This is a genomic window from Sinimarinibacterium arenosum, from assembly GCF_005047655.1.
In the GTDB taxonomy this organism is placed as follows: Bacteria; Pseudomonadota; Gammaproteobacteria; order Nevskiales; family Nevskiaceae; genus Solimonas.
On the sequence record NZ_SUKF01000012.1, the window covers coordinates 1 to 56,406 of the forward strand.

55 protein-coding genes (1 of these 55 only partly in view) are annotated in these 56,406 nt (G+C 63.7%); 26 read left to right on the forward strand and 29 right to left on the reverse strand.

Features of this window, described 5'->3' with window-relative positions:
- The first annotated feature begins 2 nt into the window (after positions 1-2).
- Together E4T66_RS20140 and E4T66_RS20145 are read left to right on the forward strand one after the other, a co-directional pair.
- Entirely contained in the window at positions 3-95 is a 93-nt protein-coding gene (locus E4T66_RS20140; RefSeq protein WP_282706985.1) for an integrase core domain-containing protein, read from the forward strand.
- A gap of 124 nt (positions 96-219) precedes the next feature.
- A complete protein-coding gene (locus E4T66_RS20145; RefSeq protein ID WP_282707019.1) occupies positions 220-750 on the forward strand; it encodes a DUF3047 domain-containing protein in 531 nt (176 codons plus the stop codon).
- Positions 751-786: 36 nt separating this feature from the next.
- Here E4T66_RS20145 and E4T66_RS20150 read toward each other — a convergent pair whose 3' ends face one another.
- The 7 genes from E4T66_RS20150 to prpB all read right to left on the reverse strand — a co-directional run bounded on the left by E4T66_RS20150 (position 787) and on the right by prpB (position 8,497).
- On the reverse strand, positions 787-1,275 hold the full coding sequence (locus E4T66_RS20150; protein WP_136851725.1) for a VOC family protein: 489 nt from the start codon (positions 1,273-1,275) through the stop codon (positions 787-789).
- Positions 1,276-1,546: 271 nt separating this feature from the next.
- On the reverse strand, positions 1,547-1,879 hold the full coding sequence (locus E4T66_RS20155; RefSeq protein ID WP_136851727.1) for a hypothetical protein: 333 nt from the start codon (positions 1,877-1,879) through the stop codon (positions 1,547-1,549).
- A gap of 106 nt (positions 1,880-1,985) precedes the next feature.
- Positions 1,986-3,167 (reverse strand): 2-methylaconitate cis-trans isomerase PrpF, encoded by a 1,182-nt coding sequence (gene prpF / locus E4T66_RS20160; protein WP_136851729.1) that lies wholly within the window; start codon positions 3,165-3,167, stop codon positions 1,986-1,988.
- A 168-nt stretch (positions 3,168-3,335) separates the two neighbouring features.
- Positions 3,336-3,623 carry a GIY-YIG nuclease family protein gene (locus tag E4T66_RS20165; RefSeq protein WP_136851731.1) on the reverse strand — a complete coding sequence of 96 codons (288 nt, stop codon included), beginning with the start codon at positions 3,621-3,623 and terminating at the stop codon, positions 3,336-3,338.
- A gap of 54 nt (positions 3,624-3,677) precedes the next feature.
- Entirely contained in the window at positions 3,678-6,284 is a 2,607-nt protein-coding gene (gene acnD, locus E4T66_RS20170) for a Fe/S-dependent 2-methylisocitrate dehydratase AcnD (RefSeq protein WP_136851733.1), read from the reverse strand.
- A gap of 112 nt (positions 6,285-6,396) precedes the next feature.
- The gene (prpC, locus tag E4T66_RS20175) at positions 6,397-7,551 is read right to left on the reverse strand and encodes a bifunctional 2-methylcitrate synthase/citrate synthase (RefSeq protein WP_136851735.1); all 1,155 of its coding nucleotides are present in this window, start codon (positions 7,549-7,551) and stop codon (positions 6,397-6,399) included.
- 64 nt (positions 7,552-7,615) lie between these two features.
- A complete protein-coding gene (gene prpB / locus E4T66_RS20180; RefSeq protein WP_136851737.1) occupies positions 7,616-8,497 on the reverse strand; it encodes a methylisocitrate lyase in 882 nt (293 codons plus the stop codon).
- Between the two features lie 241 nt (positions 8,498-8,738).
- Between prpB and prpR the strand changes: the two genes are divergently transcribed.
- From prpR to E4T66_RS20225, 9 genes are all read left to right on the forward strand, one after another.
- Positions 8,739-10,352, forward strand: a complete 1,614-nt coding sequence (gene prpR / locus E4T66_RS20185; protein WP_136851739.1) for a propionate catabolism operon regulatory protein PrpR — start codon at positions 8,739-8,741, stop codon at positions 10,350-10,352.
- Positions 10,353-10,640: 288 nt separating this feature from the next.
- Positions 10,641-11,096: a hypothetical protein gene (locus tag E4T66_RS20190; RefSeq protein WP_136851741.1), complete on the forward strand. Its 456-nt coding sequence runs from the start codon at positions 10,641-10,643 to the stop codon at positions 11,094-11,096.
- The gene (locus tag E4T66_RS20195; protein ID WP_136851743.1) at positions 11,096-11,611 is read left to right on the forward strand and encodes a beta/alpha barrel domain-containing protein; all 516 of its coding nucleotides are present in this window, start codon (positions 11,096-11,098) and stop codon (positions 11,609-11,611) included. The genes E4T66_RS20190 and E4T66_RS20195 overlap by 1 nt, the downstream gene beginning before the upstream one ends.
- Positions 11,611-12,717: an ATP-grasp domain-containing protein gene (locus tag E4T66_RS20200; RefSeq protein ID WP_136851745.1), complete on the forward strand. Its 1,107-nt coding sequence runs from the start codon at positions 11,611-11,613 to the stop codon at positions 12,715-12,717. Before E4T66_RS20195 ends, E4T66_RS20200 begins: the two co-directional genes overlap by 1 nt.
- Positions 12,718-12,741: 24 nt before the next feature.
- Positions 12,742-13,206: a YHS domain-containing (seleno)protein gene (locus E4T66_RS20205; RefSeq protein ID WP_136851747.1), complete on the forward strand. Its 465-nt coding sequence runs from the start codon at positions 12,742-12,744 to the stop codon at positions 13,204-13,206.
- Positions 13,203-13,745 (forward strand): DinB family protein, encoded by a 543-nt coding sequence (locus tag E4T66_RS20210; RefSeq protein WP_136851749.1) that lies wholly within the window; start codon positions 13,203-13,205, stop codon positions 13,743-13,745. Before E4T66_RS20205 ends, E4T66_RS20210 begins: the two co-directional genes overlap by 4 nt.
- A 29-nt stretch (positions 13,746-13,774) precedes the next feature.
- Positions 13,775-14,272 (forward strand): hypothetical protein, encoded by a 498-nt coding sequence (locus tag E4T66_RS20215; protein ID WP_136851751.1) that lies wholly within the window; start codon positions 13,775-13,777, stop codon positions 14,270-14,272.
- Positions 14,273-14,293: 21 nt separating this feature from the next.
- Positions 14,294-16,024, forward strand: coding sequence for a lysophospholipid acyltransferase family protein (locus tag E4T66_RS20220; RefSeq protein ID WP_136851753.1), 1,731 nt, complete (start codon positions 14,294-14,296; stop codon positions 16,022-16,024).
- A gap of 151 nt (positions 16,025-16,175) precedes the next feature.
- Positions 16,176-17,510, forward strand: a complete 1,335-nt coding sequence (locus E4T66_RS20225) for an esterase/lipase family protein (RefSeq protein ID WP_136851755.1) — start codon at positions 16,176-16,178, stop codon at positions 17,508-17,510.
- 39 nt (positions 17,511-17,549) lie between these two features.
- Here E4T66_RS20225 and E4T66_RS20230 read toward each other — a convergent pair whose 3' ends face one another.
- The gene (locus E4T66_RS20230; protein WP_136851757.1) at positions 17,550-17,924 is read right to left on the reverse strand and encodes a PaaI family thioesterase; all 375 of its coding nucleotides are present in this window, start codon (positions 17,922-17,924) and stop codon (positions 17,550-17,552) included.
- A 74-nt stretch (positions 17,925-17,998) separates the two neighbouring features.
- Here E4T66_RS20230 and E4T66_RS20235 point away from each other — a divergent pair, with 74 nt between their 5' ends.
- The 3 genes from E4T66_RS20235 to E4T66_RS20245 all read left to right on the forward strand — a co-directional run bounded on the left by E4T66_RS20235 (position 17,999) and on the right by E4T66_RS20245 (position 20,260).
- A complete protein-coding gene (locus E4T66_RS20235; RefSeq protein ID WP_136851758.1) occupies positions 17,999-18,475 on the forward strand; it encodes a MarR family winged helix-turn-helix transcriptional regulator in 477 nt (158 codons plus the stop codon).
- 81 nt (positions 18,476-18,556) lie between these two features.
- Positions 18,557-19,069: a PaaI family thioesterase gene (locus E4T66_RS20240; RefSeq protein WP_136851760.1), complete on the forward strand. Its 513-nt coding sequence runs from the start codon at positions 18,557-18,559 to the stop codon at positions 19,067-19,069.
- A 33-nt stretch (positions 19,070-19,102) separates the two neighbouring features.
- On the forward strand, positions 19,103-20,260 hold the full coding sequence (locus E4T66_RS20245; RefSeq protein WP_136851763.1) for a thiolase family protein: 1,158 nt from the start codon (positions 19,103-19,105) through the stop codon (positions 20,258-20,260).
- Between the two features lie 90 nt (positions 20,261-20,350).
- Here E4T66_RS20245 and E4T66_RS20250 read toward each other — a convergent pair whose 3' ends face one another.
- On the reverse strand, positions 20,351-21,415 hold the full coding sequence (locus tag E4T66_RS20250) for an AraC family transcriptional regulator (RefSeq protein ID WP_169577749.1): 1,065 nt from the start codon (positions 21,413-21,415) through the stop codon (positions 20,351-20,353).
- 106 nt (positions 21,416-21,521) lie between these two features.
- Here E4T66_RS20250 and E4T66_RS20255 point away from each other — a divergent pair, with 106 nt between their 5' ends.
- Both E4T66_RS20255 and E4T66_RS20260 read left to right on the forward strand, forming a co-directional pair.
- The gene (locus tag E4T66_RS20255; RefSeq protein WP_136851768.1) at positions 21,522-22,961 is read left to right on the forward strand and encodes a flavin-containing monooxygenase; all 1,440 of its coding nucleotides are present in this window, start codon (positions 21,522-21,524) and stop codon (positions 22,959-22,961) included.
- The gene (locus E4T66_RS20260; RefSeq protein WP_136851770.1) at positions 22,958-23,797 is read left to right on the forward strand and encodes an SDR family NAD(P)-dependent oxidoreductase; all 840 of its coding nucleotides are present in this window, start codon (positions 22,958-22,960) and stop codon (positions 23,795-23,797) included. The genes E4T66_RS20255 and E4T66_RS20260 overlap by 4 nt, the downstream gene beginning before the upstream one ends.
- Positions 23,798-23,829: 32 nt before the next feature.
- Here E4T66_RS20260 and E4T66_RS20265 read toward each other — a convergent pair whose 3' ends face one another.
- The 3 genes from E4T66_RS20265 to E4T66_RS20275 form a co-directional block, all read right to left on the reverse strand.
- Positions 23,830-24,075, reverse strand: a complete 246-nt coding sequence (locus E4T66_RS20265; RefSeq protein ID WP_136851772.1) for a hypothetical protein — start codon at positions 24,073-24,075, stop codon at positions 23,830-23,832.
- Positions 24,076-24,210: 135 nt separating this feature from the next.
- Positions 24,211-24,768, reverse strand: coding sequence for a DUF3228 family protein (locus tag E4T66_RS20270; RefSeq protein WP_136851774.1), 558 nt, complete (start codon positions 24,766-24,768; stop codon positions 24,211-24,213).
- 104 nt (positions 24,769-24,872) lie between these two features.
- Positions 24,873-26,204 carry a GGDEF domain-containing protein gene (locus E4T66_RS20275; protein WP_169577750.1) on the reverse strand — a complete coding sequence of 444 codons (1,332 nt, stop codon included), beginning with the start codon at positions 26,202-26,204 and terminating at the stop codon, positions 24,873-24,875.
- Positions 26,205-26,580: 376 nt separating this feature from the next.
- Between E4T66_RS20275 and E4T66_RS20280 the strand changes: the two genes are divergently transcribed.
- Together E4T66_RS20280 and E4T66_RS20285 are read left to right on the forward strand one after the other, a co-directional pair.
- Complete coding sequence (locus E4T66_RS20280) at positions 26,581-27,504, forward strand: ABC transporter ATP-binding protein (protein ID WP_136851778.1); 924 nt, start codon at positions 26,581-26,583, stop codon at positions 27,502-27,504.
- Positions 27,505-27,514: 10 nt separating this feature from the next.
- The gene (locus tag E4T66_RS20285) at positions 27,515-28,276 is read left to right on the forward strand and encodes an ABC transporter permease (protein ID WP_136851826.1); all 762 of its coding nucleotides are present in this window, start codon (positions 27,515-27,517) and stop codon (positions 28,274-28,276) included.
- Positions 28,277-28,336: 60 nt separating this feature from the next.
- Here the strand turns inward: E4T66_RS20285 and cysK are convergent, their stop codons facing one another.
- Together cysK and E4T66_RS20295 are read right to left on the reverse strand one after the other, a co-directional pair.
- Positions 28,337-29,383 carry a cysteine synthase A gene (cysK, locus tag E4T66_RS20290; RefSeq protein WP_136851780.1) on the reverse strand — a complete coding sequence of 349 codons (1,047 nt, stop codon included), beginning with the start codon at positions 29,381-29,383 and terminating at the stop codon, positions 28,337-28,339.
- A gap of 123 nt (positions 29,384-29,506) precedes the next feature.
- Positions 29,507-30,526 carry an AraC family transcriptional regulator gene (locus tag E4T66_RS20295; protein ID WP_136851782.1) on the reverse strand — a complete coding sequence of 340 codons (1,020 nt, stop codon included), beginning with the start codon at positions 30,524-30,526 and terminating at the stop codon, positions 29,507-29,509.
- 164 nt (positions 30,527-30,690) lie between these two features.
- Between E4T66_RS20295 and E4T66_RS20300 the strand changes: the two genes are divergently transcribed.
- A complete protein-coding gene (locus E4T66_RS20300) occupies positions 30,691-32,238 on the forward strand; it encodes a flavin-containing monooxygenase (RefSeq protein WP_136851784.1) in 1,548 nt (515 codons plus the stop codon).
- Between the two features lie 57 nt (positions 32,239-32,295).
- Here the strand turns inward: E4T66_RS20300 and arsS are convergent, their stop codons facing one another.
- The 4 genes from arsS to E4T66_RS20320 form a co-directional block, all read right to left on the reverse strand.
- Complete coding sequence (arsS, locus tag E4T66_RS20305) at positions 32,296-33,300, reverse strand: arsenosugar biosynthesis radical SAM (seleno)protein ArsS (RefSeq protein ID WP_136851786.1); 1,005 nt, start codon at positions 33,298-33,300, stop codon at positions 32,296-32,298.
- Positions 33,301-33,307: 7 nt separating this feature from the next.
- A complete protein-coding gene (locus tag E4T66_RS20310) occupies positions 33,308-34,363 on the reverse strand; it encodes a methyltransferase domain-containing protein (protein ID WP_136851788.1) in 1,056 nt (351 codons plus the stop codon).
- Positions 34,364-34,373: 10 nt separating this feature from the next.
- A complete protein-coding gene (locus E4T66_RS20315) occupies positions 34,374-35,474 on the reverse strand; it encodes an inorganic phosphate transporter (RefSeq protein ID WP_136851789.1) in 1,101 nt (366 codons plus the stop codon).
- Positions 35,475-35,609: 135 nt separating this feature from the next.
- Positions 35,610-35,945, reverse strand: a complete 336-nt coding sequence (locus tag E4T66_RS20320) for an arsenosugar biosynthesis-associated peroxidase-like protein (protein WP_136851791.1) — start codon at positions 35,943-35,945, stop codon at positions 35,610-35,612.
- Between the two features lie 90 nt (positions 35,946-36,035).
- Here E4T66_RS20320 and rimO point away from each other — a divergent pair, with 90 nt between their 5' ends.
- Both rimO and truD read left to right on the forward strand, forming a co-directional pair.
- A complete protein-coding gene (rimO, locus tag E4T66_RS20325) occupies positions 36,036-37,403 on the forward strand; it encodes a 30S ribosomal protein S12 methylthiotransferase RimO (RefSeq protein WP_136851793.1) in 1,368 nt (455 codons plus the stop codon).
- A complete protein-coding gene (gene truD / locus E4T66_RS20330) occupies positions 37,400-38,407 on the forward strand; it encodes a tRNA pseudouridine(13) synthase TruD (RefSeq protein WP_136851795.1) in 1,008 nt (335 codons plus the stop codon). The genes rimO and truD overlap by 4 nt, the downstream gene beginning before the upstream one ends.
- On the opposite strand, the gene E4T66_RS20335 is transcribed toward truD, so the two are convergent.
- The 4 genes from E4T66_RS20335 to E4T66_RS20350 form a co-directional block, all read right to left on the reverse strand.
- Positions 38,404-38,634, reverse strand: coding sequence for a hypothetical protein (locus E4T66_RS20335; protein WP_136851797.1), 231 nt, complete (start codon positions 38,632-38,634; stop codon positions 38,404-38,406). The two genes, truD and E4T66_RS20335, sit on opposite strands and share 4 nt — an antisense overlap.
- Positions 38,635-38,886: 252 nt before the next feature.
- Positions 38,887-40,338, reverse strand: a complete 1,452-nt coding sequence (gene adeC, locus E4T66_RS20340; RefSeq protein WP_136851799.1) for an AdeC/AdeK/OprM family multidrug efflux complex outer membrane factor — start codon at positions 40,336-40,338, stop codon at positions 38,887-38,889.
- The gene (locus E4T66_RS20345) at positions 40,335-43,475 is read right to left on the reverse strand and encodes an efflux RND transporter permease subunit (protein WP_136851801.1); all 3,141 of its coding nucleotides are present in this window, start codon (positions 43,473-43,475) and stop codon (positions 40,335-40,337) included. Before E4T66_RS20345 ends, adeC begins: the two co-directional genes overlap by 4 nt.
- 11 nt (positions 43,476-43,486) lie before the next feature.
- Complete coding sequence (locus E4T66_RS20350) at positions 43,487-44,665, reverse strand: efflux RND transporter periplasmic adaptor subunit (protein WP_248679826.1); 1,179 nt, start codon at positions 44,663-44,665, stop codon at positions 43,487-43,489.
- A 158-nt stretch (positions 44,666-44,823) separates the two neighbouring features.
- Here E4T66_RS20350 and E4T66_RS20355 point away from each other — a divergent pair, with 158 nt between their 5' ends.
- Positions 44,824-45,489 (forward strand): TetR/AcrR family transcriptional regulator, encoded by a 666-nt coding sequence (locus tag E4T66_RS20355; protein ID WP_136851803.1) that lies wholly within the window; start codon positions 44,824-44,826, stop codon positions 45,487-45,489.
- Here the strand turns inward: E4T66_RS20355 and E4T66_RS20360 are convergent.
- Both E4T66_RS20360 and E4T66_RS20365 read right to left on the reverse strand, forming a co-directional pair.
- Positions 45,466-46,365 carry an AEC family transporter gene (locus tag E4T66_RS20360; RefSeq protein WP_211243055.1) on the reverse strand — a complete coding sequence of 300 codons (900 nt, stop codon included), beginning with the start codon at positions 46,363-46,365 and terminating at the stop codon, positions 45,466-45,468. The genes E4T66_RS20355 and E4T66_RS20360 overlap by 24 nt on opposite strands.
- Positions 46,366-46,497: 132 nt before the next feature.
- Positions 46,498-47,220 carry a uracil-DNA glycosylase family protein gene (locus E4T66_RS20365; protein ID WP_136851805.1) on the reverse strand — a complete coding sequence of 241 codons (723 nt, stop codon included), beginning with the start codon at positions 47,218-47,220 and terminating at the stop codon, positions 46,498-46,500.
- 145 nt (positions 47,221-47,365) lie between these two features.
- On the opposite strand from E4T66_RS20365, the gene E4T66_RS20370 reads away from it, so the two are divergent.
- A complete protein-coding gene (locus E4T66_RS20370; protein ID WP_136851807.1) occupies positions 47,366-48,199 on the forward strand; it encodes an alpha/beta hydrolase in 834 nt (277 codons plus the stop codon).
- Here E4T66_RS20370 and E4T66_RS20375 read toward each other — a convergent pair.
- Positions 48,196-49,626: an FAD-binding oxidoreductase gene (locus E4T66_RS20375; RefSeq protein ID WP_211243056.1), complete on the reverse strand. Its 1,431-nt coding sequence runs from the start codon at positions 49,624-49,626 to the stop codon at positions 48,196-48,198. The two genes, E4T66_RS20370 and E4T66_RS20375, sit on opposite strands and share 4 nt — an antisense overlap.
- Before the next feature lie 123 nt (positions 49,627-49,749).
- A complete protein-coding gene (locus E4T66_RS20380) occupies positions 49,750-50,664 on the reverse strand; it encodes an AraC family transcriptional regulator (RefSeq protein WP_136851809.1) in 915 nt (304 codons plus the stop codon).
- 217 nt (positions 50,665-50,881) lie between these two features.
- On the opposite strand from E4T66_RS20380, the gene E4T66_RS20385 reads away from it, so the two are divergent.
- Both E4T66_RS20385 and E4T66_RS20390 read left to right on the forward strand, forming a co-directional pair.
- A complete protein-coding gene (locus tag E4T66_RS20385) occupies positions 50,882-51,658 on the forward strand; it encodes a DUF547 domain-containing protein (protein WP_211243057.1) in 777 nt (258 codons plus the stop codon).
- 84 nt (positions 51,659-51,742) lie between these two features.
- Positions 51,743-51,973: a hypothetical protein gene (locus E4T66_RS20390; RefSeq protein WP_211243058.1), complete on the forward strand. Its 231-nt coding sequence runs from the start codon at positions 51,743-51,745 to the stop codon at positions 51,971-51,973.
- A 30-nt stretch (positions 51,974-52,003) separates the two neighbouring features.
- Here E4T66_RS20390 and E4T66_RS20395 read toward each other — a convergent pair whose 3' ends face one another.
- The 3 genes from E4T66_RS20395 to E4T66_RS20405 all read right to left on the reverse strand — a co-directional run bounded on the left by E4T66_RS20395 (position 52,004) and on the right by E4T66_RS20405 (position 55,248).
- Positions 52,004-53,182 (reverse strand): BaiN/RdsA family NAD(P)/FAD-dependent oxidoreductase, encoded by a 1,179-nt coding sequence (locus E4T66_RS20395; protein WP_136851812.1) that lies wholly within the window; start codon positions 53,180-53,182, stop codon positions 52,004-52,006.
- Positions 53,183-53,369: 187 nt separating this feature from the next.
- Positions 53,370-54,182, reverse strand: a complete 813-nt coding sequence (locus E4T66_RS20400) for a hypothetical protein (RefSeq protein ID WP_136851814.1) — start codon at positions 54,180-54,182, stop codon at positions 53,370-53,372.
- Between the two features lie 4 nt (positions 54,183-54,186).
- Positions 54,187-55,248 carry an alpha/beta fold hydrolase gene (locus E4T66_RS20405; protein ID WP_136851816.1) on the reverse strand — a complete coding sequence of 354 codons (1,062 nt, stop codon included), beginning with the start codon at positions 55,246-55,248 and terminating at the stop codon, positions 54,187-54,189.
- Positions 55,249-55,747: 499 nt separating this feature from the next.
- Between E4T66_RS20405 and E4T66_RS20410 the strand changes: the two genes are divergently transcribed.
- Positions 55,748-56,406, forward strand: the 5' portion of a protein-coding gene (locus E4T66_RS20410) for a PRC-barrel domain-containing protein (RefSeq protein WP_136851818.1). Its footprint extends 142 nt past the window's final position; only the first 659 of its 801 coding nucleotides appear in the window; it begins with the start codon at positions 55,748-55,750; its stop codon lies off the right edge, out of view.

Here is a 56,406-nt window from a genome sequence, read left to right on the forward strand (position 1 = left end):
TCATCAGCGACTGGATCCAGTTCTACAACCATCGGCGCCCTCACCAGGCGCTGAAGATGAAAACACCCGCTGAAGCATTTGCTTTAGCGGCATGACCTGTGCAGGTTTCGGTGGGTCATTACAGTCGATGACTGGCTCGCACGCGAGATCGAACGACTGGAGCAAGGGACGCTGCGCCCGAGCGGCTGGCATCGGCTCTGGCACATCCCAGACAACGAAATCTATCGCGCCTGCCAGACGCCGGACGGCGCGCCGGCCATCTGCTGCCATACCCACGGTGACGTCGGCATCATTCAGCACGACGTCGACTTTCCCTTTGGCCCCAACACGCGGATCGACTGGCGCTGGATCGTCGAGACCCTGCCCTCGACCATTCGGGAGGACGCGGTGCTCAGTCACGACTATCTGAGCATCGCCATCGAGTTCGATACCGGCAAGGACCTCACCTACTACTGGAGCAGTACGCTACCGGTGGAGACCGGTTACATCTGCCCGCTGCCGGCCTGGAAGGACAAGGAATATCACGTCGTCGTCCGCAGCGGCTCCGACGGACTCGGTGAGTGGCAATCCGAATCCCGCAACCTCTACACCGACCATCAGCAGCACATGGCGCGCTGCATGGACGGCTCGCCCCAGCGCATCGTGCGCATCTGGCTGATCGCCAACAGCGTGTTTCAGCGGGGCACTGGCGATTGCAGCTATGCCGGGATTCGGCTCAGTGACGGCGAGAGTTCGCTGTCAGTGCTGTAGCCACGTCACTCCACTACTGGGATGCAGAGCGCACAGTTAGGCAACCCAGCCAGATTGCAGCAAAGTCAGCAAGTTGTCGGATAGCTCCAAGTTAGTTTCTCGCCGGAGCAAGGAAAGCTTGTTGTAGTCATCAATGGCGCTGCTTATTAAATGGCCTGCCTCTTCCTTTAAGTTCGCATCAAAGAGTAGATCCTGTGATGGTTTTACTTTTTCTCTATCCCCCGCATGCTTGAGAGAGTTGTATACCAAACGATAAAAACCAATTGAACGGCCAATTTCCCTTCCTCGTTTCTTGGGAGGGAGATTGGTTACGTCAAGCCCTCTGAGTCTTGCAGCCATTTCGGCCAATTGAACGTGAGACGATTTAATCTTCTGCTCTTCCAGAAGGGGGGCAACAATGCCTATAACCGCGCCGGCTAAAAGAATACTTTTTGCGAATTCACCATCAGTTTCTCCGGAGCGGTAAGTTTTTTCGGCATCAACAAGCAACTCGCCCGCAAGCAGAATTTTGTTATGAGTTTTCACGACACCTCCAACCTTTCTTAATTGGATTCACCATAGCCAGAGAGGGTGCATCAGAGGCAATTAGAAAACTATCAGACCGTTCGGGAAGCTGGGTAGCGGCGAACGTTCGACTAATGCTAGTAAATATCGCTGCATTCTGACGCACGACAACGCCTTCGAACCACTTCATTCAGTAACGAAGAAAGCCCAACGGCATGAGCCGTTGGGCTTATTGGTGACACCAAGGACACTTACCTAAGTGACGCAGCTTCCGGCACCGTCTGCTGGCCGCTCAGTCCAGTCCGGCCAGAATCTGGCTCATGCGCTTGCCGGTCGCGGATTTCTTCAGCGCGTGCACGATCGCATCGCGCAGCACGTCTTCCGAGAACTTCGGTTCCGCAAGATCGGTTGGGCATGACAGGGGGCCAACGAAGGTGGTCCAGTCGTCGCCGACCCACCAGTCACAGAACGCGGGATCGGCGTCGTCATCCAGCGGTTTTGCCACAAACCGCTGGGTCTTCTCGTCGAACGAGACGTCCTCATTGATGCCGGTGACGACGTAACGCACCACCGCATCGGCGTAGACGTTGCAGAATGACTCGTGAACGCTTCTTTCAATTTTCATGGCGGGATTTTACCGCTGAATGATCCGGACCGATGCGAAATCGAAAAGGCCCGGACGACGCACGCCGTCCGGGCCTGGGCAACATCGGCCATAAGCGCCCAAATGCCTAGAACGCATCCCCCGGCACGTGCACCCAGCCGCTCATCAGCACACGGGCGCTGCGGGACATGATGGCTTTCTTGACGACCCACTCGCCGTTGACCCGCTCGGCCTGCGCGCCGACACGCAGGGTGCCGGAGGGATGGCCGAAGCGCACGGCTTCACGATCACCGCCACCCGCCGCCAGATTCACCAGCGTGCCGGGAATCGCCGCGGCGGTGCCGATGGCGACGGCGGCGGTGCCCATCATGGCGTGATGCAGCTTGCCCATGGACAGCGCGCGGACGCAGAGGTCGATCTCGCCCGCGTCCACCGTCTTGCCGGATGAGCTGGTGTAGGTCTTGGCCGGCGCGACGAAGGCGACCTTGGGCGTGTGCTGGCGCTTGGCGGCCTCGCCCACGTCCTTTATCAGGCCCATCTTCACGGCGCCATACGCACGCACGGTCTCGAACATGGCCAGCGCCTTGGGATCGCCGTTGATGGCTTCCCGCAGCTCGGTTCCGGTGTAGCCGATGGCGTCGGCGTCGACGAAGATGGTCGGGATACCGGCATTGATCATCGTGGCCTTGAACGTGCCGACGCCGGGCACCTCCAGATCGTCCACCAGGTTGCCGGTCGGGAACATGGAACCGCCGGCGTCATCCGCCGGATCGACAAACTCGACCTGGATTTCGGCGGCCGGAAAGGTCACACCGTCCAGCTCGAAGTCGCCGGTTTCCTGCACCTGCCCATTCGTCATCGGCACATGGGCGATGATGGTCTTGCCGATGTTGGCCTGCCAGATGCGCACGGTGCAGAGGCCGTCCTTCGGCACACGTGCCGGGTCGATCAGGCCGTTGGTGATCGCGAACGGGCCGACCGCGGCGGACAGGTTGCCGCAGTTGCCGGACCAGTCGACGAAGGCCTTGTCGATGCCGACCTGACCGAACAGGTAGTCGACGTCGTGATCCGGCTGGCTGCTCTTCGACAGGATCACGGTCTTGGACGTGGACGAGGTCGCGCCGCCCATGCCGTCGATATGCGCACCGTAGGGATCAGGGCTGCCGACGACGCGCAGCAGCAGTTTGTCGCGCGCCTCACCCGGCACCTGACAGGCTTCCGGCAGGTCCGTCAGCTTGAAAAAGGTTCCTTTGCTGGTGCCGCCGCGCATGTAGGTGGCGGGAACTTTGATCTGTGGTGCTTGAGCCATGGGGAGTTCCTCAGTCGGCTTCAATATGTAAATGCCCGTCATTCCCGCGCATGCGGGAATCCAGTGACGCACTCAATCCCGCCGCGGTCCTGGATGCCCGTCTTTCGCAGGCATGACGATTCAAAAATCCTTGTTGCTGCTGCGGCGCGGGTGAAGGCGATTCTCCAGTCAACGGCAAACGTCTTCATACAAATCCTTCCACTGCGGATTCTGCGCCTCGATCAATTTCAGCTTCCAGGCTCGATTCCATTTCTTGATCTGCTTCTCGCGCGCAATCGCGGCAGCCGGGTCGTCAGTCTGCTCAAACCAGACGAGCTGGTGGACGTTGAATCGCTTGGTGAATCCGTCCACCGCGCCCGTCTTGTGTTCCCAAACGCGCCGGATGAGATCGTTCGTCATGCCTACATACAGTGTGCCGTTTCGACGGCTCGCCAGCAGGTAGACGTAGTAGCTCATCCGGCGCGGTGTTTCTGGATTCCCGCTTTCGCGGGAATGACCCGGTACAAGGGACTACGCCGCCTTGCTGGACTCCAGGAAGTCCTGGGCGAATCGCTGCAGCACACCACCGGCGTCGTACACCGAAACCTCTTCGGCGGTATCCAGACGGCAGGTCACCGGCACTTCGGCCGTCTCACCGTTCTTGCGGTGAATGACCAGCGTCAGGTCGGCACGCGGGGTGCGCTCGCCGACGACGTCATAGGTCTCGGTACCGTCAATGCCCAAGGTCTTGCGTGTGGTGCCCGGCTTGAACTCCAGCGGCAGCACGCCCATGCCGATCAGGTTGGTGCGGTGAATGCGCTCGAAGCCTTCGGCAACGATCACTTCCACACCCGCCAGACGCACGCCCTTCGCCGCCCAGTCACGCGACGAGCCCTGGCCGTAGTCGGCACCGGCGATGATGATCAGCGGCTGCTTGCGGTCCATGTAGGTTTCGATGGCTTCCCACATGCGCATGACGGTGCCGTCCGGCTCGACGCGCGCCAGCGAACCCTGCTTGACCTGACCGTCCACCACCGCCATCTCGTTGACGAGCTTGGGATTGGCGAAGGTCGCACGCTGCGCGGTCAGATGATCGCCGCGATGGGTGGCGTAGGAATTGAAGTCCTCTTCCGGCAATCCCATCTTGTGCAGGTATTCACCGGCGGCGCTGTCCATCAGGATCGCGTTGGACGGCGACAGGTGATCGGTCGTGATGTTGTCCGGCAGCACCGCCAGCGGGCGCAGACCCTTGAGCGTGCGCTCGCCGGCCAGCGCGCCTTCCCAGTACGGCGGACGGCGGATGTAGGTGCTCATCTCGCGCCAGTCGTACAGCGGGCTGACCTGGTCCTCGACGACCTTGAAGTTGAACATCGGGTCGTAGACCGAGCGGAACTGTTCCGGCTTCACGCACTTGGCGACGATGGCGTCAATCTCTTCGTCGCTCGGCCACAGATCCTTCAAAGTGACGGGCTTGCCGTCCTTGTCGGTGCCCAGCACGTCCTGCTCGATATCGAAACGGATGGTGCCGGCGATAGCGTAGGCCACCACCAGCGGCGGCGAGGCCAGGAAGGCCTGCTTGGCGTATGGATGGATGCGGCCGTCGAAGTTGCGGTTGCCGGACAGCACCGCCGTCGAGTACAGATCGCGGTCGATGATTTCCTGCTGGATCTTCGGGTCCAGCGCACCGGACATGCCGTTGCAGGTAGTGCAGGCAAACGCGACGATGCCGAAGCCGAGTGCTTCCAGATCACCCAGCAAACCGGCTTCCTTCAGATACAGCTCAACCGTCTTGGATCCGGGCGCCAGTGACGACTTGACCCAGGGCTTGCGTGTCAGACCCTTGGCGACGGCGTTGCGCGCCAGGATGCCGGCGGCGACGACGTTGCGCGGGTTGGAGGTGTTGGTGCAGCTGGTGATGGCGGCGATGATCACAGCACCGTCCGGCATCAGGCCCTGCTCTTCTTCCTTCAGCGCCTTGTCGAGGTCCACTGCGAGCCCGCGCTCATGCAGTGCGGTGGTCGGAAGACGCTTGTGCGGGTTGGACGGGCCGGCCATGTTGCGCACGACCGTGGACAGATCGAACTTCAGCACGCGCTCGTACTGCGCGGTTCTCAGCGCATCGCCCCAGAAGCCGGCGGCCTTGGCGTAGGTCTCGACCAGCTTGACCTGCTCGTCCGTGCGGCCGGTGAGCTTCAGATAGTCGATGGTCTGTTCGTCGATGTAGAACAGCGCGGCCGTGGCGCCGTACTCCGGGCACATGTTGGAAATCGTCGCGCGATCGCCGATCGACAGGGTCGAGGCACCTTCGCCGTAGAACTCCAGATACGCGCCGACGACTTTTTCCTTGCGCAGGAATTCGGTCATGGCGAGCACGATGTCGGTGCAGGTGATGCCGGGCTGGCGCTTGCCGGTCAGCTCTACGCCGATGATGTCCGGCAGACGCATCCACGATGCGCGGCCAAGCATGACGTTCTCGGCTTCCAGACCGCCGACGCCGACGGCGATGACACCGAGGGCGTCAACGTGCGGCGTGTGGCTGTCGGTGCCGACACAGGTATCCGGGAATGCGACGCCGTCCTGCACGTAAACCACCGGAGACATTTTCTCCAGGTTGATCTGATGCATGATGCCGTTGCCCGGCGGTACCACGTCGACGTTCTTGAACGCCTTCTTGGTCCAGTTGATGAAGTGGAAGCGGTCATCGTTGCGGCGGTCTTCGACGGCGCGGTTCTTGGCGAACGCATCCTTCTCAAAACCGGCGTATTCGACGGCCAGCGAGTGGTCGACGATCAGCTGCGTCGGCACCACCGGATTGACCAGCGCCGGGTCGCCGCCCATGTCGGCGATCGCATCGCGCAGGCCGGCAAGGTCGACCAGTGCAGTCTGACCGAGGATGTCGTGGCAGACCACGCGCACCGGGAACCACGGGAAGTCCAGATCGCGCTTGCGCTCGATCAGCTGACCCAGATAGTCGTTGATCTTCGCCGGCTCGGCCTTGCGGACGAGGTTTTCGGCATGCACGCGCGCGGTGTACGGCAGCGTGTCCCAGGCGCCTGGCTTGATCGCGTCGACGGCGGCACGCGCGTCGAAGTAATCCAGCTGGGTGCCCGGCAGGGATTTGCGGTAATTCGTGTTCATGGCTGTGACTCGATGGCGATGGGCGGCGGCGCGTGGCGCGGCTCTTTCAGGCACTTCATTACGCTAGGATCCCCGCGCTGACGCGCGGGGGCCCTCCACGCTATTCAGCGCCTTACTTGCGATCCTTCAGCGGCACGAACTTCTGGTCTTCCGGACCGACGTAGTTTGCGCTCGGACGGATGATCTTGCCGTCGATGCGCTGCTCGATCACGTGCGCGCTCCAGCCGGCGGTGCGGGCGATCACGAACAGCGGCGTGAACATCGCGGTCGGCACGCCCATCATGTGGTAGCTGACGGCGCTGAACCAGTCGAGGTTCGGGAACATTTTCTTGATGTCCCACATCACCGTTTCGAGACGCTCGGCGATGTCGTACATCTTGGGGTTCTTGGCCTCGTCGGACAGCTGCTTGGCCACGCCCTTGATCACCTTGTTGCGCGGATCGGACACGGTGTAGACCGGGTGCCCGAAGCCGATGATGACTTCCTTGCGCTCGACGCGTGCCTTGATGTCGGCTTCGGCTTCATCCGGGGTGTCGTAGCGCTTCTGGATCTCGAACGCGACTTCGTTGGCGCCACCGTGCTTGGGACCGCGCAGCGCGCCGATGCCGCCGGCGATGCAGGAGTACATGTCCGAACCCGTCCCGGCGATCACGCGGCTGGTGAAGGTCGAGGCGTTGAACTCGTGCTCTGCGTAGAGGATCAGCGAGGTGTGCATCGCACGCTCCCACGACTTGCTCGGCTTCTCGCCGTGCAGCAGGTGCAGGAAGTGGCCCCCGATCGAATCGTCGTCGGTCTCGACGTCGATGATCTTGCCGTTGAAGGCGTAGTGGTACCAGTACAGCAGCATCGAACCCAGCGACGCCATCAGGCGGTCGGCGATGTCGCGCGCGCCCGGATGGTTGTGGTCGTCCTTCTCCGGTAGTACGCAGCCCAGCGCGGAAACGCCGGTGCGCATGACGTCCATCGGATGGCTGTTGGCCGGCAGCTCTTCGAGCACCGACTTCACTGCGGCCGGCAGGCCGCGCAGCGCCTTGAGCTTGGCCTTGTACGCGGCCAGTTCCGCCTTGGTCGGCAGCTTGCCGTGCACCAGCAGATGCGCGATCTCTTCGAACTCGCAGGTCTCGGCGACGTCGAGGATGTCGTAGCCGCGGTAGTGCAGGTCGTTGCCGCTGCGGCCGACGGTGCACAGCGCGGTGTTGCCCGCGGCGGTGCCGGACAGGGCGACGGACTTCTTCGGCTTGAAGGTCGGGGTGGTGTTCTCGGACATCTCGAACTCTCCTGATTGGCAGCTTTTTCAGCCAGCTTTGATGAAACGTATTGGGGGGCGTTGCTTACTTCTTCGACGCAAACAGGGCATCGAGCTTCTGCTCGAACGCGTGATAGCCGATGCGGTCGTACAGCTCGGCGCGCGTCTGCATCATGTCGATCACGTCCTTCTGGTGACCGTTCTGGCGGATCGAGGTGTACACCGCCTCGGCCGCCTTGTTCGCGGCGCGGAACGCCGACAGCGGATACAGCTGGATGGCGACGCCGACCGAGGCCAGCTCGTCACGCGTGAACAGCGGCGTGGCGCCGAATTCGGTGATGTTGGCCAGCACCGGCACCTTCACCGCGTCGACAAACTTCTGGTACGTCGGCAGATCGTAGGCCGCCTCAGCAAAGATGCCGTCGGCGCCGGCTTCGACACAGGCGATCGAGCGCTCGATCGCGGCGTCCACGCCTTCGGCCTGGATCGCATCGGTGCGCGCGATGATGAAGAAATCCTTGTCGGTCTTGGCATCGGCCGCGGCCTTCACGCGATCGACCATCTCGCCCTGGGTCACGATCTCCTTGCCGGGACGATGACCGCAGCGCTTGGCGCCGACCTGGTCCTCGATGTGGCAGGCAGCGGCGCCGGCCTTGATCAGGCTCTTGATCGTGCGCTCGATGTTGAACGCGCTCGGACCGAAGCCGGTGTCGATGTCGACCAGCAGCGGCAGGTCGCAGACGTCGGTGATGCGGCGCACGTCGACCAGTACGTCGTCCATCGTGTTGATGCCGAGATCCGGCAGACCCAGGCTGCCGGCGGCAACCCCACCGCCCGACAGGTAGATCGCCTTGAACCCGGCGTGCTTGGCGAGCAACGCGTGGTTGGCATTGATGGCACCGATCACCTGCAGGGGTTTTTCGGCGGCAAGGGCTGCGCGGAAACGCGCACCGGCGGAAGACGTCATCAGCGACTCCTCATTGAGCGGGTCCATCGGTCACGCAGCGGCGGCGCGATGGGCTCGTCGGGTGGATGTGGGGCACTACTACTCAAGGGGCGTGCCACTTTCAGGTGACGCAGGCATTCTTGCTACTGGATTGAAATTGCAAAGGAATTTTCTAACAGCTGAGACACAGCGGTATTTTCGGAGCGTTCAGATGTTTCATTTTACTGTTTCGTGAAACATATGAAACGCGAAATGAAACATAATGCGGCGCATGCAAAGCCAGGATCATTTCGTCCCGACCATCTGGACAGTCAGCGTCACCCGACTCTCCAGTCTGATGCGCGAAGTGACGCCGGAGTTCGACGGCCGCGCGCACATCGAAACCATCGACCTGGGCTTCGAGGAAGCCGTTACCCACATCCGCGAACGCCTGCGCAGCGAAGACTGCGACGTGGTGCTGTCGGCCGGCAGCAACGGCGAATATCTGCGCAATCGCATCGACAAGCCGATCGTGCTGGTGCGCCCGGACGGCTTCGATCTGATGCAGGCCCTGACCCGCGCACGTCTGCATTCGAACCGCATCGGCATCATCACCTACGGACCGGAGCTGCCGGCGTTCGCCGCGTTCAAGCAGCAGTTCGGACTGGAGATCGAACAGCGCTCGTATACCAACACCGAAGCGGCGCGCGATCTGGTCGCCGAGCTGGTGTCGCTTGGCTGCGGCGCAATCGTCGGCACCGGCTACATCACCGAGCTGGCGGACCGCGCCGGTGTCAGCGGCATCCTGATCTATTCGCCAGAGGCGATCCGGCGCGCGTTCGAGCAGGCCATCGACCTGGCCCGCATGCTCGCCGCAGCCCGCAGCGGCGGGCGCGAACCGTCCGCGGCGGTAGATTCGCGCTACAGCCTGCGACGACTGATCGGCAACAGCGCGGCTATGGTCTCGCTGCGCGATCAGGTGCGCCTGTATGGCGCCAGCGACCGCACCGTGCTGATCACCGGCGAAACCGGCACCGGCAAGGAACTCGTCGCCCAGGCGCTGCACGGCGCCAGTCCGCGCCGCGCCGGGCCGTTCGTTGCCGTGAACTGCGGCGCGATCACCGAATCACTGCTCGAATCCGAACTGTTCGGGCATACCGAAGGCGCCTTTACGGGCTCCCGGCGCGGCGGCCGAGCCGGCCTGATCGAAGCCGCCAACGGCGGCACACTGTTCCTGGACGAGATCGGCGAAATGCCGTTGCCGCTGCAGACGCGGCTGTTGCGTGTGCTCGAAGAACGTGAGGTGCTGCGCGTCGGCAGCACGCGGCCGACACCGGTGGACGTGCGCGTAATTGCCGCCACTCACGTGCAGCTCGACCAGCTCGCCGCCGACGCCCGTTTCCGTCGCGACCTGTACTACCGGCTGAATGTGCTGCGCATCGCCCTCGCGCCGCTGCGCGAGCACCCCGAAGACGTTCCGCTGCTGCTGATGACCTTCCTGCGCGCCGCCGGCGCTGGCGCGATGACTCTCGACGTGCCGGCGCAGAAGCTGCTGCTGCAATACCCCTGGCCCGGCAACGTGCGCGAGCTGCGCAACCTCGCCGAACGGATTTCGGTGCTCGCGCATGCTGAATCGCCGCTGTCAGCCCTGACCCGCCCGTTGCTGCTGCGCTGTGCGCCGGAATTCGGCTTCGAGTCGCCTCTGGCGGCGGGATCGGCCACGACCATGGCAGCCTCCGGGACTGGCACCGGTCGCGATCCGGCAGCCGACGCCATCGATACCGAATCCATCGCCGCCGCGCTGCGCCGCCATGGCGGCAACCGTCAGCGCGCCGCAGATGCGCTCGGGATTTCCCGAACGACCTTGTGGCGCAAGCTGCGGCCACCCGCGGACTGAGCGACCGCCCGGCCGGCCGGAATGCCGCGGAACGCTCGAACATGAAAGTCGGACGACCGGCCCTATGGGCATGCATTGCAGCGGCGTAAAGTGCCGCCCCATGAAGTCGACCCAGCGTGCCCTCACGCACACCCCGCGCTACCCGGGCAGCGCTATGATCCGCGGCGCTCCACCGGAGCTGCCATTCGGCCGCCATTCAGCTGCACCCGCCAAGCTGTACCGCTGCACGCGTTTCCGCACACCTGACTACAAGATTTGCTGGGCTTCGCATCCAGAAAACACCTTCACGTGACGTCCCCCGATCAACATTCGTTTTCCGCACGCCTGCGCTGGCTGATGGGCAGCCCGATCGGCGCCGCGCTGGGCGCGCTGGTGTACGGCGTCTGGGCGGTCTACGCCAACCGTGACGCTGGCATGACGCTGGCACTGCGCGCGGGAACCGTGCACTGGTTGACCAGCGCGCTGCTGACCTACTTCGGCGCGGCGTCGATGCGCGTGGTATTCGACACCGTGGCCGCAACCTTCACCGGAACCGCGCGATTGATCGCAACCTGCATCGGCGGGCTGGCCTTTACCTATGTGACGCTGATCGGCGTGCATCTGATCAATGGTTCGCCGCACATTCTGCTGACGCTTGCGCCCGGCCTCATTCCGACGCTGCTGTTCTGCATCACCTATGCCGCATTGCTGCAGCGCGGCGCACCGGTTCCGGCCGAGGCCGGAACCCTGACCGGAAGTTTCTAATGCATCACCGCAGTCAATTCCTGCGTCTGCTGGATTTCAGCCAGCGCATCCTTGAGCAGGGCATCTCGCTGATCGATTTGGCGCGGACGCACGCCGACATCGCTTTCGACAGTTTCATCGGTCCGCATCTGCGGCATGTGATCGAGCATTACGAAACCTTCGTGCAGCAGGCCGGCGGCCGCACCATCGACTACGACGCACGCCTGCGAGACCGCGATGTCGAGCGCGATCCGGCGTTGGCGCGCGCGCGCCTGCAGGCGCTGAGTGCCGCAATTGCGCAGCTGGAAGAATCGCAGCTGTCCAACCCGGTCGCGATCCATCTGCTTGGCGGTATGGCCGGCGACGAACACTTCGTGACGTTTTCAACGGTCGAGCGCGAACTGATGTTTCTCGCCAGCCATGCGATTCATCACTACGCCCAGCTGAAACTGCATCTGCACGCCCACGGCATCGAACTGGACCCGGACTTCGGCAAGGCGCCGTCGACGATCCATCACGAGCACCAGACGCACTGATGTCCACGCGCCCGCAAACCCTGCCCTGGCAGACCTCGACTTCAGCGGCGCTGCCGCTGCTGACGCGATGGTCGATCAGTCTGGCGCGCGCACGACGCTGGGAGTTCTGGCCGGCGTGGCTGTTCTACATTCCGATCATCGGCTGGATCCTGCTGCTGGGCCTGCGCTTCCGCAGCCCGACCCTGTTCACCGCCGCCAACCCGGCGATGGATGCCGGCGGCGTAGTCGGCGAACGCAAGCATGAAGTGCTGGAACCGCTGCAACGCAACGCACCGGATCTGGTGGCCACGTTCACGCTGATCCGTGGCGGCGATGCCGCAGCGCGCGTCGACGCGGCGCTGGCACATGCAGAAATTACCGGCTTCCCGATCGTGCTGAAACCGGATGTCGGTCAGCGCGGTCGCGGTGTCTTCATCGCGCACGACACGCATGCCGTGCGCGAATATCTGCAGCGGTTCGACGGCGACGTGCTGGCGCAGCGCTACGTCGAGGGCGAGGAGTTCGGCGTGTTTGTCGCACGCGCACCCGGCGAAGCCCAGGCCCGCATCCTGTCGATCGTGCACAAGACGTTTCCCGCCGTGACCGGCGACGGCCAGCGCAGCCTCGGCGCACTGATCCTCGCCGAAGCCCGGGCGCGCCTGATCGCGCCGCTGCTGTGGACGCGCTGGGCACAGCGACTGGATCAGATCCCCGCCGCCGGCGAGCGCGTGCAGCTGGTCGACATCGGCGCCCACTGCCGCGGCGCGCTGTTCCTGGATGCGCGCCACTGTGCGACCCCGGCATTGATTCAGACGATGACGCGGCTGACCGATGCCGTACCGGGCTACTGCTTCGGCCGCATCGATATGCGCTGCCCCAGCCCGGACGCGCTCGCGCGCGGCGAAGCGCTGCAGGCGATCGAACTCAACGGCGTGACTGCGGAGAGCGCGCACATCTATCACCCGGATACGCCGCTGCGTGAAGGCTATGCGGCGATGCTGCGGCAATGGCGCATCGCCTTCGAGATCGGCCGCACCAACCGTGCGCGGGGCGCGACCGTGGTCGGCCCGTTCGGCCTGCTGACGCGCTTCCGTGACGACCTCAAGCGTTCGGATCACTGGTTCTGATCCGCGCCACCGACGGAGAACGACATGTCCCGCAATCCCTCATCCCTCCTTGCCCGCTCGCTGCTGGGCATGATCGTCGGCCTGTGGTCGCTGAGCGCACTGGCGCTGGACCCGATCAACACCGGCCTGTTCGGCAACACCGCGATCAAGGGCTACGACCCGGTCGCGTATCACACCGATCACAAGCCGGTGAAAGGCAGCAAGGACTACAGCTTCGAGTGGATGGGCGCCAACTGGCTGTTCGCCTCGCAGCAGCACCTGGATCTGTTCAAGGCGGACCCCGAGCGCTACGCGCCGCAGTACGGCGGCTACTGCGCCTACGCGGTGTCGCAGAACGGCACGGCCGGCATTGACCCCGAATCGTTCACGGTCATCGGCAACAAGCTGTATCTGAACTACGACAAGGACATCCAGAAGAAGTGGGAAGCCAACCGCGACGGCTACATCCGTGACGCCGATCGCCTGTGGCCGGAGGTTCTCAAGCAATGAGCCTGCGCGCCCAAATCCAGCTGATGGCGTCGTACAACGCCTGGATGAACGAAAAGGTCTACGCGGCCGCGGCGACCTTGACTCCGGAGCAGCTGGCACAGGATCGCGGTGCATTCTTCGGTTCGATTCTGGGCACACTGAATCACCTGATCGTTGCCGACACCATCTGGCTGCAGCGCTTTGCCCGGCATCCCGCACAGTTCACCGCGCTTGAGTCCGTGCGTGAACTGCCGTCACCGCGCGCGCTGAACGAGACTGTCTTTGCGGATCTGCCGTCGCTGACACAGCGCCGCGCGTTGCTCGACAGCACGATCCAGGCCTTGGCCTCCGAGTTGAGCGAAGCGGATCTGAATCAGACGCTGCACTACCACAGCACTCGCGGAGTACCGGGCGCCAAGCCATTCGGCCCGCTGCTGATGCACTTCTTCAATCACCAGACCCATCATCGCGGACAGGTCACGACCTTGCTGTCACAGGCTGGAATCGACGTCGGCGTCACCGATCTGCTGATGCTGATTCCTGATCCGCCGCTCGACTGATTTCTTTGCATCCATCTCGGGGGAGAACCATGCAAGGCTACAAACGATTTGGGCATGTGGCGCTGGCGCTATACATCGCCTTCGTCTTCATCCAGTCGCTGTTCTTCAAGTTCACCGGCTCGCCGGAAACCATCTACATCTTCGAGAGCAAGCTCGACCCGTGGGCAGCATCGCTGGGCTTTCCCGGCCTGTTCGCACCCGGCGGCCTGTTCTCGGCCCAGGTCGTCGGCAGCGCCGAACTGCTGGCTTCGGTCGTGCTGCTCGCCGGCACCTTCGTCGCGCGCTGGCGCGTGCTGCAGGGTCTCGGCGCACTGCTCGGTCTCGGCGTCATTTCGGGCGCGATCTTCTTCCATCTGTTCACGCCGCTGGGCGTGGCCGTTATCAATACCGACGGCAGCAGCGACGGCGGCCAGCTGTTCATCATGGCCTGCGGTGTCTGGATCGCCTGCGCGATCCTGATCTGGAAACGACGGGCAGTGCTGCTGGGCCTGATCGGCCGGAACCCTGCGGTGCAGGGCGCGATCTGAGCGCCAGCTCCGGGAAGGGCCATGAACACGCACCCACATCGCAGTACCGAGTCACCGGTCATCGGCCTGCCACGGCGGCCTGGCCGCGCCTGGCTGTCCGCCGCCGCCGACCGCGCACTGGGGCTGGACACGCTGGAGCGCCTGTACCGCCGGCGACCGGCGTCGCTGGACCCGCAGGAGTTCGTGCGCTACGCACTGGAGAGCCTGCACATCGCGCGGGGCATCGACGCCGGCAGCATCGAATCGATCCCGCAAACCGGGGCCACCATCGTCGTGGCCAACCATCCCTACGGCGCCGCCGAAGGCATGGTGCTGGCGGAACTGCTGATGCAACGCCGCCCGGACGTACGCCTGCTCGCGAATGAACTGCTGCAGCGCTTGCCGGAACTGGCGCCGATCATCACGCCGATCGACGTGTTCCGCAGCGGTGTGAACACCCAGGGCCTGCGCGCCGCGCTGCGCCATCTGCACGACGGCGGGGTGCTGCTGGTGTTTCCCGCCGGCGAGGTCAGCCGCCTCGATCTGAAACGCCGCGCCATCGTCGATCCGCCGTGGTCGGACACGGTGGCGACGCTGGCACGCCGCACGCGGGCCGCCGTGGTGCCGATCTTCGTCGACGGCCGCGCCAGCACCACCGCGATCACCGCTGGGCTCGTGCATAGCCGCCTGCGCACGGCACTGCTGGCACGCGAGCTGATCCGCCTGCGCGGCATGCGCATCGGCCTGCGCATCGGCGAAGCGCTGAACCCGAACGAACTCGAAGCGATTCCCAAGGCGCAGCAGACTGACTACCTGCGCCTGATCACCTACGCACTCGGCGCCCGCGATAGCTCGGTGTCGACCCCGCGCAGCGTGCAGCCGCTGGCGCCGGCCGTTGCCGCCCGTGCATTGGCCGCGGACGTGGAGCGCCTGCCGGCGCAGCGACACCTGCTCGACGCCGGAGAGTTCTCGGTCTACCTCGCGCCCAGTGACGAGCTGCCGAACGTCCTGCCGGAAATCGGGCGACTGCGCGAACTGAGCTTTCGCGCGCTCAACGAAGGCTCGGGTCTGCCGCGTGACCTCGATACCTACGATGACCACTATCAGCACCTGTTCGTCTGGCATCGCCAGCAGCAGGCGATCGTCGGCGCATACCGTTTTGGCTTCTCACAAACCATCCTGCCGCAGGCGGGCCCTGCGGGGTTCTATACCCACAGCCTGTTCGACTACGACCGCCGCCTGTTCGCACAGCTCGGCCCCAGCATCGAGCTGGGTCGCTCGTTCGTGGCACCGGAATGGCAACGCAGCTTCCAGCCGTTGCGCCTGCTGTGGAGCGGTATCGATCGCGTGCTGCGACGGCATCCGGATATCCGCTGGCTGTTCGGCCCGGTCAGCATCAGCCCCAGCTACACGCCGACCGGCCGCGCGCTGATCGCCGAAACCCTGCGTCTGCATCACTCGCTGCCAGCCTTCGGCGCATTGATCAAACCCCGCACCCCGCCGCAGCGTCGCGACATCGAAGCGCTGCGTCAGGTCACCAGCGCACTCGCCGACCCCAAGCTGCTGTCGCGTCTGGTTTCACGTATCGAACACGGCCCCGGCCTGCCGATATTGCTGCGGCAATACCTTGACCTGAACGGCCGCTTCGCCGGTTTCAACGTCGATCAGGCCTTCGGCGGCACACTCGATGGTCTGGTCTTCGTCGAAGTCGCCGGCATTCCGGAGAAAGTGCGCAGCCGTCTGGTCATTGCCGAGAGCGCTCCGGCCGACTGATCTGTACCGGCGAGTGCGTGACGGACGCCTGCACTCCTTGCGCTCCGCAGTACGCAATACCGCTCTGTTGTCGCCCCTGATCGATCAGCGTATCGTCGTTTTCGCCGCTGCGGCTGCCCCGCTGGGGCTGAATGAAACAGGGAGGATCTCCATGCTGGTGATCATTCATGGCTGGAGCGATACGCACAGCTCGTTTCGTACACTGGGTCGACGGCTGGTTTCCGAAGGCATCGCCGACGATGTCGCGCACGTACGCCTGGGCGACTACATCTCGCTGGACGACGCCGTCACCTTCAACGATATTGCCCATGCGCTGAACGCCGCCTGGGCACGTGCGTCGCTGCCCACCCAGCCACGCAGTGTCGACGTCGTCGTGCATAGCACCGGCGGTCTGGTGATCCGGCACTGGATGACCGAGTTCTTCAAACCCTCGACCAATCCGATCCGGCGGCTGCTGATGCTTGCGCCAGCCAATTTCGGCTCACCGCTGGCGCACAAGGGGCGGTCATTTGCCGGTCGTATCATCAAGGGCTTCAAGTCCGACAAACCGTTCCAGACCGGCACGCACATCCTGAAGGGACTCGAGCTGGCCAGTCCGTATTCCTGGGAGCTGGCGCAGCGCGACCGTTTTTCCAGCGACGTCTGGTACGGCCCCGGACGCGTGCTATGCACGGTGCTGGTCGGAACATCGGGCTATAGCGGCATCTCGGCAGCAGCCAACGAAGCGGGCACCGACGGCACCGTGCGGGTGTCGACCGCGAATCTCGACCCGCTTCTGCTGCGCCTGGATTTCGCGGCAAATCCAGAGACGCCAACGCGCAAGCTTCAAGCCGCCAATGGTGCGATCGCATTCGCTCGCGTTCCGCACGAGAATCACAGCACCATTGCGCTGAAAGAGAACGGCCCGAAGAACGACGTCACGATGGACTTCATCCGGCGCGCGCTGCAGATCACCGATGCGCAGTTCCCGCAACTGATCGCGGATCTGGACGCACATTCACAGAAGGCACGAGAACAAGGCGCAGACAAGCCGTTCACGCAGGGCTACCAGAACACCGTGGTGCGCTTGTCCGACAACTACGGCGCCTTCGTCAAAGACTTTTTCCTGGAGGTGTTCAGCACCAGGCCGGGCACCGACAAGGTCGACGATGCCCTCACGCGCAAGATCCAGGAGGACGTGCTGACCAAGGTGCATGCGTATGGCGACAACTCGGCCTATCGCAGTCTGCTGTTCAACACCACGGTGCTGCTGGAAGCCGTCACGCGTCAGCGTCGTTCGCTGAGTCTCAGCGTCACCGCAGAACCCGACATCCGCCTCACCCGCAGCGCGGGCTACCGGACTTTCGGCTACAACGACATCGGCAATGCTGATCTCACGGTGTCGCACCAGCGCAGTCTTTTTGTGCCGGATCGCACGGTGCTGATCGATCTGGTGATCCGGCGCGAACAAATGCCCGAAGTATTCGAGATGCGGCCGTTGAAGTAAGCATGCACGCGGCTCAACGAACCGCACTGCGACCAGCGATCATTGAGACGGTACGTGGCTGGTCGTGACATCGGCCAGAACCTTGCTGGCAGTGCCCAGCACCTGGGTGCGCACGACGCTCACGCTGCGTCCCTTCTTGACGAACCGCGCGACCGCGCGCAGTGACCCCTCGCGCTGATTGCCGACGAGGTTGGCATTGAGATTGATTGCCAGCGGGAATCCCTTCATGCCTTCGGTCGCCTGATCCTTGCCGAGCGCCAGCATCGTCGCGGCAACGTCGGCGAACCAAAGCATCGCACCGGCGTGCACTGTCCCGAACGGATTCCGGATGCCGTCCGTCACCGGCATCTCGGCCACGACCTCGTCGTCGCTGCGCTCGATGATGGTGAATTCAATCGTGCCCTGCACTTTCATGACCGCTCCTGGGTGGTTCCGGCGGCGACGCGCCGGGTCTTGCAATTCTGAATGTGTAGATACACACTTTGCAAATGAGTCCATCGTCGACATCGCTGCGGGACCAGGTCCTGGCCATGGGCAGCAGCTGCTATGCGCTGCAGGCGCGCCGCACTGCCAACCAGCTGGCACGCACTTACAACCGTGCGCTGGCGCACCTGAATATCGAGGTTGCGCAGTTCTCGACGCTGTGCGTGATCGCGGCCGAAAAGGCGCTGTCGGTCAGCGACATGGCGGCACACCTCGGCATTGAGCGCTCGACGCTGGTGCGCAATCTGAAAATCCTTGAGCGCGATGAACTGATCCGGCAGTCCGGACGCGAGGGCCGCCGAATCCAGTATCAGATCACCGCCAAGGGTTCACGCTTGTTGAACAGGGCACTACCGGTCTGGCATCAGCTTCAGAACGAACTCGGCACGGCGATGGGCGGCGTCAACGGCGAACCGCACCGGGCACTGCGCGCACTCCGCGACGCGGCCCGGCATGCCACTGCCGCTGCGTCTGAAGACTGAAACCCACCCTAAAGGCGATTGATTTACACGACCCAATTTTTCATTCTCAACTGTGTATCTACAACATAAAGGAGTCGCGCGATGAACGATATGAGCCACGGCAATCCCCCTGCCCCGAAAACCGGCATCGTCGACCCGGCGATTGCCACCAGCATGTCCGGCCTGGCCTTCATGCATAAGCTGATGAATGAAGAACTCCCGGCACCACCGTTCTCGTTGACCGCCGATGTCTGGCCGGTTGAAGTCGAGGACGGCCGCGTGGTGTTCGAGGGGCGGCCGTCGGAGCGCTTCTACAATCCGATGGGCACGATCCACGGTGGCTGGCTGTCGACCCTGCTCGACTCGGCAATGGGTTGCGCCATCCACTCGCATCTGCCGCCGGGGGCCGGCTACACCACGGTCGAGATGAAGGTGAACTTTGTCCGGCCCGCATTTGCGCACACCGGCCCGCTGCGCTGCGAGGCGAGCCTGATGCATTACGGCGGACGCATCGCCACCTCGGAGGGCCGCATCATTGACGGCAAGGGCCGGCTGATCGCGCACGGCACCGAAACCTGCATGCTGCTGGACACGACGCGCGCTGCGCACGCCTAGTTCGTTTGCGCTGACATTTCACTGGAGCATCCCATGATCGACGCTGTCATTGCCGGCTATGTCCGCACCCCGTTTCACTTCGCGCGCAAGGGCCGACTCGTCGGCGTGCGCCCCGACGACCTTGCCGCCATCGCGATCCGCGCGCTGGTCGATCGCGCCGACATCGATCCGGCACTGATCGAGGATGTGCTGCTCGGCTGCGCCTACCCCGAGGCCGAACAGGGCAGCAACATCGCGCGACTGGCCACGCTGCTCGCCGGACTCCCCCAGTCTGTTGGCGGCGCGACGATGAACCGCTTCTGCGGATCGTCGATGACCGCCATCCACACCGCCGCGGGACAGATCGCGCTTGGCGCCGGCGAGGCATTCATCTGCGGCGGCGTGGAATCAATGACGCGCGTGCCGCAGGGTGGATTCAATCACTCGCCGAATCCACGCTTCAGGACGCGCGATGGCGGCGACGCCGAGATCATGACTGAGGCGTACATCCCGATGGGCGAGACTGCCGAGAACGTCGCCGAGCGCTACCAGGTGGCGCGCGCGGATCAGGAGCAGCTGGCATTCGAGTCGCAGCAGAAGGCGGCCGCCGCACAAGCCTCTGGAAAGCTGAAGGACGAGATCGTCGCAGTGCCCACGGCGGACGGTCTGGTCGATGTCGACGGTTGTCTGCGTCCGCAGACGACGCTGGATGGACTCGCCGCGCTCAAGCCCGCGTTTCGCCCGGACGGCACGGTGACGGCGGGCACGGCCTCTCCACTGACCGACGGCGCCTCGGCGGTGCTGGTGTGTTCATCCGCGTTCGCAGCGCGTCATCGTCTGCCGGTGCTGGCGCGGATCAAGTCACTTGCGGTGGCCGGCTGCGAGCCGGAGATCATGGGCATCGGCCCGGCGCCGGCAACGCGCAAGGCGCTGGCGCGCGCGGGGCTAACGATCGATGACATCGACATCGTCGAGATCAACGAAGCTTTCGGCAGTCAGGCCGTAGCCTGCCTGCGCGAGCTGGAGATCCCACGACACAAGGTCAATCTCGACGGTGGCGCGATTGCGATCGGCCATCCGCTCGGCGCCACCGGTGCGCGCATCACCGGCAAGGCCGCGCAATTGCTGAAGCGTGAAGGCAAGCGCTACGCGCTGGCGACGCAATGCATCGGCGGCGGCCAGGGTGTGGCAACGATTCTCGAAGCGGTCTGAACCGGCGACGCCGGCAACCCTTGCAAGCAACTCACCCGCGCATCTCGGGACGCCCCGCAACACGGGGCGCTTCAAGATGCCGCACAGTCCTCAGTGCATGCGTGCAAGGCCGGCGCGGTACACACGCGGCGTCTCGCCGGTCCAGCGCTTGAAGGCGCGGCGGAATTCCCGCCCGTCGCTGTACCCCAGCTCCGCGGCGACCGTGGCGACGCTGACGCGCGCATCCATGAGGAGCTGCTGGGCGCGTTCCGCACGCAGCTGGTCGTGCAGCTCGCGAAAGCTCATGCCTTCCGCGGACAGACGCCGGCGCAGAGTGCGCTCGGTCATGTGCAGCGCCGCGGCCGCCGCCGTGGCGCTGGGCTGCTGGCCCAGACGCGCGCGCAACCAGCGTTCCAGCGACACCAGCATCTCGCTGGCGCTGCGCACGGATTCGGCCTGCGCCCGACAGACGCGCAGTGCCTCGGTCAAGGTCACCGGGTTGTAGGTCGGCAGCTCCTGATCGAGCAGCCGGGCACGAATCCACAGGCGGTTCTCGCCGGCCGAGAAACGCAGCGGGCAACCGAACTGCGCTTCATACGCGGCCCGATAGCGCGGTTCCGGATAACTCAGTTCCAGCAGCAGCAACTGATGCCTGGGGCCCAGCATCGCACGACTGACGTTGGCCACACTGGCAAAGGCTTCCTCGCACAGGAACGGCAGCAGCTCGGGTTCCGGGAAGCGCTCGCGCGCAACCAGCGCGATCTCGTCGCCGCGGGGCTGCAGCTCGATGTCGAGCAGGCTGCCGGAGATCTGGTGGTATTCCATCCCGGTCCGCACAGCATCGCCGAAGGTGCGGCAGGACAACATCGCAAATCCGAGCATCCCGAACGACGACAGGGACTCGCGCCCGCCCAGCGCCAGACCGACGCCGACATCGCCGAACTCCCGCACGGCGCGCCGGATGATCGTCATCGCCTGTCGGTAGGACACGTGCTGGCCCGGCTCGTGACTCTGCGCCACGCTCAGACCGGTGCCGGCAAACCAGACTTCCGGATCCACGCCCTGCGCCTGACCGTAGTCCGCCAGCATTGCCAGCAGAATCGTCGGGATCACCGCCGCGCGATAGCGCTGGATGTCGATACGACGCATCAGGGTGTCGGCGTTGCGCTGGGCCATGGGCCTCATGTTGTCCGTTTTGCCCCCCATCTTGCCGCAGTCGCCCTCCCCGTGCGAGCCCGGCTTTGCCAGCATAGGGCTCCCGTGACTTCGATCGAGGCTTTTCATGTCCGCTGACAGCGCCGCTGTTGCATCCAATCCGCCGTCGCAGTCCACCGTCGACCGCAGCGATCTGGTCTGCATCGTCGGCGCCGGACCGGCCGGCCTGTCGATCGCGCGCGCGCTGAAGCGCCTGCATATTCCCTATGAGCAGTTCGAGCGCCACAGCGACGTCGGCGGCATCTGGGACCCGAGCAATCCCGGCAGCCCGATGTACCAGTCCGCGCACTTCATCTCCTCGCGCAACACGTCGGGCTTCTATGACTTCCCAATGCCGCGCGAGTATCCGGACTACCCGTCCAACCGCCAGATTCTCGATTACTCGCGCCGCTTCGCACGTACATTCGGCCTGTATGACGCGATCCAGTTCAACACCGCGATCGAGCACGTCGAGCAGCAGGGCGACGCCTGGCTGGTCACGCTCGGAGGGGGCGAGACGCGGCGCTATCGCGCGCTGGTCTGCGCCACCGGCGTCAACTGGAGCCCGCGCCTGCCGCGCCATCCCGGCGACTTCAATGGCGAGATCCGCCATTCGGTCAGCTACTTCTCGCCGGACGAGTTCCGCGGCAAACGCGTCCTGATCATCGGCGCCGGCAACTCCGGCGCGGACATTGCCTGCGACGCCGCCGCCCATGCCGACGCCGCATTCATCAGCCTGCGTCGCGGCTATCACTTCATTCCCAAGCACATCTTCGGCGTGCCGGCCGACGAGTTCGGTGAAAAGGGACCGCAGATGCCGATGTGGCTGGAGCGTCCGCTGTTCACCGCGCTGCTGAAGATGGTCGTCGGCGACGTCACCCGCTGGGGCCTGCCCAAACCGGATCACAAGCTGTTCGAGTCACATCCACTGCTGAACACGCAGCTGCTGCACTACCTGCAGCACGGCGACATCCAGGCCAAGGGCGAGGTCGAGCGCTACGACGGCGACGATGTGGTGTTCAAGGACGGCTCGCGGGAAAGGATCGATCTGGTGCTGTACGCCACCGGCTATGACATGAAGATCCCCTACGTGCCCGAGGACTACTTCGACTGGGCCGGTGGCCGCCCGCAGATGTACCTGACCGCGTTCAACCGCAAGCACCACAACCTGTTCGGGCTCGGCTACCTGGAAATCAACAGCAGCGCCTACACGCTGTTCGACCGCATCTCGCACATGGTCGCGCACTACCTCGACGACCAGCGCCGCAATCCGCAACGCGCGGCCGCGTTCGACCAGCTGATCCGCGACGATCACCCGGTCCTGTCCGGTCCGCTGAAGATGGTCGACTCCGACCGGCACAAGGGCTATCTCGACGCCGCCACCTACAAACGCCACATCGAGAAACTGCGCCAGAAGATGGGGTGGCCGGAGCTGAAGCCCGGCTTCTACGATGCGATCCAGGTCAGCACCGGTGACGCGCCCGCCGCCACCGCACCTGCGAGCCCGATCGGAGAGAAAGCGGCATGAGCCAGACCCGCACCCCACCGGTGGCCGTCGTCACCGGCGCCGCCGGCGCCATCGGCACGGAAATCTGCCAGCGCCTGCAGGCCCGCGGCTACGCCATCGTTGCCGCCGACCTCAGCGAGGCCGGCCTCGCAGCCCTGCAGGGCAAACTGGCGCAGCCGCTGAGCTGCGTGGCTGGCGATCTGTCCGATCCGCAGACCGCGGAGCGCATCCGCAGCACGCTGGATACGCGGCATGGCCGCTGCGACGTGCTGATCAATAACGCCGGCATGGTCATCACCGATCCGTTCGAGACGATGACGACCGCGCGGGTGCGCCGCGAGGTGGACGTCAACCTACTGGCGCCGATGCTGCTGACGCACGCGCTGTTTCCGTTGCTGCAGGCAGCGCGCGGTCAGGTCATCAGCGTGGTCTCGCTGGGCTCGATGCTGCCGCTGGCCGAAAGCCCCGGTTACGCCGCGTCCAAGTTCGGACTGCGCGGCTTCATGCTGAGTCTGGCGCTGCGCACACCCAGAAATGGCGTGCGCATCAGCACCGTCAATCCGGCCGGCGTCAACACGCCGATGCTGCATTACGAAGCGCGTACCGGGGGCTCGCCACTGAATTTCCTCGGTACGCCACTGGAACCCGAACAGGTCGCCGAACGCGTGATCAAGCAGCTGCACAAGCCGAAGATCGAGAACGATATCTCCGCATCCGACGGCTGGCTGATCCGCATCGCAATGCTGTTCCCCAACTTCTACGCCAAGGTGCTGCCGTTGCTGGTGTCGATGGGTGAGAAGGGGCGACTCAAGTTTCTGCAGAAGCATGGGCTGACGCAGGAGAAGCCTTCCTCCTGAGTCATTCAGTTACCCGAACGATCGCATTGAAATCATTGTTCGCAATGTCCGAGGTCGCCGGATTCCGGAGTCCGCTTGGCGCCCCGATGGTTCATGTTCCTGAACTCGGCCTCGAGATTCTCCAGAATCTCGGCAGTTGCCAAGCGGCGCTGACGCTCGTCTACCAGTATCGCCGCCCAAGGCGCATTCAGAACAAAAAGCCAGATCAGCAAATCAGGCGAAGGGGGCAACCAATACATCAGCGCAATGACCCCAACCCCATAAAGCAGAGCGAGCATGCCTCAGTGGGCATCGGAAAACGACCTGTCCATTCGGACAGCTATTGAACCGCTGCCGTCAGATCCATTCCGGATAGATCGCCCCGGCTGGTCGTCACCCCATGTGATGGCGTAACGACGATCCCTGGAACAAGATCACTCCCGCCAGTTCGCATGCGCCTGCCAGAACGCGACACTGCGCCGATAGGCGTCGCGATCCAGCGGCACGCCGGAGCCGCCTTCCTCAACGCCCAACGCGTTGCGCAGCATCGTGATCGGCGCCATTGGGATTTCCTCCGGCTCGGCGGTGGCCATACAGCCGACGATGCCCCAGTCGGCGTCGATCGGCGAGCCTTCTTTGGCCAGCTGTTCGCGACTGTAGAGAATCACGATCAGATAGCTCGCGCGTGGGGGGCTGATGCCCTCGAACCAACGCACCAGCACGGGCAGCTCCCTGTCGTTTCGGGCCTCGTAAGCGGAGCGCAGCAAATGCTGGTTCTCTGGCGTGATCGGCGCGGTCACGCAGCGCGTCAAGGTCCAGTTGGCATGCACATGCAACTTGCAGAACGGCGCGTAGCCGTCGAGCACCTTCAGCGGTGGATGCCCATTGAGGTACTGCTCGAATGCTTCCGGCGTGATGCCATCAATGGCGTTGCGGCGACCGGAACGCGGGAACAGGCGAGTGCGGGCAAACGGGGTCAGGACGATGGACACGATGCAGATCAATTGGGGCGGTGGCGCAACAATAATGGATCGTCATCCGGGCGTCAGTGTCCGGCCCGCCACTGCCGCGATACACGCCTTGCGGCTGCCAGACCTCAGGCGGCGACCACGCGATCGCGACCATCCTGCTTGGCGCGGTAGAGCCGAAGGTCTGCAGCTCTCATCAATGTTGCTATCGAATCGCCGTCGGGTCCCAGGCAGGCCACACCGATACTGACACTGACGTCGATGGGCATGCCTTCAGCGCTCGAAGGGTGCATTTCACGCGCAGCTTCGACCAGCCGCTGGGCCACCGCAGTGGCTTCCTCGATTCCGGTATTCGGCATGAGCACCGCAAACTCTTCACCACCGATACGCCCAAAGATATCGACGGTGCGCAAATGAACAATGGACATCTCTACAAAACGCTGCAGCACAATGTCACCGGCATCATGTCCATGGCGATCATTGATCTCCTTGAAGTGATCCAGATCGAGCACCATCAGTGACAGTGGCGCATGCGTGCGTTTTGCGCGCTCCAGCTCATACTCGGCACGCTCCATGAACTCGCGTCGGTTGACTGCGCCAGTGAGCGAGTCGGTACGCGCCAGCACTTCCAGTCGAGCATTGGCCATTTTCAACTGATTGGCTGTCAGCTCAGCGCTGGCTTTTGCCGCGCGCAGATACTCCATCAGTTGTTCCTGACTGAATACCCCGGAAAACGAGCCCGTGGTATGAAATGCCTGAAGCACGCCATAGCCGAGCATGAGGAAGCCTGCCGCAAACACCGCGTGGGCGTACCACCACAGGTGCGTCCACGGCGATGCATACACAAAGGTAACCGACGATGTCGCAAACCCGACCAGTGCGAATGCATACAGTCGCATCAGCGGCGAATGTCTGGGACGCAGCAGCAGCATGATGAGCGCAGTTGCGGTGGCCGCAAGCGCGGAGTATTCAAGCACCAGACGCAGTATCGGCATCTTGTCCGCATGCCGTGTCGAAGCCCATGCCAGCATCAGATCAATCAACAGAAAGACAGCAGCGGATTTCCACCAGCGCAGACGGTCATCCTTGTGGTCAACCGCGGCCGGCTGGTCATAGCCGATCAATCCGCGCAGCAACAGCACTGACATCACCAGCCGGGATGCCGGCCCATAGATCAGAAACAAGGCCGTGTGATCATGCGACAGGCGCGTGAAGACGCCGTGCGGGGCATACACCAGTGTCTCGCCGATCAGCGCTAACGCCAGCCATCCGACAAACACCTCGCCGCTCGATCGGTAACAGCGCACCGCCACATAGGCAACGAAGGCACTGCAGAGCAGCGACACCGTGATGGCAACCTCGTGTACCGCGTGATTCCTGAACAGCAGCCCTCCGGAGCCGACAGCTCGAAGGTAGTACGCGCCGACAGCAGGAACCAGCGCGGCAGAGAACAGAAGCACGCGCTGGAATCCCCTTACGAATTTAACTGCGCTTACGGTCATGAAAGCATCATCGAAAGGCCGCAGACGGATTTCCGAGCCTTACTCACAGTAAGGCCCCCGCCGGAAGCGTCGAGGAGACGGGCGAGCAGCGGTGGGAACAGGCAAACCAACGGCAACTGCCAAGTGCGCCCGGGATAAATTATCGACACGCACCCCGGGGCCTGCCCGATCCCTCCGGCACCACAATACCACGGTAATTCCGCCGGTCGGAGTGTTTCGAGTCTCGATGCGGTTCAGCCGGTCGCACCGGTGCCAGCACGTGACGAACGAGCGCCGCACGGGACACGAACTCTTACAATAGCTGCCCCTTTACCGCGAACCTGGATGCGCCGACGTGCAGCCGATCATCTCCGTCCAAGCTCTGAACAAGGTCTATGCATCCGGATTTCAGGCGTTGAAGAACATCGACCTGGATATCCGCCGCGGTGAAATCTTCGCGCTGCTGGGGCCGAATGGTGCCGGCAAAACCACGCTGATCAGCGTGATCTGCGGCATCGTCAATCCCAGCAGCGGCACGGTACTGGCCAACGGCCACAACGTCGTCACCGAGTTCCGCGCCGCACGCAGCGCGATCGGTCTGGTGCCGCAGGAAATCTCGACCGACGCGTTCGAAACGGTGTGGGCAACGGTTAACTTCAGCCGCGGCCTGTTCGGCAAGCCGCGCGATCACGCCTATGTCGAGAAGGTGCTGCGCGACCTGTCACTGTGGGACAAGCGCAACTCCAAGATCCTGACCCTGTCCGGCGGCATGAAGCGCCGCGTAATGATCGCCAAGGCGCTGTCGCACGAACCGACGATCCTGTTTCTTGACGAGCCCACGGCCGGCGTCGACGTCGAGTTGCGCCGTGACATGTGGGAAATGGTGCGTGGCCTGCGCGAGCGCGGCGTGACGATCATCCTGACCACGCATTACATCGAGGAAGCCGAGGAGATGGCCGATCGCATCGGCGTCATCAACAAGGGCGAGATCGTGCTGGTCGATGAGAAGAACGCGCTGATGGAAAAACTCGGCAAGAAGCAGCTGACCCTGCAGCTGCAGAAGCCGCTGGAGCAGATCCCCGCCGAGCTGGCCGGCCATCCGCTGGAACTGTCCGCCGACGGCCTGACCCTGACCTACACCTTCGATGCGCAGTCGGAGCAGACCGGCATCGCGCCGCTGCTGCGTCAACTCAATACGCACGACATCGACTTCAAGAGCCTGCAGTCCAGCGAGAGCTCGCTGGAAGACATCTTCGTCAGCCTCGTGCATTCCGAGTGAGCCCATGTCTCTGAACATTCATGCCATCCGCGCGATCTATCATTTCGAGATGGCGCGCGCGTTCCGCACGCTGATGCAGAGCATCGCCTCGCCGGTGCTGTCGACCTCGCTGTACTTCGTCGTGTTCGGCGCCGCGATCGGCTCGCGCATGGGCGAGATTGACGGCGTCAGCTATGGCGCCTTCATCATTCCCGGGTTGATCATGCTGTCGCTGCTGTCCGAGAGCATTTCCAACGCCTCGTTCGGCATCTACTTTCCGAAGTTCGCCGGCACCATCTACGAAGTGCTGTCGGCGCCGGTGTCGGCGGTCGAGGTGGTGATCGGTTATGTCGGCGCCGCGGCGAGCAAATCAATCCTGCTCGGGGTGCTGATCCTGGCCACCGCGCGTCTGTTCGTCGACTATCACATCGAGCATCCGATCTGGATGCTCGCGTTCCTGGTACTGACCGCGGTCACGTTCAGCCTGTTCGGCTTCATCATCGGCATCTGGGCCGACGGCTTCGAGAAGCTGCAGATCATCCCGCTGATGGTGATCACGCCGCTGACTTTTCTTGGCGGCAGCTTCTACTCGATCGCCATGCTGCCGCCGATATGGCAGAAGATCGCACTGGCCAATCCGGTGGTGTATCTGATCAGCGGCTTCCGCTGGAGCTTCTACGGCGTATCCGACGTCAGCGTTGGCATCAGCCTCGGCATGATCATGCTGTTCCTGGCGATCTGTCTGGGCATCGTCTGGTGGATCTTCCGCAGCGGCTACCGCCTGCGCGCCTGAATCGAGAGCGCCGCAGCCCTGAGGACTGCGGCGCCGTGTGCACCCCGGATCAATCTCGAACTAGCTGAATCGATACCCCGGCGTCGAGGCGGAAATCGCCAGTTCCGCATCGTTCATCTCCGGTGCGATGTCCGCGAACAGCGGGGTGCTCAGATAACGCTCGCCGGTATCCGGCAGCATGCACAGGATCGTTGAACCGGGCGCAGCACTGGCCGCCACCTGCAGGGCACCGGCAAAAGTCGCGCCTGAACTGATGCCGACGAAGATGCCTTCCTTCTGCGCCAGCTCGCGACTCCAGCGCATTGCATCCGGATTGGCGATGGTCACGATGCGATCGATCACGCCACTCTCGACGGCGTCCTGGGTGATCTTGGGCACGAAGTCCGGACTCCAGCCCTGCATCGGGTGCGGCTTCCACGCCGGATGCGTCGCCGCCGGCGAGCCGTCGGCATTGCGTTGCTGCGCCTGCCCGCCGGTCAGCATCGCGGCTTCAGCCGGTTCGGCGACGACGATCTTGGTGTCCGGACGCTCCTTGGCCAGGACGCGCGCAACCCCGCGCAGCGTGCCGCCGGTACCAAAGCCGGTGACCCAGTAGTCGAGCCGCTTGCCGGCAAAGGCCTCAACGATCTCGCGCGCGGTGGTGCGCGAATGCATGTCCGGATTGGATTCGTTCTCGAACTGGCGTGTCATGAACCAGCCATGCGCCTCGGCCAGCTCCTTGGCCTTGTTGACCATGCCGGTGCCCTTCTCTGCTGCCGGCGTCAGCACCACCTTGGCGCCGAGAAAGCGCATCAGGCGCCGACGCTCGACGCTGAAGGTTTCGGCCATCGTCACCACCAGCGGATAGCCTTTCTGCGCGCAGACCATGGCCAGGCCGATGCCGGTATTGCCGCTGGTGGCCTCGACCACGGTCATGCCGGGCTTCAGGGCACCACTCTTCTCGGCGTCCTCGATCGCGCCCAGCGCGAGCCGGTCCTTGACCGAGCCCAGCGGATTGAACGCTTCGACCTTGACGAACAGGTCGACGCCTTCCGGTGCCAGCCGATTGATGCGAACAACCGGCGTGTTGCCGATGGTCTGGAGAATGTTGTCGTAGATGCGCGCCATGGTTCTGTCTCCGTGTTCCTGCGGACGAGGGCGGCAGCATAACGCCGCTTTCACGCTCACTGACACCCGGCGCACACAAATGGAATGTCCTTATGCTGCAGCGCCACGCCGCGCCCTGCCGGCCTAACGCTCCGGCGTGCCGCGTGAATTGCGGTAGGCCATCGGCGTGGTGGCCGACCAGCGCTGAAAGGCATGGATGAATGCGGCCGGCTCCGAGTAGCCCAGACGCTCGGCAATGGTTTCGACGTTCAGATCGGTCGTGCGCAGCAGATCGCGCGCCTTGGCGTAGCGCACGCCGCCGAGCAGATCGCGAAAGCTTTCGCCCTCTTCGCCGAGCCGCCGGCGCATCGCACGTTCGGACAGGCCGAAGAATCGAGCCACCTCGGCGGCATCGGGGAAGCGCTCGTTGAACAGCTCCAGATAGCGCCCCACCTGCTGCCCCAGACCCTCGAGCTCGCTCTGATAACTCTGCAGCTGCTGATCACATTGCCGACGGTAGACCGCGTGCGCCACCGGGTCGGCCGTTGGAAAGCGGATGTCGAGCAGTTCATTGCGCACCCAGAATCGGGCCTGATCGCGCCCGAACCGCACCGTGCAGCCGTAGTGCGCTTCATACACGCCCACGTCATCCGGGCGCGCATATGGAATATCCACACGATCGGGACGAATCCCTGTGCCCAGGGTGGCCTGCAGATCGTTGATCAGCTTGAAGGTGCCGGACATCTCGGTGTCGACCCGGAACCGCAGTACCCGAGGGTCCAGCGGCGGCGGCGCCAGACTCAGGGTGCTGTCCTGCTCGCCACGCTGATAGCTCAAGGTGCAGTACAGATAGGTCAGCGCCTGATAGCGGATGCCTTCCTCGATCGCATGCAGGGTGTCATTGCAGGTCATCAGCAGCATCGTCAGCGGGCCATAGCCGGCGAAGCCCATGAAGCGCCCGACATGCAGCCCGGCGGCCGGATCACGCAAGTGCTCGGCCACTTCGGTATACAGCCGCAGCTCCTGGGTGCGATCGATCCGCGCATTGGGATCGAGTGCCTCCAGATCGATACCGTGCCGCGCCAGTACCGGCACCGGGTCCTCGCCGAGCTTTTGCAGCCCCTGCATCGTGTACATCAAACCCAGGATCGATCGGCTGGTCATGGTCTCCACCACAGCACTGCAGGCGGCTCTGCGGCCGGTATACGGTCAAAACTATCAATTGCCGCGCAGCGCGGACATTGAGCGGGGTCAATGCCGCGCCTAGATTCACCAGCACACGCTGCGGTCCTTGCGTGATACCAAAACATGGATTGGAGGATGTACTGATGGCAGCTGACGGCAGCACTGCGCTCCCCACCCTGCACACCGACGTCGCAATCGTCGGTGCGGGTTTCGGCGGGCTCTGCATGGGCATCAAACTGCTCGAAGCAGGCAAGACCGACTTCGTCATTCTGGAAAAGGCCGACGAGGTTGGCGGCACCTGGCGTGACAACTCGTATCCCGGCGCCGCCTGCGACGTGCAGTCGCACATGTACTCGTATTCATTCGCGCCCAAGGCTGACTGGAGCATGCGCTATCCGGGCTGGCGCGAGATCCAGGACTACATCCTCGACGTCACCGACCGCTACAAGCTACGGCCTTACATCCGCTTCGGCATGGCGGTGACCGGCGCCGAGTTCCTGCAGGACGAGGGGCGCTGGCGCCTGTCGACCAGCACCGGGCAGACCATCATCGCGCGTCACTGGGTGCTCGCGTCCGGCCCGCTGCATGTGCCGCAGATTCCGAAGATCCCCGGCATGGAACGCTTCAAGGGCAAGATGTTCCACTCCGCGCAGTGGGACCACAGCTACGACGTCACCGGCAAGAACGTGGTTTCAATCGGCACCGGCGGCAGCGCGATCCAGTACGTCCCTGAGATCGCGCCGAAAGTGAAGCAGCTCACCGTGTTCCAGCGCACACCGGCCTGGGTCATCCCGCGGGATACGCGGGCCTATCCGGAGCTGGCCAAGAAACTGTTCGGACGCTTTGACTGGCTGCGCAAGCTGCATCGTGCACGCCTGTACTGGAGCAACGAATCCCGCGTCTGGCCAATCTTCAATCCGCCGCTGGCGCGCGCGCTGCAGAAACTGGTGCTGCTGTTCCTGAAGAAGCAGGTGCACGACCCTGAAGTCCGTCGCAAGCTGACGCCGAACTACACGATCGGCTGCAAGCGTGTGCTGATCTCCAACGTCTATTACCCGACGTTCAATCGCAAGAACGTGGAACTGGTGACCGACGGCATCCGCGAGATCCGCGAGCACAGCATCGTCACGCAGGATGGCGTGGAACGCCCGGCCGATTGCATCGTCCTGGGCACTGGCTTCGTCGTCGACCCGCGCATCTACATGAAGGACTTCAAGCTGACCGGACGCGATGGCCACACGCTGGGCGAAGACTGGAAGCGTGCGCCGGAGGCCTACATGGGCGTGACCGTCAACGGCTATCCGAACATGTTCCAGCTGGTCGGTCCGAACACCGCGCTGGGCCACAACTCGATCATCTTCATGATCGAAGCGCAGGTCCGTTACATCCTCGACTGCATGGCGCAGCTCGACCAGCGTGGCGCCAGCTATGTCGACGTCAAGCCCGAAGTGCAGCGCGCGTTCAACGACAAGGTCCAGGCCAACCTCAAGCACGGCGTCTGGAGCACCGGCTGCCAGAGCTGGTACCAGACCGCGGACGGCGTCAACTTCACGATCTGGCCGTGGTCGACCTGGCGCTACTGGCTGCAGACACGCCACGTCAAACCGGAAGACTACGAGTGGGTCATGCCTACCGCGAGCCCGGCCGCCAAGGCACGCAAGACCGCGAAACGGACTGCAGCGAAAGCCTGAAAGCACTCCGCTGCACAGGCTGGGGCTTTTTCGCCCCAGCCTGTCGCGGCGCCCTCTTCAGGCGGTGGCGCCCCCACAGGAGGAGCCGGCGCCCGCCGTGCAGCCGAAGCAGTGATCTTCAAAGCGGATGCGGCGTTGCATCAGCGCGTCGTAGTCGAATTCGAAGATCGTTGAACGCGGCCGCACCGTCATGCCCAGCTGCTGATTGAAGTCACAGTCGAACAGCGCGCCGGTGTGATCGACGCTGATCAGGTTGCGGCACATCACGCCGGACGCAGCGGCCGGATTGAATGCGGCCAGCAGCTTGTCCATGTACGCCGCGTACTGTCCGCTCTTCTGCAAATGCAGCTTGAAGCGGTGAATCGGCATGTTGGTGATCGTGAACAGACCGTTGAAGTGCAGGCCGAATTCCTGCTGCAGATGCTTCTTATATTCCGCTTCGAGTTCGGACTGCGCCGCCGGCAGGTATGGACCCACCGGGTTGTAGACCAGATTGAAGATCAGCCCGCTACCGTCGATGCCATACCCCACCGCATTCAGCCGCTGCATCGCTTCGATGCTCTTCTTGAACACGCCGCCGCCGCGCTGCGCATCGGTGAAGTACTGCTGGTAGTACGGCAGCGAGGAAATCACCTCGACCTTGTGTTGCGCGAAGAATGCGGGCAGATGATCCATCGCGCGCTTGCTGACCGGATGGCCGTCCAGTTGCACGGTCAGGTTGTGACGCACCATCACGTGCCGGCCCAAGGCGGTTGCCTGCGCCACCAGGAATTCAAAATCCGGATGCAGCTCAGGGGCACCGCCGGTGATATCCAGCGCCCCGATCTGCGGATGCGCTTCGAGCACACGCAGGCACTGCTCGATGGTCTCGCGCGTCATCGCCTCGGTCCGCGCCGGCGACGCATCAACGTGACAATGCCGGCACGCCTGATTGCATAGCTTGGTGACGTTGAGCTGGAGGATGTCGATCGACTGCGGCGTCAGATTGAGTCCGGCCGTCTCCAGCGCTGCATCAAAGTCATAAGCGCGGATCGTGGCGTTACCGTCGGCAGGTGCGTTCATCGTGATCTCAGCAGCAGGCGCCAGCCGGCTTGTCGCCACGGTCCAGCGCCGGGGGCGCGCAATCGAACAGACCGAAATGCGTCGCCTGGTTGCCGTCAATCTGGAAATGCGCGCCGTAGCGCGTCGCGGTCAGCATGTCGGCGGTATTGCCGCAGACCAGCATCGGCCGCCCGGTCTCCAGCCGATGATGGTCGTCCAGCTCGAAGACGTGCGGATGATCGGGAATCGTGCCGAGATAGCGTGCGACCTGACCGTAGTCCTCGCAGCGGTCTTCCAGCGCCAACTTGAATGCCCGCACCGTCAGCGAACGGAACTGGATATTGCCGAGCTTCTCGGCGATCTGCGGATTCAGCACGGCAATCGGCGCACTGCCGCAGGTGCGCACGTCCAGACAGCCGACCTGCGCCATCAAGCGACGAAAGTCCTCGACATACATCGCTCCGCCCAGGCATTCGCCCAGCAATACCGGATCGCGCGTCAACGGCACTGGCACGCGGCGATCGGAAAACACATCGGAGAAATACAGCTCGCCGCCGGGCTTGAGCACACGGAAGATCTCGCGGAAGACCTGCGGCTTGTCCGGCGACAGGTTGAGCACGCAGTTCGAGACGACCACATCGACGCTGTTGTCAGCAATGCCGGCACCCGCCAGATCCTCGATAAAACCGTGGCGGAAGTCGACGTTGGCATAGCCGAACTTGTCCGCGTGCCATCCCAGATGGCGGCGTGCGACCGCCAGCTGCGCCTCGGTCATGTCGACACCGATCACGCGCCCCTCGGCACCGACCAGGCGCGACATCAGATAGGCGTCGCGCCCGCTGCCGCAGCCGAGGTCGAGCACGGTGGCGCCCGCCAGCGCTGGCGGGATCGGCGAGCCGCAGCCGTAGAAGCGATCCTTGACCTCGTCATGGATGTCCGCGAGCAGGCGCGACAGATGCCGCGGCATCGCCTCAGCGGTGCAACACGCGCTGGTCTGCAGATCTGCGGTGGATTTCAGCACCTCCCCGTAATAGTCACGGACCTTGGCGGTGACATCGGCGGCGGCAGATTGATCGTCGTCCATCTATTTTTTCCTAACTGAAGTTCAGACTCAGGCGCATGAACAGCATACCCAGCAGCGCGGCCATCGGCAGCGTGATGATCCACGCCATGACGATGCCGGAAATCGTGCGCCAGCGCGCCTGCCCGGTCACAGCGCCGATGCCGAACAAGGCTCCACAGGACACATGCGTGGTCGACAGCGGCAACCCCAGCGGCGACGCCGCCAGCACCAGGGCACTGGTCACGAGATTGGCCGACAGGCCCTGCCCCGGATTCATCGCGGTGATTTTCTGCGACATCGTCGCCGCCACACGCCGCGCGCCGAGCAGGCCACCTGCGGCGATGACAACACCGATGACTGGAAACGCTGCGTTCAAGGGCATGAACGGCGCCACCAGCAGGGTCACCGCGACGATCTTCGGCGTGTCATTGAGACCGCGGGCAAAGCTGACCACGCCTGCGGACAGATAGTGCAGCCCATCGATCAGTCGCTGCGCCGGCATGCCCATCACGTGGCCGGCGTACTGCTGTCGGCATTCGGCTTGATCGGCAACGCTGACGCGCAGCTGGCTGGTTGCCGTGCCGTCAACCTGCGGCACCCAGACGTCGCCGACGCACACACAGGTCTGGCTGCTCACACCCATCGCCGTGCGTAAGGCGCGCAAGGCCGGGTACAGCACCACGGCGGCAACTACGGCAAGCACCGGCCCTACCGCCAGCGGCAGAAAGATCGAGCGGCCGGCGCGCGCCCAGTCGATCACCGAGTCCGGCGCCGCGAACGCGGCCCCGAGCAGACCACCCGCCAGCGCATGCGTGGTCGAAATCGGCAAGCCGAAGCGCGTCGCCAGCAAGACCGTCGCGGCGCAGGCCGCACACACCGCCAGCGGGTAGCCCACCATCTGCAAGGTTTGCGCGCTGACAAATTGCTTGCCGCTGAAGGTCGCGAGCAGCTGCGTTGACGCCAGCACTGCAACCAGCGAGCCCAGCAGGGTCATGCCGGTGGCCCAGTTCAGGGCCTTGCGATAGTCCGACACGCCGCTGCCGAACAGGGTGGCGACACCCTTGAAGTTGTCATTGGCACCGTTGGCGTAAGCCAGCATGAACACGCAAAGCAAGGCGATCGCAACGGCCATGGCGAACAGACTCCGGCGGATCAGTGGGCGACCGCACGCTGCGGCACGCACGGGATGATACGGGGCACCGTATCCATCCGATGCACTTTCAGTCCGGCATTTGTGTTCGATCGTACACAGACGGCGGATTCCGGCTCACATCACCAGCTTGTCCAGGTGATTGTTCATCTGCACCGCATGCACCATCGTGATTCCGGCTTTCATGGCCGCCGCCACGTGCACGGCTTCGGTCATCTGCTCCGGATTGGCCCCGGCTTCCAGACACGCCGTGGTGTAAGCGTCGATGCAGTACGGGCACCGCTCGGAATGCGCCACCGCCAGCGCGATCAACGACTTTTCGCGCTTGGTCAGCGCGCCGTCCGTGCCGGTAACAGCGCCGTAGTACTTGAAGAACTGGTCGGCCAGGGACTTGGCGTGGCGGCCGATATCCCCGAATTTCTTCAGATCGTCGGACTCGAAATAGTGGCTCATCGGGCGCTCCAGGGTGGGGGTCAGGCGTCATTGCCGGTTGAGGCAAACGCTACACTATGCGCCCTCCACCGCACAGCATCCGCCAGCCCTATGGCCGCCGAGCCCACCGCCAGCACCCAGCCGCCCAAGTCCGCAGAACCGCCCAAAGTCGGCTTCGTCTCGCTGGGCTGCCCCAAGGCCCTGGTCGACTCCGAGCGCATCCTCACGCAGCTGCGCGCCGAAGGCTACGAAACCGTGCCCAGCTACGACGAAGCCAATGTCGTCGTGGTCAACACCTGCGGCTTCATCGACGCCGCGGTCGAGGAATCGCTGGATGCGATCGGCGAGGCGATGGCTGAGAACGGCAAGGTCATCGTCACCGGCTGCCTGGGCACCGGCCCCAAGAGCCATATCGTGCGCGAGAAGTTTCCCGATCTGCTGTCGATCAGCGGACCGCAGGACTTCACCAGCGTGATGAATGCGGTGCATCTGGCGGCGCCACCGGCGCACGATCCGTTCCTGGACCTGCTGCCGCCCCAGGGCGTCAAACTGACGCCGCGACACTATGCCTATCTGAAGATTTCCGAAGGCTGCAATCACCATTGCAGCTTCTGCATCATTCCGTCGATGCGCGGCAAGCTGCGCTCGCGCCCGGTCGGAGAGGTCCTGCTCGAAGCCGAGAAGCTGGTCAAGGCCGGCGTGCAGGAACTGCTGGTGATCTCGCAGGACACCTCGGCCTACGGCGCCGATCTGCGCTATGCCAAGAGCCAGTGGCGCGATCGCGAATACGAAACCCGGATGCTCGACCTGTGCCGCGGTCTCGGCGAGCTCGGCGCCTGGGTCCGCCTGCACTACGTCTACCCGTACCCGCACGTTGACCAGGTGATTCCGCTGATGGCCGAAGGCAAGGTGCTGCCGTACCTCGATATCCCGTTCCAGCACGCCTCCCCCAGCGTACTCAAGGCGATGAAGCGCCCTGCAGCGGCAGAGAACACGCTGGAACGGCTGGCCGCGTGGCGTGCGATCTGCCCGGACCTGACCGTGCGCAGTACCTTCATCGTCGGCTTCCCGGGGGAAACCGAACAGGACTTCGAACTGCTGCTGGACTGGCTCGAACAGGCACAGCTCGACCGCGTGGGCTGCTTCAAGTACTCGCCGGTTGAAGGCGCCGACGCCAATGCCCTGCCCGGCGCGGTACCGGAAGAGGTCAAGGAAGAACGCCACCAGCGCTTCATGGAAAAGCAGGCGGAGATCAGCTACGCCAAGCTGCAGCGCAAGATCGGTCAGACCATCGAAGTGCTGGTCGACGAGATCGACGAAGACGGCGTGATCGCACGCTCCTGGGCCGATGCGCCGGAGATCGACGGCCGCGTGTATGTCGAAGGGATTGCCAGACCGCTGCCGGGACAGCGCATCCGGGTCGAAGTGACCGACGCTGACGACTACGACCTTTTCGCAAAGCTCGCAGCCGGCGCATGAGCACACTGCCCTATGCCTACGGCGGCCCCCCGCTGCAGGCGAGCCTGCGCAGCACGCCGGAAGACTTCATCGTCGATGAATTGCAGAGCATTGCGCCCGATGGCGACGGCGATCATGCCTGGCTGCTGGTGCGCAAACGCGGCGCCAACACCGACTGGGTTGCCAAGGAGCTGGCGCGCTTCGCCGGCGTCAATCCGGTAGACGTCGGCTACGCCGGACTCAAGGACCGCGACGCTGTGACCACGCAGGTGTTCACCGTGCATCTGCCAGGACGCCCGGATCCCGACTGGTCGGCTTTCCCGCACGAAGGCGTCGAAGTACTGGAACAGCATCGCCATCGGCGCAAGCTCAAGCGCGGCGCACTGCTGGGCAATCGCTTCACCCTGCATCTGCGCAACGTTCAGGGCGACACGGCCGCGGCCGAACAGCGCCTGCAGGCCATCGCCACACGCGGCGTACCCAACTACTTCGGCGATCAGCGCTTCGGTCTGGGCGGCGCCAATGTCGCGCGTGCCGAAGCGATGTTTGCCGGCAAGCGCGTCGATCGCAACACGCGCTCGATGCTGCTGTCGGCCGTGCGCTCGCAGCTGTTCAATCTGGTGCTGGCTGAACGCGTGCGGCAGCACAACTGGGACCAGGCGCTGGACGGCGAAGTCTGGTCGCTTTCGGGCTCACGCTCGTGGTTCGGGCCTGAGGCTTATTCGGAAGCGCTGGCCGAGCGCCTCGCCAGCGGCGACATTCATCCCTCGGGCCCGCTGTGGGGCCGCGGCAGCCTGCCGACGACCGGCGTGGCACTCGAACTGGAGCAGCACGCACTGCAGGAATGCGACGCGCTGAAGTCAGGCCTGGAACGCGCCGGCCTCGATCAGGACCGCCGCGCGCTGCGGCTGTTTTCGCAGAATCTGCAATGGCAATGGCCGGAGCCTGACGTGCTGAAGGTGCAATTCCAGCTTCCGCCTGGAACCTACGCCACGGTGCTGATGCGCGAGCTGGCCGCCGGTTAGCCGGACGTGAAGGCGCCGAGATACCGCAGGAACTCGAATACGGCGAAGACCATCAGCAGAACGCCACCGAGAAGAAACGGCACGCGATTGCTCTTGATCCACTGATAGAACTCGTCGTGGCCGCTCTTGTCCTTGAAGACGCCGGCGTCGACCAGAATGATGTACACGCCGATCAGAAACGGCAGGGCCGCATAGACCAACGCGCCGATCAGATGATTCTCATGCATGGCGATCCTCAATGGGGACGGACCGGATGTGGTGCGCCAACAGGGCGGCACCGCGCCCGATCGCCTGCTTTGTCACACGATCGGTTGCGGCACGCCACCTTCTTGTCCTGAAGCTTACGCCTTCCGCACGCCACCGCGGCAGCCGCCCCGCGGTTGCAGATGACCGCTGGAACGGCCAGTGGCGGCTGCGAATGACGGCTGCGAAACCGGGCGACAGAGCGGCCCCAGTCCGCCACGCATAACACGGCGCCCTCATCGATTCGAAGATGGACCCGCCGCGGCAGCATCGGCCGCGTTCCAGCCGCCGCCCAGCACTTTGTACACCGTCACCAGATTGGTCTGACGCGCGAGCTGCGCACTGATCAGACTCTGCCGCGCGCTATAAAGCGTGCGCTGCGCGTCCAGCAAATTCAGATAACTGTCCACGCCCTTGCGATAGCGCGCCTCGGACAGCGCGTAGCTCTGCGTCGTGGCGTCGACCAGGGCCTGCCGCGCCGCCAGCTGTTCGTCCACGGTCGCACGCAGCGCCAGAGCGTCGGCCACTTCCTTGAACGCGGTCTGAAGGGTCTTGTCGTACTGCGCCAGCGTGATTTCGCGCTCGGTATGGGCGACATCCAGATTGGCCTGGTTGGCCCCGCCGGCAAAGATCGGCACGCTGATCTGCGGTACAAACGACCAGGCGCCACTGCCGCTGTCGAACAGGCCCGATAACGTGGTGCTGGCCGTGCCGGCCGATGCGGTCAGACTGATCCGCGGAAAGAACGCCGCACGCGCCGCACCGATGTTTGCATTGGCCGCGATCAGCTGATGCTCGGCTGCCAGGACGTCAGGACGCTGTTGCAGCACCGATGACGAAACTCCGGCGGGCAGCTCATCCAGCACGGCCAGGGTTTCAACCGACGCATCCGGCAGCAGCGCTTCCGGCACCGGCGCACCGGCCAGCAACTGCAGCGCATTGCGATCCTGCGCAACCTGACTGCGATAGCTGGCGACGTCCGCACGCGCAGACTCCACGCTGCTGCGCGCCTGCGCGAGATCCAGCGCGGACGCCACGCCCAGTGCATGCCGTCGCTGTGTCAGCGCATAGGTCTTTTCGCGACTGGCGTAGGTGTCCGCAGCCAATTGCAGCCGCGTCTGATCCGCACCCAGTTGCAACCAGGCACCTGCGACTTCGGCAATCAGGCTGATCTGCGCGCTGCGCTGTGTCTCGGTCTGTGCGAGATAACTCTGCAGGGCCTGATTCTTCAGGCTGCGCACGCGTCCGAACAGATCCAGCTCCCAGGCGGTGACACCCAGATCCACGCTGTACTGGCGCGAGATCGTCTCCACCCCGCTCTGCGACACCGTCGCCGGCGTCTTCTGTGCGACTTCTTCTGCGCTCGCCGAGACGCTCGGCAGCAGATCAGCGCGCTGGATACGGTATTGCGCCCGCGCGCGCTCGATGTTCAGCGTGGCAACCCGCAGGTCGCGGTTCTGTTGCAGGGCCAGCGCGACAAGGTCACGCAGACGTGCGTCCTGCAGGAAGCGCTGCCAGCCGATGTCAGCAATGGCGGAAGCCTCCGTCGCCGCAGCGTCGTCCATCTGCGGCCAGACCGCCGGCACCGCTGGCGCCGGACGCTGATAGTGCGGCGCCATGCTGACGCAGCCACTCAACACGCCACTCGCAACTGCCGTCACTGCCATGAGGGCAAACGAACGCTTCATCGCGGCACCTCCGACGTCGACGTTGAGGCTGTGTCGCCCGGCAGCTTGGCCTTGAACACGCGGCGCACCATCACGAAGAACACGGGAATGAAGAACAAACCGAGCACGGTGGCACTGAGCATGCCGCCGAGCACGCCCGTGCCGATCGCGTTCTGGCTGCCGGACCCGGCGCCGCTGGCAATCGCCAACGGCAATACGCCCAGCATGAACGCCAGCGAGGTCATCAGAATCGGGCGCAGACGCAAACGCACCGCTCTCATCGTGGCCTCAATCAACGGCACTCCGCGTTGTTCCATCTCGGACTTGGCGAATTCGACGATCAGAATCGCGTTCTTGGCGGAGAGCCCGATGGTCGTCAGCAGGCCCACCTGAAAGTAGACGTCGTTGGACAGTCCGCGCAGGCCCGCCGCAGCCAGCGCGCCGATCACACCGAGCGGCACCACCAGCATCACCGCAAACGGAACCGACCAGCTCTCATACAATGCGGCCAGACACAGGAACACGATCAGGATCGACAGCGCATACAGTGCCGGGGCCTGTGAACCGGACAGGCGTTCCTGATACGACAGGCCGGTCCACTGATAGCTGATGCCCGGCGGCATCTGCTGCATGATCTGCTCCACCGCCGCCATCGCTTCTCCCGAACTCACACCGGGCGCTGGCGCACCCAGGATTTCGATCGACGACTGTCCGTTATACCGTTCCAGCTTGGGCGAACCGTAGGTCCAGTACGAAGTCGAGAACGCGCTTAGAGGCACCATCGCACCGGCGTTGTTGCGCACGTGAAATCGTTTGATGTCGTCCGGCAGCATGCGTGCCGGCGCATCGGCCTGCATGTAGACGCGCTTCACGCGGGTCCCGTCGATGAAATCGTTGACATAGGTCCCGCCCAGCAGGGTCGACAGCGTCGTGTTGACGTCACCCATCGCCACACCCAGCGCACCGGCCTGATCGGCATCGACATCGATCTTGAACTGCGGCGTGTCGTCCATGCCGTTGGGCCGCACCGCGACCAGCTCGGGGCGCTGCTGTGCCAGACCCAGGAACTGGTTGCGCGCCTGAACCAGCACTTCATGGCCGACGCCGCCGAGATCCTGCATCTGCACATCGAAGCCGGACGAAGTGCCGAGCGCGCGAATTGGTGGCGGCGCAATCACGAAGATGCTGGCGTCGCGCACCAGCTGCGACAGCGCGCGGTTGGCTTTCTGCGCGATCGCCTGTGCGGTCTGATCGTTGCCCGGACGCAGCGACCAGTCGCGCAGATGCACGAAGCCCATGCCGGCATTCTGGCCCTGGCCGCTGAAGCTGAAACCGGCAACGGTGAAGATCGACTTCACCGGTTCCTGCGCCAGGAAGTATTTCTGCACCTCACGCATCGCCTGCTGGGTACGCTGCTGTGTCGCACCTGGCGGCAGCTGCGCCATCACCATCAGCGTGCCCTGATCCTCATCCGGCAGGAACGCCGTCGGCATGCGCAGGAACAGGAACACCATCACCCCGCCCAGTGCCAGATAGATCAGCATCATGCGCATGCTCTTCTGCAGCAGCGTGCCGACGATGCCCTGATAGCGTCCGGCGCCACGCTCGAACCAGCGGTTGAACGCGCCGAAGAATCCACCGTTGCCGTGATCCGGCTTTGGCGGCTTGAGAATCGTCGCGCACAAAGCCGGAGACAATGTCAGTGCCACCAGCACCGACAGTGCCATCGCCGAAACGATGGTGATCGAGAACTGACGGTAGATCGCCCCGGTCGATCCGCCGAAGAACGCCATCGGCACGAACACGGCGGACAGCACCGTGGCGATGCCGATCAGCGCGCCGGTGATCTGATCCATCGAGCGTCGCGTCGCCTCCAGCGGCGACAGTCCTTCTTCGTGCATGATGCGTTCGACGTTTTCGACCACGACGATCGCGTCATCGACCAACAGGCCGATCGCCAGCACGGTGGCGAACATCGTCAGCGTATTGATCGAGAAACCAAGCGCGGACAGCACCGCGAACGTTCCCAGCAACACCACCGGCACCGCGATCGCGGGAACAAACGTCGCGCGCAGGTTGCCGAGAAACAGGTACATCACCAGGAAGACCAGGAACACCGCCTCGATCAGCGTCTTGACCACCTCTTCGATCGAAAGGCGTACGAACGGCGTACTGTCGTACGGAACCACCACTTCGACACCCGGCGGGAACAGCGCCGACAGTTCGTTGAGTCGCTGCTTGACCGCGTCGGCAGTCTTCAAGGCATTGGCGCCGGTCGCCAGATAGATCCCAAGGCCCGCCGCCGGCTTGCCTGAAAACTGGGCGATGACCGAATAGCTCTGCGACCCCAGTTCGACGCGCGCGACATCGCGCAGACGCACGGCCGAACCGTCCGGATTGGCGCGGATCACGATGTTGCGAAATTCCTCCGCGGTGCGCAGCCGTGTCTGCGCGGTGATCGTGGCATTGAGCTGCTGGCCCTCGACCGCCGGCAGGCCGCCGAGTTCTCCAGCGGACACTTGGGCGTTCTGCGCTTCAACCGCCGCTGAAATATCGCTGACCGCCAGCGCGTAGCTCGTCATCTTGTCGGGGTCGAGCCAGATCCGCATCGCCGCCTGCGAGCCAAGCAATCGCGTGTTGCCGACGCCATCGACGCGGCTGATCGGATCGAGCACCGAACTGGCGATGTAGTCGCCCAGATCGTTGTTGCTCATGCTGCCGTCGGTCGAGACCAGACCGACCACCATCAGGAAGCCCGACGCGGACTTGGTGACCTGGATGCCCTGTCGCTGCACTGCCTGGGGCAGCAATGGCGTTGCCAGCTGCAGCTTGTTCTGCACCTGCACCTGGGCGATATCGGGATCGATGCTCGCGTCAAAGGTCAGCGTGATCGATGCGCTGCCCGAGGCGCTGCTGCTGGACGACATGTACAGCAGGCCATCGAGCCCGTTCATGTTCTGCTCGACCACCTGCGTGACCGCGTCCTCGACGGTCTCGGCCGAAGCACCCGGATACGTCGCGTTGATCTGCACCGTGGGTGGCGCAATCGTCGGGTACTGCTCGATCGGCAGACTGCGGATCGACAGCACACCGGCCAGCATGATGACGATCGCGATGACCCAGGCAAAAATCGGTCGATCGATAAAGAAACGCGCCATGGCGGTGGCCCCTATGGAGTCGGCGTTACGGCCGTGGCGGCATCACCGCCCACGGGCTGCGGCTGCACCGCAGCGCCGACGCGCGCTTTCTGCAGTCCTTCGACGATCACCCGGTCTCCAGGCTTGAGACCGGAGGTGACGATCCACTCGTCGCCGACTGCAGACGCCGTTTCGATCACACGCTGCTCGACGGTGTTGTCGTCCTTCACCACCAGCGCAATCGCTTCGCCGCGCGCGTTGTGCGTGACGCCCTTCTGCGGCACACGCAGACCCTCGCGATCAACGCCTTGAGTGACCACCGCGCGTACATACATGCCGGGCAGCAGCAGGCTATCGGGGTTCGGGAATACGGCGCGCAGGCGCACCGTACCGGTACCTTCGTCCACGGCGACGCCGGTGAATGACAGCTTGCCGACATGCTCGTAGCTGCCGCCATCCTCAAGGCGCAGATGCACCTTGATCGTATCCGTGCTCTCACGCTGGACCTGCCCGCTGGCGATACGCCGCCGCAGCGCCAGCACTTCGGCACTGGACTGGGTGATGTCGACGTAGATCGGATCCAGCTGACGCACGGTCGTCAGCGCATCGGCCTGATTCGCCGTGACCAGGGCGCCCGGCGTCACGATCGAGGTCGCGACCTGCCCATCGATCGGCGCAGTGATGCGGGTGTAGTTCAGATTGATGCGCGCCGTCTGCAATGCTGCCTTGGCTGCCGCAACCTCGGCATCGGCCTGCAGCACCGCCGCCTGTGCATCGTCGTTTTCCTGCTTCGAGACTGCGTCGATCTGCGCCAGCTCGGCATAACGCTGCGCCTGCAGCTTCAGGGTCGCCTGACTCGCCTGCGCCTTGGCCAGCGCAGCGCTGGCGCTGTCGAACGCGGCGCGATACGGCGCAGCATCGATCTGATACAGCACCTGCCCGGCCTTGACCTCGGCGCCTTCATCGAACAGCCGCTTCTGCACGATGCCGGTGATCTGCGGACGCACCTCGGCGACCATGAACGCGGTGGTGCGCCCGGACAACTCGGCAGTCATCGTCACCGGCTGCGCCGCCAGAGTCACGATACCGACAGCGGGGGCCGGCGGCGGAGCAGCGGTCTGCTCGGATTTGCCGCCGCAGGCGCTCAAAACGCCGGCCAGCAGCACCGACACCAGAAACCGCATCTCAGACTTGGGGGGAAGAGTCTGCATGGGAAGTTCTCTTTCGGACCAACAGGAAGTGCGCGCTCACGATCATTCCGGCAAGCGTGCAAGCGTCCGACAATTTGTTAGAATGAACGTTCATTCTAATTATTGATCGATTCGAAAACAAGGCAGGACATTCGGATCGGCATACGGTGAGGACCGACATGGCAAACCCGAATCCCAGCCCGCGCGGGCGCCGGTTCAGCGAACCGGCGCAGGTGGACGCGCGCCGTGCGCAGGTGCTGGAGGCTGCCGCCGAATGCTTCCGGCAGGCCGGTTTTCACGGTGCCAGCATGGCCGCGATCTCCAAGGCCGCCGGCATGAGCGCCGGACACATCTATCACTACTTTGAAAACAAGGAAGCGATCATCGCCGCGCTGGTCGAGCGCGACAGCGAAGAACTGCATGACGTGCTCAACAGCTTTCGCGCGCAATCCGATTTTCTGCAGGCGATGATCGACGGCGTCGATGCCGGCCTGGCCCGCGCTGGGCGTGCCGAGCGCGCCGCACTGAAAATGGAAATCCTCGCCGAAGCCGGCCGCAACCCCAAGATTGCCGCCCTGCTGCAGGATGCCGATCGCGAAGCGCTGTCCGGATTCTGCTCGTCGCTGCAGGCAGCCTGTGCCACGCGCAGCAACGTCAGCGACTGCGACCTGGAAGCCAAGGTGATCACCGTCGGCGCGCTGTTCAACGGCTTCGCCACCCGTGCCGTGTTCAGCCCGCCGAAGCAATGCGATGCTCTGGCGCGCGCGATGCGTCGTGCGATCACGGCGATCCTCACCGGCGACGACGCGCCGGCAGCGGGATCAGCCGAGCATCAGACTCCATAGCGGCACCGTCACGACCGACAGCAGGATGCCGGCGCCCAGAATGGTGTTGGCCAATGGCGGATCGAGATTGTGCTGATCCGCCAGAATCGCCGCCGAGATCATCGGCGCCATCGCCGTCTGCATCACGCCGATCGTCAGCGTCAGTCCGCCGACGCCGGTTGCCCATCCCAGCAGCAAGGCCAGCAGCGGCGCCACCAGCAATTTCCAGCTCAAGCCCAGCAACAGCGGCTGCATCTGCCCGCCGCCGAGATGCAGCTTGAACCGCAGGCCGACCGAGAACAGCGCCAGCGGCGTCAGCGTCGCGCCCAGGCGCTGCAGAATCTCGTCGATCTGCGACGGCCAGCCGCCGAGCATGCCGACGATCACGCCGGTGACCAGGGCGAGGAACGCCGGGAACAGCAGCACGCGCCGCGCAATGTCCTTCGGGTGCGGCGTGGCGCCGGAGTAGATCGACGACACCAGGACGCCGCCGACCGCCAGCGCGATGAAGCAGCCGACCTGATCGGCGATCACGCCCAGCGCCAGACCCTCGCGTCCGCGCAGCGCTTCGAGCAGCGGGTAGCCCATGAACGAGGTATTGCCGAGGCCGCAGACCAGAATCACGGCACCGATGCGTGCGCGGCTCCAGCCCAGTCGTCTGCCCAGCGGGTCGAAAATCAGCAGCGCGCCGATCATCACCATGTACTGGGTGACGACCAGGAACCAGAACTGCCATTCGAAGTGCAGGCGCGGAATCAGCTCCAGCACCAGCGCCGGCAACGCGATATTGATCACCCACCAGTTGAGCCCCTGTGCCAGTCCCAGCGGCGGGTGCGCGAAGCGGGCGATCAACACGCCAAGCGCCAGACACACCAGCAGAAGAAACAGCGCAGTCACGGACAATCCGGCTCGGCAGCAATCAAGGGACGATCAGGGGGCGCCATTAAAGGGATTTCGCGCAATACGGGCAAGTGCCGATTGAACCGGAGGCCGTCGGCATCCGCCATGCGGCCTTGGTCGAATGCAGTGTCAGCACTGGCCTTCGACCTCATCGGCCACTGCGTCCATCAGCGGCGCCCAGCCGCGATTCGCCACCGGACTGGCCGGCGACGGATGCGGCGCGGTGAAGATCGGCACCTGCTGATCCGCCAGCACCCGCCCCAGGCAGTCATAGGCAAACCGTCCGATACCGATCGCCGCAGCCGGTTGCAGCACCTCGACCGAGCGCCGCAGTGCGGTATCGCAGTGCGCGTACAGTGCCTCACGTTCAGCCTTCGGCAGTTTGTCCGGGGTGAAATTGCGGCCACTGGCTTCCATGAACACCAGCGGGCAGTAGTTCACGACGAAATAGCGTGCGAAGAAGGCATCGGCGCTGCCGAAGCGGTCGCGTGCCCAGCCCCACAGGCGCTTGCCGCTGACCTCGCTGCGCGTGCAATCAAAGCCCTGCACCGGCCGCTTCGGGTGTTCATTCGCCGGCTTGGCGATCGGCACATCGATCCCGATCCAGTCGCGCACCATCGCAACCTCGCCAAACGGCACGCCGACCTGCGCCATGCCGAACGGACCCGGATTCATGCCCAGCAGGATGATGCGTCCCTTGGCCGCGCCATAGCGGCGCAGATATTCGGCCTGCGCGGCCCAGGCATAGCGCAGGGGGTTGTAGACATGCGTCACCGGCGGACTGAACGACAGCGCGTCGACCGCGTCCGCAAGGTCCAGGGTCACGCTGTTCAATGTCGCGGGCGCACTCATTCATTCAGTCCGGTTGGCAGCAAGGAAGTCCGTGCGCATCCCAAACACCGAAGCGCGCGTATCAGCAGCAGACACATTCATACGGATTGCGCTGTGCTGCACAGCGCAGGCGCAATTATCGGGCGACTTCGCAGGAGAGTCATTGATGCTTCGGATTTTGTGGATTCCATTGATCGCCGCATTGAGCGCCTGCGCTGGCACTGACACGCTCCGCTATCGCACCACGCCGGCCTTGGCCTACGTCGACGACGGCTCGGCCAAACAGGTGGGCGATCTCTATGTGCCCGAAGGCGCAGGTCCGTTCCCTGCGGTCCTCGTCGTCCACGGCGGCGGCTGGATTCGCGGCGAACGCGCCGACATGAACAAGTTCGCCAGGCGCCTGGCCGAGGGTGGCTACGCGGCCTACAACATCGGCTACCGCCTTGCGCCCGACGATCGCTTTCCGGCGCAGCTGGACGACCTGCGCACCGCGCTGCGCTGGCTGCACGCCCATGCCGAGGAGAACCGCATCGATCCGGATCGCATCGCGGTCATGGGCTACTCAGCCGGTGCGCATCTGGCGCTGATGCTGGGACTGGACCCGGGCACCGATACCCCGCGCGTGCGTGCGGTGGTCGCCGGCGCCGGTCCGACCGATCTGCGCGTCTATCCCGACAGTCCGTTCATCAAGGCGCTGATCGGCGGCACACCGGATCAGTTCGCTGCCGAATATGCCACCGCCTCGCCGATCACCTATGTGACGCCCGATGATCCCCCGGTGATGCTGTATCACGGCAAGCTCGATGGCCTGGTGGAAGTCGAGCAGTCGCTGCGACTGCACCAGGCGCTGATCGATGCCGGCGTGCGCAGCGAACTGGCGACACCGCCGCTGTCCGGGCACATCACCACCTTTCTGTTCGACGGCGACACCTTCGCGCAGGCGCTGCAGTTCCTCGCCGAAACCACCGCGCCACGTCAGGCCGTCTCAGCCATCCGCTAGGCCAGCACCGCGCCCGGATTGAGAATGCCGCGCGGGTCGAGCGCCAGCTTGATCTGACGCATCGCCTGCACCGCGACCGGCGACTTGTAGTGCGCCAGCTCCGTGGTCTTCAGGCGGCCGATGCCGTGCTCGGCGGAGAACGAGCCGTGCAACGCCACAACGATGTCGTGCACAACGCGATTGCAGCGTTCCCATTCGGCGAGAAACGCCGGCGTTTCAGCACCGAACGGCTGCGACACATTGAAGTGGATGTTGCCGTCGCCTAGATGCCCGAACGGACACACGCGCGCACCGGGCAACAGTGCTTCGACCGCCGGAATGGCGCGGCGTAGAAATTCCGGGACAGACGACACCGGCACCGAGACATCGTGCTTGATGCTGCCGCCCTCATGCTTCTGTGCTTCGGGAATGCTTTCGCGCAGCCGCCACAGCGCGGCCGCCTGTGTCTGCGACTCCGCAATCACGGCGTCGCTGATCTCGCCAGCATCCAGGGCCTCTTCCAGCACCGCATCGAACAGTGGCCGCAGTTCGCCGACGCGGCGCCCACCACTGAGTTCGAGCAGCACCACCCATGGCGGCGCCGGATCGAACGGCGCACGACAGTCCGGAATATGCCGCGCGGCAAACCCCACGCTCGTCGCCGACATCAGCTCGCAGGCACTGACGCGCCCATCGCTGGCGTCCTGCATGCGTCCGAGCACCGCCAGCGCCTGCTCGACGTTTTCCACGGCGACCAGCGCGGTCTGCACATCGCCCGGCTGCGGAAACAGCCGCAGCACCGCCGCAGTGATGATGCCAAGCGTGCCTTCGGAGCCGATGAACAGGTCGCGCAGGTCGTAGCCAGTGTTGTCCTTCTTCAGCGACGACAATCCGTCCCAGACGTCGCCGTTGGCCAGCACCACCTCCAGCCCCAACGCCAGGTCACGCGCGATGCCGTAGCGCAGCGCATTGGTACCGCCGGCATTGGTCGCCAGATTGCCGCCGATCTGGCAGCTGCCCTCGGCCGCCAGGCTCAACGGAAACAACAGGCCCTCATCGCTGGCCGTCTGCTGGATCTCGGCCAGGATGCAGCCGGCCTCGACTGTGATCGTGCGGTTGACCGGATCGAGAGCGCGCAGCTGGCGCATGCGGCGCAGACTCAGAATGATCTGGTCGCCCGTCGCAACCGCGCCGCCACACAGACCGGTATTGCCGCCCTGCGGTACGACGCCGATGCCGGCGTCATTGCATAGCGCCAGCACCTGCGAAACTTCCGCCGTATTCGCCGGACAGACCACGGCCGCAGCCGCACCGCGATACAAGCCGCGCTGCTCATCCAGATACGGTGCCATCGCTCCCGCGTCGTCGATCCAGCCTGCGTCACCGACGCACTCGCGAATCTTCTCGAGCGCGGCACCGATACCACCCGTGAATGAAGGACTCTGCAAGAGGGCGATCCTCAGCAATCAAGCAATTGAGGTAATGGGCGCCGGCTGCCGAGAGCGCGGCAAGGCACCAGCATGGACCAAGGGGCACTGAAGCACTCCTGCGCAGTGACGGCTATCGCGTAGCTAGGCACTGCCACCGATCCGTTCCCGAAACCAACGGCGAAAAGAGCCTGGCCCCACACCATGCACCCGCTTGAACGCCTTGCGGAAAGCGGCTTCGGTCTCGTAACCGACACGCTCAGCCGCTGTGGCTACCGAGATATGTGGATCCCGCAGTAACAGCTCGGCCTGCGTCATTCGCCAGCGAGTCAGGTATTCGATTGGTGTGGTTCCGACAACGTCCGAAAATCGCTGCGTGAAACTCGCGCGTGACATACCCGCAGTCTGGGCCAGGGTTTCCAGCGTCCACGCCGCAGCGGAATCACGGTGCATCGCTCCCAGCGCCTTGCGTAGGCGCAGATCGGCAAGCGCTGCGAGCACCCCCCGCTGATCGCCACAGTGCTTGATGTACTCGCGCACAACCATCACGAAGAGCGTATCAGCGAGTTTGTCCAGCACGGTCCGAGTGCCGACACCCTCCGTGCTGGCTTCCTCAAGCAGCAGCTGACCAATGATTTCCAAATGTCGTCCCGCGTCCTCGCGACGGACGACAATCACTTCCGGCAATGCGTCGAGGACCGGATTCTTGTCCCCGGCCGCAAATTCAAAGTAGCCACAGATCAATGTCGTGAACGGACCGTCGCCGTCCATGACCATGAGGTTCTCATCCCCGTGCAGTTCGGGCGAGCCAGTGAGCATGTGCCATGCATCATGCGGAAAGACCACCAGATCCCCACCCTCCAAAGTCACCGCATCGCGGGTCCCGCGCATATGCAACCAGCACTGCCCGCGTCCAACCAGATGAAACGCGGCGCGTTTATTTCCGGAGGAACCGTACTGCCAGATTCCACAGAATTGCGGATGACCATAGACCCCGGCGTGAAGCTGGTAGGCATTCAGAACCGAGGACAGCAAGTCATCTTCTGGACTCTCAGACATAAAACACAGTCTCCTGCCCGCCCGATCTCCCTCAGACGGAAGCCTATTATCACCTCTCTGAGACTGAACGGATGCGCAGCCCCGGATAGGCGCACCGCTCCAACGCGACCTGAAGTGGCACAGCCACCGCCGTGCACACACTGCTCGAATTCAATTGAGTCCGCAGCGAGAGTTCAATGAGGCTGAACGCATGAAAGCGAGGATGAGAACCCTGATGATGACGATGGCACTCTCGGCAAGCTGCGCAGCGTCGGCATTCGATCATGCCTACAGCGAATACGGTGAGCTGTTATCAGGCCACACGCACTGGGTCGCGGACGGCCATGCCAGTGCAGTCGACTACGCCGGACTCAAGCGCGATCACTCCCGGCTGCAGCACGCCTTGGCGACGTTCTCGCAGGTCACGCAGCCGGAGTTCGAGCAGTGGCCACGCGCGCAGCAAGAGGCGTTTCTGATCAATGCGTACAACGGCTTCACACTCGATCTGATCCTGAGCAAGTACCCAGCTCTCGAATCGATCCGGGATCTGAGTTCTCTATTTCGCTCACCCTGGAAGTTGACGTTCTTCAAGCTGCTCGGCGAGACACGCAGCCTGGACTGGATCGAGCACGGCGTACTGCGGCCCCGCTATCAGGATCCACGCGTGCACTTTGCGGTGAACTGCGCATCAATTGGCTGCCCGGCCTTGCGGCCTGAGCCCTATATTGCTGTCTCGCTGGACGATCAGCTAGACGACCAGTTGCGGCGCTTTCTGTCGGACCGAACTCGCAATCGCTACAACGCAGCTGACAACACCTTGTATCTCTCGCAGATCTTTGACTGGTACGGCGACGACTTCGCGCGCGATGGACGTACGCTGCCGCAATGGCTTTCAGGGCACGCCGCGATGCTCACCGACAACAAATCCGATCGCAATCTCGTGCGTGCAGGCACATTCCGGATCGAACACCTGTCCTACAACTGGACGCTGAATGACGCACACTCCAGCCACTGATCCGTGATACGCATCACTGCGACCGCACATGAAGACCTCCCCCACGATCCGGCGCCTCCGCGCCGCGCACAGGAAAGTCCGCCGATGACCACGTCTGCGCGACTGAAAACCGTGATGTCGCCCACGCATCTACGCCGCACAGGCACCATCAGCCTGGTTGTCGGCACCTGGCTGACCGCATTCAATCAGGGCGACGCACTGCTGAGCAGCGGATTGAGCAGCATGCTGGGTCTCAAGATATTCCTGAATTACCTGACGCCGTTTGTCGTGGCCAATCTCGGCTTGCTGTCGCACCACAGCGGATCGCCACAGTAACCGCCTGCCATGCAGCAAAATGATTGGGCGTCAGACGACCTCGCCCGCCGCGCGCCCGGATGCCCAGGCCCACTGGAAGTTGAAGCCGCCGAGATGGCCAGTGACATCGACCACCTCGCCGACGAAGTACAGGCCTTTCTGCAGGCGCGACTCCATCGTCTTTGACGACAGACCGTCCGTATCGACACCGCCCAGAGTCACCTCCGCAGTGCGGTAGCCCTCAGTACCACTGGCGATGACCGGCCAGCACTGCAGCTGCTCCGCAATGCCGCGCAGCGCAGGCGGCGGGATCTGCCGCATCGGCCGGTTCTCGAACCAGACCTCACACAGTCGCTGTGCAAAGCGCTTGGGCAGCAGCTCACCAAGCACGGTCTTCAGCTCCGCATCCGGCCGCGCCTGCTGCAGGGCTTCCAGCCGCGCCTGCGCGTCCTCGCCCGGCAAAAGGTCGAGGGTCAGCTCAGCCCCCGGTTGCCAGTACGAGGAAATCTGCAGGATGGCCGGACCGCTCAGGCCGCGATGCGTGATCAGCATGAAGTTGCGGAACTCGGCGTCGCCGCAACGCGCGATCACCGGCAGCGAAACGCCGGAAAGATCCGCGTAGTGCTGCTGATGGATGCCGCTCAGGGTCAACGGTACCAAACCGGCCCGGGTCGCGACGATCTCATGCCCGAACTGCCGGGCCAGCGCATAGCCGAACCCGGTCGCGCCCATGCTCGGGATCGACAGCCCACCGGTTGCCACCACCAATGAAGCGGCGCGGCACCGACCCATTGCCGTGTCGACCACGAAGCAGCCATCGCGAAACTCGACACGCTCGACCGTGCAATTGACATCAATCCGCACACCCGCTTCTGCGCACTCATCCAGCAACATGCGCACGATCAGCTTGGACGACTCATCGCAGAAAAGTTGCCCCAGCTCCTTCTCATGCCAGGCGATGTGGTGACGTTCGACCATCTCCAGAAACTGCGCCGGCTGGAACCGCGCCAGGGCCGATTTGCAGAAGTGCGGGTTCTGCGACAGGAAGCTGTCCGGCGTCGTATGAATGTTGGTGAAATTGCAGCGTCCGCCACCGGACATCAGGATCTTCTTGCCGACGCGGTTGGCATGTTCGATCACACGCACGCTGCGCCCGCGCCGACCCGCGGTCAGCGCACACATCAGACCCGCAGCGCCGCCGCCGATGACAACAACGTCGACATCGGTCATGCGCGCTGCCGATGTCGATTCAAGCTGCGTTTGTTCTACCGAACCTGCCTCATCCAACACTCAAGACCCCGGTTGTAAGAATGGACCTACTGCACCGCGCTGCTTGGGAGATCAGCGCTGAAAACCATTGAATCATTCCGGAAACACCACGCAGGCAGGCACCCTGGAGCTGACGTCGTCTGTCTTGTCACGTCGTCCGCAGCGGCCCAGGCTGCGCCGCGCGCCAGACCTTGTAGCCCACAATGACCAGCGCGATTTCGAAGATTTCGACCGCTGCGTGCGCGACCGGGATCGGTGCCAGATAGAACATTCCGAACATCAGCGGCCACTGCGCAACAAACAGGATCGCGACGACGCTGCGCATGTAGAACTTCTGTGCAGCCGCAACAATCAGCACCTCAAACACGAACAGCTTGATGCAGAAGTTGAGCCCGGCCTGTGCCTGCAGCCCCGTCAATACATCATCGAGTCCGTTCGCGCCCCAGTTGTAGTGCGTCCAGTACGCGAGCTGCGGAAAATACAGCAGCGCGAAGCCCACCAGCAGATAGGCACAGCCCAGACGCTCCGAGCGATTGCCGTTGCTGAAATAGGCCGACACCCGCGCGGGGAACGCGCGCAAGGCCTCACCCCATGGACCGAACATCCTGATACACCACGCCGCGTGCACGATGCGCAGGCTGACAAGGCCACACCGCAGCGCGGTCAACGCCAGAACATCGCCATCGAGGCCCTTGAACGCCAGCGCCGCGACCAACACCAGAAACGAAACACCGCTGCTGAGCCGGAACAGGTTGAACCAGCGCCGCTCGGCCTTCGGCAGGAACAGCGCACCGAGATCGGTAATCGCAACAAAGCTGATGTAGTGCGCAACCAGCATCTGCCCATGGTCATGGTAGTCACGCCAGAACAGACTCAGATACAGCAGCGTATCGAGCAGCAGCATGTGCACGAACACACGCTGCGGCATGGGTTCCGACACTGGCACGCGGCGGGCGGTCAAAGACTCAGCTCCTTTCGTGCATCGCCAGAATTGACGCCGCCATCTCGGCGCCTTTGTATTCCTCGATGAAGTGCCCGATTCCTGGAAAGCGGTGCGTATTGTCCGTCATCTGCGGCAGCGCCTTGTGCCATTGCGCAATCACCGAGTCCTTGCCGCAGGCATCCCACTGCCCGAAATAACCACATACCGGAATATTCCGGCCCGAGGGTCCCCAGCACTGGCTGATGTTGCCCTGAATCCGCAGGTAGAACGCATGATTGTCCTGCGCGCCATGGCGTGCATCCTCATAGCGATAGCCGTATCCCCAGACCGGTGTCTGGCGCACGTTGCGCTTGGAACTTCGAGCATTGGCAGGACTCCGCAGCATCTGCGAGAAGACGTACTCCGGACCGTCCTGAGCAATGCTGCGGCTTGCATGCTTGCCCAGCCATTTCGTGATCGATGCCAGAAACGGCGCCGTGCCCTGCGGATGCGCATGGCAGACCACGGCCGCCGCCACTCCACCCCAGAGCGCATCCGGAATCAGGCTCGCCGTCAGATACCAGGGCAGCCACGGGAACGGGTAATTCGTGTAGGTGTAACCGTCCGACGGCATCGGGAACACCGTCGTGTTCATCACCAACAACGCGCCCACCCGCTCAGGCTCCTGAATCAGGGCACCAATGCCGATCGGCCCACCCCAGTCATGCGTCACCAGCGTGACGTTCTGCAGGTCCAGATGGCGCACCAGCTGCAACACGTTTGCCGCGTGGTGAAAGTCCACCATTTCAAAATCCGCCTGATCGGAAAGCCCCAGGCCGATGTGATCCATCGCCACGATGCGCAGCGGCTCACCGGACGCGATCAGGGCATCGCGGATCTTGCGATAGGTATACGAGCATTCCGGATTGCCGTGGACAAACAGAACGGTGCGCTGTGGCGTATCGCCGGCAGAGGTTGCGTAGTCGTAATAGAACAGTGTCTTGCCCGCGTCCAGTCCCTCGGGAATCGTGAACCAGCGCTCGCTGCCGGGTGGGCAGTAGTCGGCCGGCGGATGCTGTAGTGGCGAATTGCTGATGACGTGCATGACTTGAGGATGTCCTGTTGACCCGCCACATGCGGGGATCGATGAGCGTAACGCTGGTACCGAATGATGCGCAGCCCAATCACAAGCTCGCGATATTCAACCTTTGCGAAGCAGCATAGAGTGCACGAATGCTGCGACGCCGGCTTGCCGAGGTGCGGCTTCCGCCAAAGAAATCTTTCAGATGACATCGAGACGCGTGAATTCCACGAACCGCAGGTTCGCGGTCCCATGCCGATGTCGATCACATCATTGGTGATCCTCCCAAGGGAAATGACAGAGCTGCGGGTTGAATCGAGCCACCCTCGTCAAGCGAGCGTCGCGCCTTCCTGCGACGAAGCAGCCCGCTCATCATCAGTCACAACTCACTCAGCCAGTCAGGCTCTGTGCCCTGGCGAACAGACCCCCCGGCGGGAACGCCGCACCATACCTGAGGCCCTTCGGCATTGCCGGCATCCGGGCATCTGTCCCCGCGCCCCATTCCTTTGCAGGAGAGACTCCCATGTTGCGCAGCATGAAAGAGCTGGAAGGCTATGACATCGGCGCTACCGACGGCGACATTGGCAAGCTCAAGGATTTCTATTTCGACGACGCCTCTTGGGTGGTTCGCTATCTGATTGTCGATACCGGTTCCTGGCTGTCGAGCCGAAAAGTGTTGATCTCGCCGTTTTCCATCGACCAGACCGACGGTTCGTATAAAAAACTGTGGGTCAAGATCACCAAGGAACAAGTCAAAGACAGCCCGGATATCGACACCGACAAACCGGTGTCGCGGCAGCACGAGGAAACCTATCTCAAGTACTACGGCTACCCACTGTATTGGACTGGCACGGGTCTTTGGGGTGACGGCATAGATCCACGCATGGCGGTGCGGGGCTTTCCGGTGGCGGGGCCGTCGCCGGAAGTCCAAGCTGAAATGCATCGAGTCCTGGCAGAAGCCGATGCGGCGGGGCACCGCGATGACGATCCCCATCTGCGCAGCTGCACGGCGATGGTCGGGTACAAGGTCCACGCCAACGATGGCGAGATCGGTCATGTCGAAGGCGCATTGATCGACGACGAGACTTGGTCCCTGCGTTACCTGATCGTGAATACCAGCAACTGGTGGCTCGGTCACTCGGTGCTGATCGCGCCACAGTGGATCACCGGCATGAGCTGGAC

What these genes read in the sequence shown, in the direction of transcription:
- E4T66_RS20155 (WP_136851727.1), bottom strand. Translation starts at nt 1,879, where the DNA reads ATGAAAATTGAAAGAAGCGTTCACGAGTCATTCTGCAACGTCTACGCC.
- prpF (WP_136851729.1), bottom strand. Translation starts at nt 3,167, where the DNA reads ATGGCTCAAGCACCACAGATCAAAGTTCCCGCCACCTACATGCGCGGC.
- E4T66_RS20165 (WP_136851731.1), bottom strand. Translation starts at nt 3,623, where the DNA reads ATGAGCTACTACGTCTACCTGCTGGCGAGCCGTCGAAACGGCACACTG.
- acnD (WP_136851733.1), bottom strand. Translation starts at nt 6,284, where the DNA reads ATGAACACGAATTACCGCAAATCCCTGCCGGGCACCCAGCTGGATTAC.
- prpC (WP_136851735.1), bottom strand. Translation starts at nt 7,551, where the DNA reads ATGTCCGAGAACACCACCCCGACCTTCAAGCCGAAGAAGTCCGTCGCC.
- prpB (WP_136851737.1), bottom strand. Translation starts at nt 8,497, where the DNA reads ATGACGTCTTCCGCCGGTGCGCGTTTCCGCGCAGCCCTTGCCGCCGAA.
- prpR (WP_136851739.1), top strand. Translation starts at nt 8,739, where the DNA reads ATGCGGCGCATGCAAAGCCAGGATCATTTCGTCCCGACCATCTGGACA.
- E4T66_RS20195 (WP_136851743.1), top strand. Translation starts at nt 11,096, where the DNA reads ATGCATCACCGCAGTCAATTCCTGCGTCTGCTGGATTTCAGCCAGCGC.
- E4T66_RS20200 (WP_136851745.1), top strand. Translation starts at nt 11,611, where the DNA reads ATGTCCACGCGCCCGCAAACCCTGCCCTGGCAGACCTCGACTTCAGCG.
- E4T66_RS20205 (WP_136851747.1), top strand. Translation starts at nt 12,742, where the DNA reads ATGTCCCGCAATCCCTCATCCCTCCTTGCCCGCTCGCTGCTGGGCATG.
- E4T66_RS20210 (WP_136851749.1), top strand. Translation starts at nt 13,203, where the DNA reads ATGAGCCTGCGCGCCCAAATCCAGCTGATGGCGTCGTACAACGCCTGG.
- E4T66_RS20215 (WP_136851751.1), top strand. Translation starts at nt 13,775, where the DNA reads ATGCAAGGCTACAAACGATTTGGGCATGTGGCGCTGGCGCTATACATC.
- E4T66_RS20220 (WP_136851753.1), top strand. Translation starts at nt 14,294, where the DNA reads ATGAACACGCACCCACATCGCAGTACCGAGTCACCGGTCATCGGCCTG.
- E4T66_RS20225 (WP_136851755.1), top strand. Translation starts at nt 16,176, where the DNA reads ATGCTGGTGATCATTCATGGCTGGAGCGATACGCACAGCTCGTTTCGT.
- E4T66_RS20230 (WP_136851757.1), bottom strand. Translation starts at nt 17,924, where the DNA reads ATGAAAGTGCAGGGCACGATTGAATTCACCATCATCGAGCGCAGCGAC.
- E4T66_RS20235 (WP_136851758.1), top strand. Translation starts at nt 17,999, where the DNA reads ATGAGTCCATCGTCGACATCGCTGCGGGACCAGGTCCTGGCCATGGGC.
- E4T66_RS20240 (WP_136851760.1), top strand. Translation starts at nt 18,557, where the DNA reads ATGAACGATATGAGCCACGGCAATCCCCCTGCCCCGAAAACCGGCATC.
- E4T66_RS20245 (WP_136851763.1), top strand. Translation starts at nt 19,103, where the DNA reads ATGATCGACGCTGTCATTGCCGGCTATGTCCGCACCCCGTTTCACTTC.
- E4T66_RS20250 (WP_169577749.1), bottom strand. Translation starts at nt 21,415, where the DNA reads ATGGCCCAGCGCAACGCCGACACCCTGATGCGTCGTATCGACATCCAG.
- E4T66_RS20255 (WP_136851768.1), top strand. Translation starts at nt 21,522, where the DNA reads ATGTCCGCTGACAGCGCCGCTGTTGCATCCAATCCGCCGTCGCAGTCC.
- E4T66_RS20260 (WP_136851770.1), top strand. Translation starts at nt 22,958, where the DNA reads ATGAGCCAGACCCGCACCCCACCGGTGGCCGTCGTCACCGGCGCCGCC.
- E4T66_RS20265 (WP_136851772.1), bottom strand. Translation starts at nt 24,075, where the DNA reads ATGCTCGCTCTGCTTTATGGGGTTGGGGTCATTGCGCTGATGTATTGG.
- cysK (WP_136851780.1), bottom strand. Translation starts at nt 29,383, where the DNA reads ATGGCGCGCATCTACGACAACATTCTCCAGACCATCGGCAACACGCCG.
- E4T66_RS20295 (WP_136851782.1), bottom strand. Translation starts at nt 30,526, where the DNA reads ATGACCAGCCGATCGATCCTGGGTTTGATGTACACGATGCAGGGGCTG.
- E4T66_RS20300 (WP_136851784.1), top strand. Translation starts at nt 30,691, where the DNA reads ATGGCAGCTGACGGCAGCACTGCGCTCCCCACCCTGCACACCGACGTC.
- arsS (WP_136851786.1), bottom strand. Translation starts at nt 33,300, where the DNA reads ATGAACGCACCTGCCGACGGTAACGCCACGATCCGCGCTTATGACTTT.
- E4T66_RS20310 (WP_136851788.1), bottom strand. Translation starts at nt 34,363, where the DNA reads ATGGACGACGATCAATCTGCCGCCGCCGATGTCACCGCCAAGGTCCGT.
- E4T66_RS20315 (WP_136851789.1), bottom strand. Translation starts at nt 35,474, where the DNA reads ATGGCCGTTGCGATCGCCTTGCTTTGCGTGTTCATGCTGGCTTACGCC.
- E4T66_RS20320 (WP_136851791.1), bottom strand. Translation starts at nt 35,945, where the DNA reads ATGAGCCACTATTTCGAGTCCGACGATCTGAAGAAATTCGGGGATATC.
- rimO (WP_136851793.1), top strand. Translation starts at nt 36,036, where the DNA reads ATGGCCGCCGAGCCCACCGCCAGCACCCAGCCGCCCAAGTCCGCAGAA.
- truD (WP_136851795.1), top strand. Translation starts at nt 37,400, where the DNA reads ATGAGCACACTGCCCTATGCCTACGGCGGCCCCCCGCTGCAGGCGAGC.
- E4T66_RS20335 (WP_136851797.1), bottom strand. Translation starts at nt 38,634, where the DNA reads ATGCATGAGAATCATCTGATCGGCGCGTTGGTCTATGCGGCCCTGCCG.
- adeC (WP_136851799.1), bottom strand. Translation starts at nt 40,338, where the DNA reads ATGAAGCGTTCGTTTGCCCTCATGGCAGTGACGGCAGTTGCGAGTGGC.
- E4T66_RS20345 (WP_136851801.1), bottom strand. Translation starts at nt 43,475, where the DNA reads ATGGCGCGTTTCTTTATCGATCGACCGATTTTTGCCTGGGTCATCGCG.
- E4T66_RS20350 (WP_248679826.1), bottom strand. Translation starts at nt 44,665, where the DNA reads ATGCAGACTCTTCCCCCCAAGTCTGAGATGCGGTTTCTGGTGTCGGTG.
- E4T66_RS20355 (WP_136851803.1), top strand. Translation starts at nt 44,824, where the DNA reads ATGGCAAACCCGAATCCCAGCCCGCGCGGGCGCCGGTTCAGCGAACCG.
- E4T66_RS20365 (WP_136851805.1), bottom strand. Translation starts at nt 47,220, where the DNA reads ATGAGTGCGCCCGCGACATTGAACAGCGTGACCCTGGACCTTGCGGAC.
- E4T66_RS20370 (WP_136851807.1), top strand. Translation starts at nt 47,366, where the DNA reads ATGCTTCGGATTTTGTGGATTCCATTGATCGCCGCATTGAGCGCCTGC.
- E4T66_RS20380 (WP_136851809.1), bottom strand. Translation starts at nt 50,664, where the DNA reads ATGTCTGAGAGTCCAGAAGATGACTTGCTGTCCTCGGTTCTGAATGCC.
- E4T66_RS20385 (WP_211243057.1), top strand. Translation starts at nt 50,882, where the DNA reads ATGACGATGGCACTCTCGGCAAGCTGCGCAGCGTCGGCATTCGATCAT.
- E4T66_RS20390 (WP_211243058.1), top strand. Translation starts at nt 51,743, where the DNA reads ATGACCACGTCTGCGCGACTGAAAACCGTGATGTCGCCCACGCATCTA.
- E4T66_RS20395 (WP_136851812.1), bottom strand. Translation starts at nt 53,182, where the DNA reads ATGACCGATGTCGACGTTGTTGTCATCGGCGGCGGCGCTGCGGGTCTG.
- E4T66_RS20405 (WP_136851816.1), bottom strand. Translation starts at nt 55,248, where the DNA reads ATGCACGTCATCAGCAATTCGCCACTACAGCATCCGCCGGCCGACTAC.